Source organism: uncultured Chryseobacterium sp., from assembly GCF_936933875.1.
Classification (GTDB): Bacteria; Bacteroidota; Bacteroidia; order Flavobacteriales; family Weeksellaceae; genus CAKZIK01.
Window position 1 is genome coordinate 1 of the sequence record NZ_CAKZIK010000070.1, and the last position, 57,671, is coordinate 57,671.

Genomic DNA, 57,671 nt, shown 5'->3' on the forward strand with positions numbered 1-57,671 from the left:
TAAAGAGGTTTTACCAATTCTAAAAACCATTCTTTGACTTCACCGTCCAAATCCTCGGCTAATTTCTCTTTACACCAATCGTGGTAGGCATTGAGCCAGTTGATTTCAGGTTCAGTAAGCAAAGAAACATCAATTACATTGCGGTCAAACGGACAAATGGTAAGGGTTTCGAATTCATAAAAAGTTCCAAATTCGGTTCGTTCCACTTCTCTTACGGCAATTAAGTTTTCATGACGGATTCCGTAGTGATTTTCAAGATAAAAACCAGGTTCATTGGAAAGAACCATCCCCGGAATCAGTTCTTGGAAATTCATGTCTTTGCGGATGTTTTGGGGACCTTCATGCACATTCATAAAACTTCCGACACCGTGTCCGGTACCGTGGTTATAGTCTTTTCCTTCTTTCCAAAGCGCAAATCTCGCGAAAGCATCCAACTGAACGCCGCGAGTTCCTTTAGGAAATTTCACCATAGAAAGTTGAATTAATCCTTTCAATGCCAGTGTGGAATTGCGCTTGAATTCATCGGAAACCGCTCCTAAAGCCAAAGTTCTGGTGATATCGGTAGTTCCTTCCAAATACTGACCTCCGGAATCTACTAAAATTGAGGAATCATTGGTCACAGATTTACTGCCTTCTTTCGGTGCAGAATAGTGCATAATCGCCCCATTTTCTTTATAACCAATGATACTTCCGAAACTTTCGCCCACGAAATTCTTACCTTCTTTTCTGAAACCATATAATTTTTCACCAATTGAATATTCGGTCATCGGTTCTTTTCCCGCTTGGTGAGTGAGCCAGTACAGGAATTTTACCATCGCTACTCCATCGCGCTGCATCACGGTGCGGAAACCCTGTAATTCGGTTTCGTTTTTAATGGCTTTCATTAAATTCCCGGGAACAGGTGCTTTTATCAAGGTATTTTTATCTTTTAAAGCTTCAAAAATCGACTGATTGCTGTTCGGAGAAACCAATACTTTTTCATTTTGGATGGTTTGAAGTTCCGTATAAAAATCTTCATAAGGCAACATTTTCACCTGCGAATCCTCCATTTGTTTTCTGGCATCAGTATCCAATTTTTCTAAATCCACGAAGAGTTTTGCTTCATTTTTGGTCAGTAAAATATATCCTAGAAAAACAGGATTGGATTCTACATCGCTTCCCCGTAAATTTAAGGTCCACGCTACATCATCCAAACTTGAAATCACATGCACAGAAGCTTCCAACTCTTCCATTTTCTGACGAATATCCATTAATTTTTGGACAACAGATTTCCCGGCTCTTTCCACAGGATGTACAAACACCGGATTTTTCTGAGCGTCCGTATTACGGTTGGTCCAAACGTCTTTTAACAAAGGTAAATCGAGCAGTTCTATATTTTTTCGAGATAATTTTTGATGAAGATCTTCCCAGTTGGCATGTGATGTTGCTACTGCATTTACAGCGACTTTTCCGCCATTTGGAAGTTGCGAAATAATCCAGTCTATATAATCCGGAGTGTTTTCTTCACCCATTTTCATCAGTTCGATTCCGGAATCTTTAAGTTCTGCAGCAGCTTGAACAAAATATCTACCATCCGTCCACAAACCTGATTGATCCTTGGTGAAAACTACAAAACCCGCCGAACCCGTAAATCCGGAAATCCAGCTGCGCTCTTGCCATTCTTTGGGCAAATATTCGCTCATGTGAGGATCTGCCGAGTAAACGATAAAGGCATCGATGTTATTTTCCTGCATTTTTTTCTGAAGCAGGGCTACTTTTTGTTTAGAAGTCATTGTATTGATTTGGGTAAAAACGTCTAAAAGATTCGGGCTTTCCGAACCTAATTTTTCTCTTGAAACCATTTTCAAAATTTAGGAGCCTAAAATTAATGAATTTTGATGAATAATACCGAAACGAATTATGATGAAACCAATCATAAACTAAGCACTTTCTCTTTTGTTCGTCTTTGTTTTGAAATTTTCACTAATTTCATCGGGCAAAATAATGTACATGAAATATTACTCAAAATTTTTAATGACTTCGGCAGTTTTAGTAGCCGGATTATCATTTGCGCAGACTCAGCAAGAAATGGTAAAATCCATTATGGAGGAAGCATACAACAATTCCCAAACCGAAAAATTAGCATTTGAATTAATTGACGGAATTGGTCCTCGTTTAGTTGGAAGCCCGAAAATGCAGCAGGCTCATGATTGGGCGGTTAAAAAGTTCGGCACTTGGGGAATCTCTGCAAGAAATGAACAGTGGGGAGAATGGAAATCCTGGGAACGCGGAACATCTTCTGTGGAAATGGTTTATCCGCAACTGAAATCTTTGGAAGGAAGACAATTGGCATGGAGTCCGGCCACATCTGCGAAAGGAGTAACTGCGGAGGTGATCATGTTGCCCATATTCAAATCAAAAGAAGAATTTACAAAGTGGCTTCCGAAAGTGAAAGGAAAATTGGTGATGGTTTCACAATATCAGACGTCCGGAAGACCGGAATACAACTGGAAAGAATTTGCTACAACCGAATCTTTCGAAAAATATCAGAAGGAAACCGAAAAAGCAACTTCAGAATGGAATAAATCTCTTGAAACCATCGGATTAACCTGGAGAACTTTAAACAAACCTTTTGAAGAAGCCGGAGCTGCCGGAATTGTGTGGAGCAACTGGAGCAAAGGTTTTGGCGTGAATAAAGTTTTCTTTGCAGGAACAAAAAAAATCCCTGTAGTTGATGTTTCTCTTGAGGATTACGGTCAACTGTACAGAATGCTTCAAAACGGAATCACTCCTAAACTAAAAATTGTTGCCAACAGTAAAGATTTGGGAACTGCGCCTACTTTCAACACTGTTGCAGAAATTAAAGGAACCGAAAAACCTGATGAATACGTTATTCTTTCGGCTCACCTCGATTCTTGGGATGGCGGAACCGGTGCAACGGATAACGGAACCGGAACAGTAACCATGATGGAAGTGGCTCGAATTCTAAAAAAATTATATCCAAACCCTAAAAGAACCATTGTTGTTGGACTTTGGGGAAGTGAAGAGCAAGGTTTAAACGGAAGTCGCGGTTATGTTTGGGCTCATAAAGACCAAATGCCGAAAGTTCAGGCAGTTTTCAATCAGGATAATGGAACCGGAAGAATTCAGAATATCAGTGGACAGGGATTTTTGAATTCTTACGATTATTTACAGCGTTGGATTAATGCCGCTCCAAAGGAATTAACGAAGGATATTAAAACTACTTTTCCGGGATTTCCTGGAGGTGGCGGAAGCGATCATGCCTCTTTTGTAGCGGCAGGAGCTCCTGCATTTATGCTCGGTTCTTTAAGTTGGTCTTACGGAAATTACACATGGCACACCAACAGAGATACTTACGACAAAATTGTTTTTGATGATTTGAAAAATAACGTGGCTTTAATTGCAATTATGACTTATATGGCAAGTGAAGATCCTGAAAAATCTTCTGCAGAAAAAATTAAAATGCCTGTAAATTCCTCAGGAAAGGTTGCAGAATGGCCGGAAGTGAAAGAGCCAACCAGAAAAGGAGGGTTTGATTAAGAGAAAACAGTCACTAATCTAAGATAAAAATCCGCAGAATTCTCTGCGGATTTTCTTATTCAATTTCAATCCAAACCGGAGCATGATCACTGCTCTTTTCCCAGCCGCGAACGTGTTTGTCCACTTTTGCTTCTTTCAGTTTGTCTTTTAATTCCGGTGAAAGCAAAAAATGGTCAATTCTTAAACCGGCATTTCTTTCGTAGGCATTTCGGAAATAATCCCAAAAAGTATAAATAACTTCATCGGGATAAATTTCGCGGATTGCATCTGTCCAACCCTGATTTAACAGTTCAAAAAAAGCATCACGAACTTCAATTCTGAAAAGCGCATCGTTAATCCACTTTTCCGGTTTATAAACATCTTTTTCTGTGGGCATTACGTTGAAATCGCCGATTAAAATTGCAGGTTTTTCTGAAGAAATCAACAGTTCGGCTCTTGCTTGAAGTCTTTCGAACCATTTTAATTTATAGTTGAATTTTGGTCCCAGATAAGGATTTCCGTTGGGTAAATAAATACAGGCAATAATTAAATCTCCGATTTTTGCTTCCAGATAACGGCTTTGTTCATCTTCATCATCGCCTTCTAAAATATTTGTCCTTAAAACAGGTTTTTCATTTTTTGAAAGAATGGCAACTCCGTTCCACGATTTCTGTCCTTTCCAAACTGCGTGATAACCGGCTTCTTCAATTTCTTTGAGGGGAAATTTTTCCTGAGGCGCTTTCAGTTCCTGAAGACAGACAATGTCGGGTTCTGCTTCTTCGAGCCATTTTAGAAGAACCGGAAGCCTTCCGTTAACACCGTTTACGTTGTAGGTTGCGATTTTCATATAATTATTTTGAAACTTAAATTTAAGATTTTTTCCTTACATTTTATGTCTCGGCAAACCAATTTCGTGTTCCTGAGGATACGGTTTTCGCCAGGTCATACTCACATCTTCGTTTATTTTCCGGTGCACTTCGAAGCGTTTTTCTTTATCGTGGCCATATCTCGGATCCGGAATGAACGGCATTTTCGCCATTTTATGAATGGTAATGGTTGGGAAATGAAAATCCACTTCCACCGTTCCCAAAAGCAGATAACAGCCGCCTCCTGCAAACGGAAATTCTTCGAGAGAATTCGGGAAATGTGCCGTGTCAAAATATTCGCCTTCCGCATCAATCCAGGTTCCAAAAAACATGGTTCCGCGCTTGGTGGGAACGTGTTTTCGCGAAATTAAATACGCCAACATTTTCACCTGCTTTTTATGGAATTTCAGTAAATCTTTTGCCATCACACTTCCACGGTATTTGGTCTGCAACAAATCAAACGGACTGCACGAAACCGGAAATCCTACAATTTCAATTTCATCAAAAGCATCTTCGAAAAAATCGCGCTTCAGTTCGGGAAGTTTGTATTCTTTTTTGGGTTCTTCAATCAGCATTAAACCACGGTTTTCAGGTTTAAAATTAATCATCAGCAAACGTGCTTCCACCAAAAGTTCGTTTTTCTGTTTTCCGGTAAAACGAAAGGCACCTATGAAAATTAAAATCTGCAGCGACTCAATTCCAATCGGAACTCTTCGGATAAAATCTTCGAGCGACGTATAATCGCCGTTTTTCAATCGTTCCTCCACGATAAATTCAGTCATCCTAAATTCCAGTTTTTCAATGTGCATCAAACCTAAAAAAACATCAGTTCCGTAAACGGTAGTTTCATACAAACTCCGGTTAACACAAGGATTATGAATGGTTGCACCGGTCATTCTGCATTCGTGAACATAAACTTCAGTTCGGTAAAAACCTCCTCCATTGTTAATCGCAGCAACCATAAATTCGATAGGAAAATACACTTTCAGATACAGACTTTGGTAACTTTCCACCGCATAACTCGCGGAATGTGCTTTGCAAAAAGAATAACCTGCGAAACTCTCAATCTGACGGTAAACTTCTTTCGATAATTTCTCGGGATGTCCCTGTTTTGCGCAACTTTCAAAAAAATCGTCTCGTACTTCCTGCAGTTTTTTAATGGAACGTTCTTTTCCACTCATCGCTCTGCGCAAAATATCGCCTTTGTCCGCTGAAACGCCGCCAAAACCGAGCGCAATTTTAATCACATCTTCCTGATACACCATAATTCCGTAGGTTTCGCCAAGTTGTTCCTCAAAAACCGGATGAAAATATTCGAATTTGTCGGGATGATTGTGGCGGAAAATATATTCACGCATCATGCCGCTTTGCGCAACTCCGGGACGAATGATGGAACTTGCCGCGACCAAAACTTTGTAATTATCGCATTTCAGACGGCGCAGCAAACCGCGCATTGCCGGACTTTCGATGTAGAAACAGCCCAAAGTTTTTCCGCGGCTTAAGTATTCGTTGCAGTTTTTTTCATTCAGAGAAATTCTCGTATCACGAATATCAACGTCGATATTTTTGTTCTGTTTGATGAGTTTTACGGCATCGTTAATCGTTCCCAAACCGCGCTGAGAAAGAATATCAAATTTTTCCAGACCAATTGCTTCGGCAACATTCATATCAAACTGAACAATCGGGAAACCTTTCGGTGGCATTTCCAGAGCGGTGTAATTCGTAATCGGCTCTTCGGAAATCAGGATTCCGCAGGAATGCATGCTGCGTTGGTTTGGAAATTTTTCCAACAGTTTTCCGTATTTCTGCACGAGTTTTACAATTTTGTTATCGTCGTGCGTTTCCAAAGGTTTTGTCGCCAAAGCATCGAGTTCTTCTTTCGGCAACCCAAACGCTTTCCCAACTTCCCGAAAAATCGAGCGGTATTTGAATTCCACATTGGTTCCGCAAAATGCAACGTGGTCTTTTCCGTATTTTTCGAAAATATATTTGAGGATTTCATCGCGATCGCGCCAACTCCAGTCGATATCGAAATCGGGTGGAGATTTTCGGTTTAAATTTAGAAATCGTTCAAAATAAAGATCGAGTTCGATGGGACAGATATCTGTAATTCCGAGGCAGTAACTCACGATAGAATTTGCGCCGGAACCGCGACCAACATGCATAAAACCACGACTGTTACTGTATTGAACAATATCCCAGGTTATTAAGAAGTAGCCACCGAAATTCAGATTATCAATCACTTTCAGTTCTTTTTCCACCCGTTTTTTAGCTATTTCATTATCGTCTGCATATCTTTTTTTGAAACCTTCATACGCGAGTTTTCGTAAAAGTTCAGCATCTTCGGCTTTGCTTCCCGTGAAATGCTGTTTATTTTTTGGTTTTTTAAAATTGAATTTGAAATCACACTCTTCCAGAATTTTTTGAGCATTCAAAACCAGTTGCGGATAATTTCTGTAAATCTTTCGGATTTCTTCTTCACTTTTCATCACTTCTGAAGGTTTGCAGACGTCATTTTCTTCAAGTTTTGAAAGCAAAGTATTTTTGTCAATCGCACGTAAAATCCGATGTAAATTATATTCCTGTTTTGTTTTGAAAGTGACGGGATGAAGCACCGTCATTTTCTCCAAAAACTTCCTGAATTCAGGCTTTATCAAAAGATTAAGTTCTTCCGGACGAACACCGATAAATTCATTTTCTTTCAAAATTTCAGGAAAATTCGTCATCGGATAAATGATGAAACTGTCTTTAAAATTGGGTGAAACTTGAGGAAGTTCACCGTTATTACAATTAAAATCGGTCAACATTCGGTTGATTTCGCCAATTCCTTCAAAACGTTTTGCCAAAGCGATGTAGAGCAGTTCATTTTCCCTGCGGATTTCCACACCTGCAACGGCTTTTATTCCAACTTTTTCGCATTCTCCATAGAAATCATAAATTCCGGTAATGGTATTGATATCGGTCAATGTCAAGGTTTTCACCTCCAATTTTACCGCCTGTTTCACCAAATCTTCAATGGAAATGGTGCCGAAACGGAGACTGTGATAAGTGTGGGTGTTGAGATACATTTTTTTAGTCATTGCGAGGAGAACAACGCAGTGAAACCACGAGGCAATCCTTTGTTTTTTTATGTTCTTCTGTCTTGAAATCGAAGATTCGGCGAAGCCAAACAAAAGAACCAATCCGCCGCGGCGGACAAGCCTGGATTTTTTTTGCTAAAAAAGTTTTCATTCCGCTAAAAGATTTAAAACTCGCGCGATTGGTGTTTAGTTCTTCAATCGGAGATTATTACCTCGCTCCAACACTAAATCTTTTTTTAACGCTCCATTTCAACTTTTTCTTAACGCAAATTGATCCTAGGTCATTTTAGTGGACGCTAATATTGACTACCTAATTGGCGCTCGCTTCGCTCGCGCCGCATTTTAATCTTGATTCTTGACTCTTGGTTCTTGATTCTTGGCTCTAAATTAAAAATCCCGAAGCCCTTCCTACCGCATTTTTTCCAAACCTGTTTTTAATTCTGTCCATTGATTGGTATAAATTTATCAATTCTTCTGTGTCTTCAAAAAGATTCATTTGATGGTTGCCGTGAACCAAATTTGTGAAACGCAGACCCACCAAACGCAGACGCATTCTTCTGGTATATAATTTTTCAAACAAATCGAGCGCAATCCTCGACAAAGTATGGTCTACAGCGGTGTAAGCAACTCTGCACTGTTTCGTTTCCGTATCGAAATTGGCGTAACGGATTTTCAAAACCACTGTTGAAGTGAGCCATTTTTCTTTTCTTAACTGATAAGCCAGCGATTCCGCCATTCCCGAAATCAGGCTTTTTAACTGTAAAATATCCATGGTATCATTGGTAAAAGTATGTTCTGTGGAAATAGATTTTCGTTCTGTGTACGGAATAACGGGCGTTTCATCGATTCCGTTGGCTTTTTTCCATAATTCAGTTCCGTTTTTGCCAATCATTTGCTGCAGAATTTCAACGGGCATTTCGGAAAGCGTCTGAATTTTTCGGATTCCAATTCTTGACAGTAACTGATACGTGACATCTCCCACCATCGGAATTTTTTTGATGGAAAGCGGATTGAGGAACGGTTGTATTACATCGTGTTTCAGTTCGAGTCTTCCAATTGGTTTTGCTTCTCCGGTTCCGATTTTAGAGACGGTTTTATTTTCTGAAAGTGCAAAACTGATGGGCAAACCTGTTTCTTTCGTCACATAATCTGCAATTTCTGAAGTCCACTGATAACAGCCGAAAAATTTATCCATTCCAGAAAGATCAAGGTAAAATTCATCAATACTCGCTTTTTCCAAAATGGGAACTTTTTCCTGAATGATTTCCGTGACTTCATAGGATTTTTTCGAGAAAAATTCCATGTCGCCACGAACTACTTTTGCATCTGGACACAGCCTTAAAGCCATTTTCATGGGCATTGCAGAACGCACTCCAAAATATCGCGCTTCATAAGAACATGACGCAACAACACCGCGATCTCCACCACCGATGATGACAGGAATTCCCTCCAAAGCAGAATTCTGAAGCCTTGCACACGACACAAAAAATGTGTCCAAATCCATATGAACAATTGCACGATTCATGTGACAAAATTATTACGATTTGTATCAATATTTTTATTTTTAATTGATAAAAATTATAGCAATATTTCGAGTGAAATTTCAACTGTTTTAAACACAGGATTATATATGATTTTCCGGATATTCTGTTAAATATTTTGCACTCAATTCCTTAATTTTATAATCTAATTCACAAAAATTATGAGAGCAATTTGGAGCGGCGCCATTGGTTTTGGCTTGGTTAATATTCCCATCAAATTATATTCGGCTTCCGAAGAAAGTACGCTTGATTTGGATATGTTGGACAAAAAGGATTTCAGCAATATTAAATTCAAACGTGTTAATGAGAAAACAGGCAAAGAAGTCGCTTACGAAAACATAGTAAAAGGCTACAAGATGGAAGACAAATACATTGTTCTGGAAAAAGGTGATTTCGAAGCCGCAAGTCCCGAAAAATCTAAAATTTTGTCTATAAAACAGTTTGTAAAACACGACGAAATTGATCCGGCTTATTTTGAAACTCCTTATTTTCTGGAACCACAAAAAAACGGCGAAGATGCGTATAGACTTTTGCTGAAAGCACTGCTGAAAACCAAAATGGCCGGAATTGGAACTTTTATTTTACGAGAAACTGAAATTCTGTGTCTGGTTCGACCTTATGAAGATAAAATATTGATGGTGAACCGGATGCGTTTTCCACAGGAACTCCGCAGTTTTGAAGAACTGAAACTGCCGTCCAACAAAGCACCCAATGCTGATGAACTTAAAATGGCAGAAAGTCTGATTTCGCAATTGGCTACCGATTTTTCTCCCGAAAAATACAAAGACACGTATCACGACGATTTGATGAAAATCATTCAGCAGAAAGCCAAAGGAAAAGAATTCAAAGCTGTGGAAGAAAAAGAAACCGAAGGAACCGCAACGGATTTAATGGCGCAACTGAAAGCGAGTTTGGAGGCGGGGAAAAAGAAAGCGGGATAAACAATTAAAAATGGAGAATTGAAAATTGATTTTTTTTCATTTTCAATTTTCAACTTTCAACTTTCCATTAAATGAAAAATCTCGAACTATACAATCAAAAACGTGACTTCAAACAAACCTCCGAGCCGGAAGGGAAACCGCGTGAAAGTTCAGGGAAACTGAAGTTTGTGGTACAAAGACACGCTGCATCGCATCTTCACTATGATTTAAGACTGGAAATGGAAGGCGTTCTGAAAAGTTGGGCAATTCCAAAAGGTCCGTCGTTAAATGCTTCTGATAAACGTTTGGCGATGATGACCGAAGATCATCCTTATGAATACAAAGATTTTGAAGGCAGTATTCCCGAAGGAAATTATGGTGCCGGAGAAATGGAAATCTGGGATTTTGGGATTTATGAACCGCTCAATAAAATCAAGGGAAAAAGTGATGATTTGGTGATGAGAGCCGAACTTCACAAAGGAAGTTTGAAATTCATTCTTCACGGCAAAAAACTGAAAGGTGAATTTGCTTTGGTGAAAATCAAAAATTCTGAAAAAGGCAACGAATGGCTGCTCATCAAACATAAAGACGAGTTTTCAACATTGGAACCTTATGATGCGGAAGAACAAACAGCCGAAAATTCAAAAGTCACGGAGTATCTTAATTCAAAAAAATCAAAAAAAACCGACAGAAGCGAAGAAACTGCAAAAGCATTCAGAAACTACGCTCCTGCCCTTTCCGGTGAGAAAAAACTCAAGAAATTTATTGAGCCGATGCTCGCAAAATCGTCCGACAAACCTTTTGACGGTGAAGACTGGGCTTTCGAAATAAAATGGGACGGTTACCGTGCTGTAGCAGATTTGCGCAATGAACCACTGCTCTATTCCCGAAACGGTTTGGATTTTTCGCAGAAATTTAAAAAAGTGGTCAATCAGCTGAAACTGCAGGATTTTCCGATGGTTTTGGATGGCGAATTGGTTGCTTACGACAATTCCGGAAAGCCGAGTTTTCAATTGTTGCAGCAAATTGGCGATAAACCTAATATTTTGGTGGTTTTTCAGGTGTTTGATTTGCTTTGGCTGAACGGACATTCTACAGAAAATCTCAGTTATCTACAGCGAAAAGAGTTGTTGAAAGATGCTTTGAAAGAAAGCGATTTGGTGAAATATCACGACCACGTTTTGGAAAATGGTAAAGATTTTTTCAGATTGGTGGAAAATATGGGTTTGGAAGGAATGATGGCAAAGAAAACCGACAGTACTTACCGAGAAGGTTTGCGAAGTTCGGAATGGCTCAAAATTAAAACCCAGCAGACGGATGAAGTGATGATCTGTGGATTTACCGAACCGAAAGGTTCTCGAAAACATTTCGGCTCGTTGATTTTAGGAAAATATTTCGGAAAAGAACTCAAATTCTGCGGACATATTGGAACCGGATTTTCGGATAAAATTTTGAAGGAACTTTTTGAAAAAATGCACCCTTTAATTCAGGAAAAATCACCGTTTAAAGAAATTCCGAAAACGAACGAAAAACCAACGTGGTTGAAACCGGAACTTGTTGCAGAAATCAAATTCACAGAAATTACGAAAGACGGAATTTACCGGCATCCTGTGTTTTTGAGACTTCGCGAAGATAAATCGGTGGAAGATTTGAAGGACATTTCAGAAAATGGCGATGAGACGCTTCAAGAACTTCAGCGTGACAAAGAAAAAAATTCAGGAAAAATGGAGAAGATTCAGGAAACAGAAACTCCAAAAGTTGTGAAAAAACAAGTTGTACAGCGCGAAAATGAGCAAAAAACGAAAATTGGTAATCAGGAAGTAAAACTCACCAATCAAAACAAAATTTATTGGCCAAAAGATATCATAACGAAAGGCGATTTGGTAGCCTACTATCAAAGTGTTGCAGAATTTATTTTGCCTCATCTCAAAAACCGTCCGCAAAGTCTGAACCGCTTTCCAAACGGAATTGACGGCATGAGCTTCTACCAAAAAGACGCCGCTGACGAAACTCCGGATTGGGTGAAAACTAAAAAAATATTTTCGGAAAGCAACGAAAAATTCATTAACTATATTATCTGCAACGATGCGGCAACATTGGCTTATCTGAATAATTTAGGCTGTGTTGAAATGAATGTCTGGACAAGCTCTACCGAAAATTTAGAAAACCCGGATTATTTAGTTTTAGATTTAGATCCGTCCGAAAATAATTCGTTTGATGATGTCATTCAAACCGCTCTTGAAGTGAAAAAAGTTTTAGACAAAGCCAAAATTGAAGGTTTCCCAAAAACTTCGGGAAGTTCAGGCATTCACATCTATATTCCGATGAATGCAGAATATTCTTTTGAGCAGGTGAAAAATTTCGGACATATTTTGATGCAGATGGTTCAGAAAGAATTGCCTGATTTAACGACCTTAGAACGCAGTCTGCAAAAGCGCGATAAAAACAAAATCTACCTGGATTATCTCCAAAACCGAAAAGGTCAAACTTTGGCGAGCGTTTATAGTTTACGACCAAAAAACGGTGCTCCCGTTTCAATGCCCTTGGAATGGAAAGAGCTCAAAAATGGCTTAAAACCTACGGATTTCAATATCGAAAATGCTTTGGCGAGAATTCAGAAAAAAGGTGATTTGTTTTTGCCGACTTTGGGAAAAGGAATTGATATGCTGAAGGCGATTGAAAACCTAAATCTTTAGGAATATTTGAAATTCATTCCAACATTTCAATCTTTTCGTTTTCTGGTAAAATTTTTGATGAAATCTTCATTATGAAAACTCAGAACTACCAAAACCACAGAAAATTTTACGCACCGCACCATTTTGTTTATCTTCCTTTGTTAGGTATTTTGCAGGTTTTGGGAATTTGGAAAAGTTTTAACGATCACGAAAATCAACTGGCTTGGATTTTATTTTCAATTGTCATTTTTCTGCTGATTTTTCTTGCAGTAATGGTTCGTCAGCATTATGCTTTGGGAAATCAGGATCGAATTATTCGATTGGAATTCAAGCAGCGGTATTTTGAGATTTTCGGAAAAAGATCAGATGACTTAGCAGAACGCTTGAATTTCGGACAAATTGCAGCGCTTCGTTTTGCATACGACGACGAATTTAAAATTTTGCTTGAGAAATGTATTCAAGAAAATATTTCAGGGGACGAAATCAAAAAATCCATCAAAAACTGGCGTTCCGACCATTACAGAGTTTAATCACAAAAAATACTATTATGAAACGCTTTACACTTTTTACCCTTTTCGTATTTGCGCTTTTATCACTTCAAAGTTGTGACGCCATTGCAGGAATTTTTGAAGCCGGTTTCAATGTCGGAATTTTCGTAGCAATTGCTGTAGTGGTCTTGATTATCTTTTTAATTGTCAAAATGTTTTCAGGTAAAAAATAGCGATGCAGAAAAAAGGAAAAGAAAAAATCCGGCCCGAACAAACGCAGAAAAAACCGGGTTTAGAAAAAAATCTTAAACCACTTCCGGAAACTGATCCAATTGGAAAACCAGCCGGAAAACTGAAAGGAAAAGTTGCAGTTATTACAGGCGCTGACAGCGGAATTGGAAAAGCAACGGCACTTCTGTTTGCGCAGGAAGGTTGTGATGTTGTTATCCCGTATTTAAGCGAAACTGTTGATGCTAAAGAAACACAAAAAGAAATTGAAAATTTTGGCAGAAAATGCGTGTTGATCAAAGGAGATTTGGGAAAAGAAAATCACTGCAAAAAAGTGATTGAAAAAACCATTTCCGAGTTTGGAAAGATCGATATTTTGGTGAACAACGCCGCCAATCACTGGGAAGCAAAAAGTATTGAAGAAATTTCCACAGAACAGCTGATGAAGACTTTTCACTCGAACGTATTTTCAGTTTTTTGGCTTACAAAATTTGCGATGAAACACCTGAAAAAAGGAAGTTCCGTTATTAACACTGCTTCAGTAACGGCTTATCGCGGAAGTCCGCATCTTATTGATTATGCTTCCACAAAAGGGGCGATTATTTCCTTTACGAGAAGTTTGTCGGCGAATTTGGCTGAAAAAGGAATTCGTGTGAATGCAGTTGCACCCGGTCCGATTTGGACCCCTTTGATTGCTTCCTCATTTTCGAAGAAAAAAGTCTCAGAATTTGGGAGCGACACCCCAATGAAACGCGCCGGAGAACCGAACGAAGTGGCGACTTGCTTTCTGTTTTTGGCTTCGGAAGATGCTTCTTACATCACCGGTCAGGTTTTGCATCCGAACGGTGGCGAAATTATTAACGGTTAAAATTCAACAAATGTCTGAAGAAGAACTACAGGTGATACAATCAATAAAACCTTCAAAAATCCTCAAAATTATGAAGGATCCGGTGAAAACTGCAAAAGCAGTTCAGCTGGTGTATACTTCTGACACAGGCTTTGAAGGTATTGAGCGCAAAAAATTCGGAAAAAAATTTCACTATTATAAAGACGGAAAACGCATCGTTAATCAGGAAGAAATCTCCAGAATTAACAAACTCGTCATTCCGCCGGCTTGGGAAAATGTGTGGATTTGCGCTTTGGACAACGGTCATCTTCAGGCCACCGGAATTGATGTAAAACGGCGTAAACAGTACCGTTATCATCCTTTGTGGAACGCACTTCGCAACCACACCAAGTTTTACAGAATGCTGCAGTTCGGGATGGCTTTACCAAAAATGCGTCTGCAACTGGAGAAAGATTTGTCACTTAAAAATTTAGAAAAACGGAAGGTTTTGGCCGTGGTCGTGAGTTTGATGGAAAGAACCAACATCAGAATTGGAAATAACGTCTATGAAAAACTCTACGGATCTTTTGGTTTAACAACTTTGAAGGACAAACATGTTGACATTTCCGGACACAAAGTGAAATTCAGTTTTAAAGGCAAAAAAGGTGTTTATCACGATATTGAACTCAAAAATAGAAAACTCGCAAACGCCGTTCAGAACTGCAAAGACATCCCCGGAAAAGAACTTTTTCAATATTATGATGAAAACGGCAACCGCCACGCAATTGAAAGCGGCATGGTGAATGAATATATCAAAGAAATTTCGGGCGAAGATTTTACGGCAAAAGACTTCCGAACCTGGAGCGGAACGGTGAATGCGCTGATTGCCTTCAAAGAAATCGGAATGGCTGAAAATGATAAAGAATACAAATCAAAAGTAAAGAAAGCGCTGGAAAATGTGGCCTCACATCTCGGAAATACCGCAACCGTTTGCAAAAAATATTACGTACATCCTTTGGTAATCAATCTTTACGAGAATAAATCCATTGAAAAATATTTGGATGAACTCGATTCTATTGAAGTAGATGACGGCAAATCCGGTTTGACAAAAGAAGAAAAAGTGGTGATGAAAATTCTGGAAAACGAAAAAATGTAAAAAATGCCTGAAGGTCCAACCATCATTGTTTTCGCGAAGAAATTTGAAAAATTCAAAGGAAATACCGTTACTGAAAGTGGCGGTTACAGAAATCCTTTTGCCGAAAAAATTTCAGGACAAAAACTGATGGACATCAAAACCTACGGCAAATATCTGATTTTACAGTTCAAAGACTTTTTTGTTACCGTTCACTTCGGGCTTTTTGGAAGTTTTTTGGTGAATGACACCAAGAAAGTCAACCCGAGTTTTTCGCTGCATTTCGGCGATGATTTCATCAATTTTTATGTCGTAAATGTCAAACTGATTGACGGAAAATCCGAAGATTTTTTTAATGATGAATTCGATCCGTTTTCCAAAAAATTTAATCCAAAAATGATTGAAGAAAAGCTTTTTCAGAAATTCCCAAAAAAAGAAATCGGCGATGTGCTGATGAACCAGGATTTGTTTCCGGGTTTGGGAAATGTCATTCGGAATGAAGTGCTGTTTTTGAGCAAAATTCATCCTGAAAGCGTTGTTGAAAAAATTCCGGAAAAGAAAATTTTGGAACTGATTAAACACATTGTGGAATTCAGCAAAAGTTCGGTGGAACTGATTGAAAAGAAAATCTGGAAATCTTCTTCCGCTGTTTATCAGAAGGAAAAATTCGGAAAGGAAAAAGTGGAAATGGTAGTCTCACCCAAAATAAAACGCAAAACTTTTTTCGTAGAAAGTCTGCAGCAGAAATACAGTTAAAAATGGTAAAATATAGTCCTGAGTACGATCAACTCAATGAGGAAGAGGAATTATTGCTTCAAAAATGCTTAAGATCCGTTGAAGAATTTGTGAAAAGTTCCAAAAAAATCAGCGGAACAGATTACGCAACAAGAGATGCGCATTCCAAAACTTATGCAGTTTTGCAGGGAAATTTGGAAATGGAAAAAAATCTTCCTGAAATAATAACTGAAATTTTTTCACAGGAAAACTATGAAGTTTTGGTTCGGCTTTCTCATGCAAATCCGGTAATCAGTCATTCCAAAAAACAAAATCCGGCCTTTGGTTTTGCCTTAAAAATTAAGAACATAGCTGCAAAAGAAGCGAATTTTCCTTTGGCCAATTTTCCGCTTTTTCCGATGAAATCAGTTAGCGGATTTCTGAAATTTTTCACTTCATTGAACACTTTTCTTGTAACCAAAGCCGACAATTTTGTGGTTTCTGCGATGGATTTACCTTTGCTCATCAAGCACACCGTCGGTTTTGTTCCGCCATTTCTGTCTTTTGAAATGCTTAAAAATTTCAGTAAAATTCTGAAACGGAAAGAAGATTTCATTCTTTCGTTTGATTTCTTTTCCATTGGCGTTTATCGTTTGGGAAATTATATGATGAAACTGAAAGTGGTTCCACAAAATCCAAATCCAGTTTTTGGAATTACACTCAACCAAAAATCACGAACAGAAAATTATTTTCAACTTCACGAAATACGCTTTGATTTAATGATTCAAATCTGTGAAAACATCGAAAAACAGCCAGTAAATGATTTAACAAAAGAATGGAAAGGCGCTCCTTTTCTGAAAATCGGGACACTTCATTATGCGCAAAATTCAATTTTAAATTCCGAATCTGCAGAAATTGAAAATTTGAACTTTAATCCGTTCGAAAATCCGGAAAATTTGCTTCCTGTCGGAAAAATGCAGCAAATTAGAAAATTGGTGTATGAAACTTCCATACAAACAAGAAATTCCTTAAATTCATACAATGCGACTGCGAACTTTTGAATCTTTTTGGCTGCTAAAAAACGGACTGCTTTACACGTTTCCTTCACTTCAGCAAAATTTAAAAACCGAAATCCTCGTTGTTGGCGGCGGAATTACCGGCGCTTTAATTTCCGATGCTTTGCTGGATGCAGGTTTTGAGGTGACTTTAATCGACAAACGCGACATCGGACAAGGAAGCACAAGTGCGACGACAAGTATGCTGCAATATGAAATTGATGTTCCATTATATGAACTTTCAAAAATAATTGGCGAAGAAAACGCAGCCTTGTGTTATAAAGAAGGAATTCGCGCGATTCAGGAATTGGAAAAACTGATTAAATCCAAAAAAATCGATTGTGGTTTTCAAAACAAAAAATCACTTTACATCGCTCATTCCAAAACAGCCGCGAAAGATTTACTAAAAGAATTTGAAATCCGGAAAAAACACAAACTCGGTGTAAAATGGCTTGAAGCAGATGAAGTTCTAAAAATCTACGGAATCGTTTGTCACGGCGGAATTTTAAGCCAAACTGCTGCAAGTATCGATGCTTATAAATTAGCACACGAATTAATTCAAAAAAACACAAAACGCGGACTGAAAGTTTTTGACCAAACGGAAATCACAACCATTGCTGACAAAGGAAAAAATCCGAAAATTGTAACCACGGAAAAATTTGAAATTTCAGCCAAAAAAATTGTCTTTTGCAGCGGTTTCGAATCGGTAAATCTGCTGAAAGAAAAAATCGCCAAACTGATTTACACCTACGCTACAGTCAGTGAACCCAATATTCCGAAAAGTTCCAAACTCAACAACATATTAATTTGGAATACGCAGGATCCGTATCTTTATATGAGAAATACTGATGACGGAAGATTTCTGGTTGGCGGTGAAGATGATACCTTTTCTGAAAGCATTTTGCAGCAAAATAAAAAGGAGAAAAAAGCCAAAAAACTTATTCAAAAACTCAAAAAAGTCATTCCCGTGCTTGATTTTGTTGAGGATTTTTCGTGGGGTGGAGTTTTTGGAACTACAAAAGACGGTTTGCCTTACATCGGCGAAAGTCCAGAACACAAAAACTGTCTTTTTTGCTTAGGTTTTGGGGGAAACGGGATTACTTTTTCGGTTCAGGGAAGGGAAATTATCGTAGATTTATTGAAAGGAAAAAACAACAAACTCGCAGCATTTTACAAATTCAGAAGATAAAATTTTACTATTTTGAAACTCATCGAATTCACCAATAAAGGCATTTTTTGCAGGCAGGGAAATTTTTATATTGACCCTTGGTTTCCTGTGGATTTTGCTGTGATTACGCATGGACACGCCGATCATGCAAGATGGGGAATGAAAAAATATCTGTGTCATCATTTCACAAAACCGATTTTGAAAAGAAGAATTGCCGAAGACATTAAAGTTCAAAGTCTGGAATATGGTGAGACAATTACCAAAAACGGAGTGAAAATCACCTTTTTTCCGGCTGGACATATCATTGGTTCAGCGCAGGTTTTATTGGAATATAAAGGTTATCGTGCCGGTATTTCAGGAGATTATAAACTGCAGGATGACGGACTTTCCACCCCTTTTGAAACCGTGAAATGCAACGAGTTTGTAACCGAATCCACTTTTGGTTTACCAATTTACAACTGGCTTTCCGTTCCGGAAATCAATGAAAAAATGCAGCAATGGGTTGCTCACAATCAAAATTTTGGTAAAACTTCCGTTTTTGTAGGTTATTCTTTAGGAAAAGCACAGCGAATTTTGAAAGCGCTTGAAAATGTAGATGAAATTTATGTGCACGCTTCAATTGCCAATCTAAACGAGGCTTTTGAAGAAGTCGGCATTGATTTGCCCGATTACAAAATCCTTAATTTTTCAGAAAATTTGAAGGATATGCATGGGAAAATCGTGATTGTTCCGCCGGCTTTGTTGGACAGTAATGTAATCAAAAAAATTCCAAATCCGGCGACTGCAATTTGTAGCGGTTGGATGCAGGTTCGTGGTTCCCGAAGATGGCGAAGTGCAGATGCAGGTTTTGCAATTAGCGATCACGCCGACTGGAAATCTTTGTTGGAAGCCGTTAAAGCAACCGAAGCAGAAAAAATTCATGTAACGCATGGTTTTACCGATGTTTTTTCAAAATATTTAAACGAAATCGGGATGAATGCCAATGTTGTTCAAACCCAATTCGGAAACGAAGAACCGGATGAAAAACCCGCTGAAAAATTTGAAAATGATTAGGATTTTTCTCAGATTTCATGGATTTGCACAGGTTTTTTTGCGGACTTAAAATGTTTTTAAAAAATATAAAAAATATTTGCGCTTTTTGCGTTTAATAAGTAAAATGAAGCAATTCGCCCAACTCATATCATTGCTCGAAAGCACCAACAAAACCAATGCAAAACTGGATGCAATGGTGGAATTTCTGCATTCTGCACCGGAAAAAGATAAGTTGTGGCTCATCGCACTTTTCACCGGAAAACGCCCGAAACGCAATGTTTCAACCAATCTAATGAAAGACTGGGCTTTAGAAATTACAGGAATTCCTTATTGGCTTTTTGTGGAAAGTTATAGTAGCGTCGGAGATTTAGGCGAAACTTTGTCGTTGATTTTACCTCCTCCAACTTCAGAAATTGATAAATCTTTGGACGATTGGATGCAGGAAATCATCGCGCTAAAAGATAAGAATGAAGCCGAAAAAAAAGAATTCGTCGTGAATTCCTGGAACGGCTTAGATTACACGGAACGTTTTATTTTCAACAAATTATTGGGAGGAAGTTTTCGGATTGGCGTTTCCTACAAAATGCTCGTTAACGCTTTGGCAAAATTTTCAGACCAGGAAGCGAGTTCATTGATGCATTCGATCATGGGAAAATGGAATGTGGACGAAGTAAATTTTGAAGAATTGATTTCAGGAAAAATCATCAATCCAGATCAGTCGAAGCCCTACCCTTTCTGCTTGGCTTATGCTTTGGAAAAGGATTTGGAAGATTTGGGAAATCCTGATGATTGGCTCGTAGAATACAAATGGGACGGAATTCGTGGACAGATCATTAAGCGAAATGACGAAATTTTCATTTGGTCACGAGGTGAGGAACTGGTTACAGAACAGTTTCCGGAATTGGCTGAAACTTTCAAAAACTGTGAAGGAAATTTTGTAATAGATGGTGAAATTCTGGCTGTGAAAGACGATAAAGTTCTTAATTTCAATGAACTTCAGAAACGTTTGAACCGAAAAAATGTCACCAAAAAAATGTTGGAAGAAATTCCGGTTTCAGTTTTCGTCTATGATGTTTTGGAATGGGAAAATGAAGATATCCGCGAAAAACATTTTCATGAAAGACGACAGATTTTAGAAAACTGGGTTGAAATTAATCCACAAAAAAATATTAGAATTTCAGATTTAATTTCGTTTGAAAACTGGGATGAACTCGATGAAATTCGCAACAACGCTAGAGAAATCAATGCCGAGGGTTTGATGCTGAAAAATAGAAATTCCGTCTATCATTCCGGACGAAAAAAAGGCGACTGGTGGAAATGGAAAATCAATCCTTTGACGATTGATGCGGTTTTGATCTACGCGCAAAAAGGCAGCGGAAGACGAAGCGGATATTACACCGACTACACTTTTGCTGTAAAAGATGGAGAAAAACTCGTAACCATTGCGAAAGCGTATTCGGGATTAACAGATAAAGAAATTATGGAAGTGAGCCGTTTTGTGACAAAAAATGCGATTGAAAAATTCGGGCCGGTTCGAACTGTAAAACCCGAACTAGTTTTTGAAATTGCTTTTGAAGGAATTGGTTTCAGCAGCCGCCATAAAAGCGGTGTTGCAGTGCGTTTTCCCAGAATTTTGCGTTGGCGGAAAGACAAAACCGTGGACGAAATCGATACGTTGGAAAATGTAAAAAAACTTATAAATTAATCTCTTGTTGATTGTGCAGATTTGGCAGATTCGCTTTTAGAATTTCTAAAAAAACTTAGATGATCTTTATCTGCGTTATCTGCGAAAGTATTTTATTAAACAAAAAAATCCGTGAGCAATAAAGATTTTCAAAACTCTCAAGGCTTCAAAATCATCCAAAAATGGATGCAGGAAAAAGGAAACTCGCCTTTTGGTTTCCAAACTTCCACCTGGGAAAAATTTGAAAATCATTACAGCGGAATGGTTATTGCTCCAACCGGTTTTGGAAAGACCTATTCTGTTTTTTTGGCGGTGATTATTCACTTTTTAAATCATTCCGAAGAATACCAAAACGGATTGAAACTGATTTGGGTAACTCCACTCCGTTCTCTTGCAAAAGATATCGCAAAGGCAATGGAGGAAGCGATTGACGAAATTGGTTTAGACTGGAAAGTTGGTGTCAGAAACGGCGATACTGATGTGAAAATCCGGCAACAGCAGACGAAAAATATGCCCGATATTTTGCTCGTCACGCCCGAAAGTTTACATCTTTTGTTGGCTCAAAAAAATAATTCAAGGTTTTTTAAAAATTTAAAATGTATTGCTGTTGACGAATGGCACGAACTGTTGGGTTCCAAACGTGGTGTCATGACAGAACTCGCGATTTCATATCTTAAAAATCTTCAGAAAAATGTGAAAATATGGGGAATTACCGCAACCATCGGCAATTTGGATGAGGCGATGGAAGTTCTGATTCCTTACAAAATCAAAAAAACCAAAGTTGTAGCGAAGGAAAAAAAGAAAACGGAAATCGTTTCCGTTTTTCCGGATGAAGTCGAAATTTTGCCTTGGGCAGGACATCTCGGAGCAAAAATGGCGGAGAAAGTCGTTCCGATTATTGAAAATTCAAAATCAACCATCATATTTACAAATACAAGAAGTCAGAGCGAGTTTTGGTATCAACTTTTGCTGGATGCAAACCCGGATTTTGCAGGACAATTGGCAATTCATCACAGTTCCATTGATGCACATTTAAGAATTTGGATTGAAGAAAATCTGAGTTCCGGAAAACTCAAAGCCGTTGTAGCGACCTCATCATTAGATTTGGGTGTGGATTTTAAACCTGTGGATACGGTCATTCAAATCGGTTCTGTGAAAGGTGTTGCGCGATTCTTGCAACGAGCCGGAAGAAGCGGACATTCACCATTTGAAACTTCAAAAATTTACTGCGTTCCGACACATTCTTTGGAACTGATTGAAGTTGCTGCCGTGAAAGAAGCCGTAAAACAAAATATTGTAGAAAAACGCGAACCTTTGGTTTTGAGTTTTGATGTTTTGACTCAGTTTCTCGTGACCATTGCAGTTGGTGAAGGTTTTAAGGAAAAGGAAATTTTCAAAATCATCAAAATTACTTTTGCATTTCGTGAAATGACGGACGAAGAATTCCGTGAAATTCTGGAATTTCTCACGATTGGTGGTGGAGCTTTGAAAAATTACGAAGAATTTCACAAAGTGGTCATTGAAAACGGCATATACAAAGTCACTTCCCGAAAAATTGCGATGCTTCACCGGATGAATATGGGCGTAATTGTGAGCGATGCCATGCTGAAAGTGAAATTTCTTTCCGGCGGTTATATTGGGATGATTGAAGAATATTTTATTTCGAGACTCAAGAAAGAAGACAAATTTATTTTGGCGGGAAGAGTTCTGGAAGTGGCGATAATAAAGGAGATGACTGTTTTTGTCCGCGCTTCCAAAGGAAAAGCATTTGTTCCGAGTTATTTGGGCGGAAGATTGCCTTTGAGTTCGGATTTGGGACATTTTCTGCGCGAAAAACTTTCAGAATCGCTCAATCCAAAATCTGCGGAAAAAGAACTCAAGTTTTTGCATCCGCTTTTGGTAAATCAGGAAGCAAATTCACACATTCCGAAAATAGATGAATTTCTGGTCGAAAAAATTGAAACCAAAGAAGGTCACCACCTTTTTATGTATCCTTTTGAAGGACGTTTGGTTCATGAAGTGATGGCGGCTTTAATTGCTTTCAGAATCTCTAAAATTTCGCCGATTTCGTTTTCAATGGCAATGAATGATTATGGTTTTGAACTGTTCAGCGATTCTGAAATTCCAATAAACGAAGAAAATTTAAAACAGATTTTAAGCAAGGAAAATCTGATGCGCGATGTTGCAAGCAGCATCAATTCTACTGAAATGGCGCGCAGAAAATTTCGAGATATTGCTGTGATTTCCGGAATGGTTTTGCAAAATTTATATGGAAAACAGCGCAACAATAAATCGCTTCAAGCTTCTGCAGGATTAATTTTCAACGTTTTGGAGGAACACAATCCGAATCATTTTCTCATTCGCCAAAGTTATAACGAAGTTTTCAATCAGCAACTTGAAGAAGTGCGTTTAACGGAGGCATTCAAAAGAATTGAAAATTCAAAAATTATTCTGAAAACCGCGAATGCGTTTACACCATTAAGTTTTCCAATAAAAGTCGACAGTTTGCGCGCGACGCTTTCCAGCGAGGATTTGGATGCGAGAATTAAGAAAATTCAGGCCGAAGCGCAAAAGAAATGGAGAATTGAAAGTTGAAAATGATTTTTTTCTCTTGATTTTTGACTCTTGATTCTTGGCTCTTAAATCTTTACTTTTGCAAAGCAATGATTAAGATTGAAGAACTTGTTCACGCCTATATTTCTACGCAATGCGATTTCGAAAAACAGATTATTTTAACCAACCATTTTCACGCGGATTGGGAAGCAGATTTGTTTATCGTTGACGAGTTTGGAAACAGCCACGAAATTGAAATAAAATTCAGCAAAAGCGACTTTAAAAACGATTTCAAAAAGTTTTATACCAATCATTTTACAGGCGAAAAATTCCTGAAACACGACAAAATTTGTTGTGGCGATTATGTGTGCAATCAGTTCAGTTTTCTTTTGCCTATGGGAATGATCAAACACAGCGATATTCCCGAACATTGCGGAATTATTGAATTTTACCATGATGTTGACAAGTGGGAAACTACTTTCCAAATCATTCGCAAACCGAAAAAGATTCATGAAGAAAATTATTGGAAACTCGTAGATAAAGATTTGATGTTGAGAAAAATGGCACTCAATTTAATTCAACGAAAATTTCAACTGAAATCCAGAACAGAAGAACTGATTTTTATAAATCCCTTTGAAATTAAAAAGTAATTTCCCACAGCTTTCACAGATGAATTTAGCGACAAAAGATATATCTATTTTAAAAGAAAAATTTATCCTCACCAATCAACGTGCATTGTTTTGGGAAAGCGAGTCTGCATTGGTAATTTCAGATTTGCATATCGGAAAAACTGCCCATTTTCGCAAAAATGGAATTGCCATTCCAAAAGATATTTTAGAAAAAGATTTACTGCGTCTGGAAAAACTCATAAAACATTTTTCTGCTAAAAAAATTATCATCAACGGAGATTTACTTCATGCAGGAGATAATTCTGATGTGGATTTTTTCTGTGAATGGCGAAACCATTTTTCAGAAACTGAATTTCATTTGGTAAAAGGTAATCACGACCGAATTTCTAAAAATTTGGAAGAAAAACTGTGTTTGACTTCAAAACAAAATCTCCTCGAAATCGGTAATTTCGCTTTCACGCACGATTTTAATTCAGACGTAAACAAATTTCAAATTACCGGACACATTCATCCCGGAATGGTGATGAGAACCAAAATCAAAAACATCAAACTTCCCTGTTTTGCAGTTGCAGAAAATCAACTTTTGCTTCCGGCATTCAGTGAATTCACAGGTTTGGACATAAAAAATATCCCTCAAAAAGGGACATTTTTTGCTTTCACGAAGAAAGAGATTTACGAAGTATAAAAAAACTGCTTCCAAACGAAAATCGGAAGCTGTTTTTTAAGGAAAATTATTTTACTAATTATCCTTTACAGGAATTTGTTCTCCCGTGTTCATTCCCGAAAATAATTCAGGGAATAAAGCCGTGATCACAAAGTAAAAAATAATCATCAGAACGATAAGTCCGATTGCGACCAATACTCCTTTTGGTGCTTTATTTTTTCCTGTGTCCATAGTTTGTTTTTTAATGTTAATCAAAGATGCAACTTTTAATTGTGTGCTACTTTACACAATGATTTCAAAAATTTTCAGGATTTCAACTTTCGCTAATCATTTTCAGTTTTCGGCTTAAATGCTTAATTTTGTTGAAATACGGAAACACCTGAATTTTCGTGTTTTTTCAATCAAGATTAATTAAATAAATCAATAATATGTCAAAAGCCATTTCTCAGGTTCCTTACGCAGTAAACGAACCGGTAAGAAGCTATGAACCGGGTTCTCCGGAAGTAAAATCACTCATTGCCACTTATAAAAAAATGTGGAAGGAAAAAGTGGAAATTCCAATGTACATCGGTGGAAAGGAAGTTACTACAAAGAATAAAGTGAGAATTGAATCTCCACAAGACCATCAACACGATTTAGGTTTCTATTACGAAGGTGATATGAACCATGTTGATGCGGCTATTGAAGCGGCTTTGGCAGCAAAAAAAGACTGGAACGCTTTAGGTTGGGAACAAAGAGCTTCGATTTTCCTAAAAGCTGCTGAACTTTTGGCCGGACCTTACCGTGACAAACTGAACGCTGCAACCATGATTGGACAAGGGAAAAACGTGATGCAGGCCGAAATTGATTCTGCTTGTGAGTTTATTGATTTCCTGAGATTCAATGTAGAATTTATGACAGAAATGTATGCAGAACAGCCAGTTTCGAGTGAGGGAATTTGGAACCGTTCAGAATACAGACCTTTGGAAGGTTTCTGTTTTGCGGTGACGCCTTTCAACTTTACAGCAATTGCCGGAAACTTGCCTTCCTGTATGGCAATGATGGGAAATGTAGTGGTTTGGAAGCCTTCTCATTCTCAGGTATATTCTGCGCAGGTAATTATGGAAATTTTCCAGGAGGCTGGACTTCCAGACGGTGTTATTAATTTGATTTACACCGACGGCGCAAAAACTGCAGAAAAAGTTTTGGCTCACCCTGATTTTGCAGGTCTTCATTTTACTGGTTCTACATCTGTTTTCCAGGGAATGTGGAAAATGATTGGCGACAACATCCACAAATACAAAACTTATCCAAGAATTGTAGGTGAAACCGGCGGAAAAGACTTCGTGATGGTTCATCCAAGTGCGAATGCTGAAGCTGTAGCAACAGCTTTGGTAAGAGGTGCTTTCGAATATCAAGGACAGAAATGTTCCGCTGCGTCAAGAGCATACGTTCCCAAATCTTTGTGGGCGGATGTAAAAAAAGTGATGGAAAAGCAACTTTCTGAAATTAAAATGGGTTCTCCTGAAGATCCTTCTAACTTTGTGAATGCGGTAATTCACAGAGGTTCTTTTGATAAATGTAAAACCTATATTGAAGCTGCTAAAGAAGCGAAAGATGCTACTATTATTTTCGGTGGAAAATGTGATGACAAGAAAGGTTATTTCGTTGAACCAACGGTAATTGAAACTTCAAACCCTCAATATTCATCGATGTGCGAAGAGATTTTCGGTCCAATTTTGAGCGTTTATGTTTACGAAGACAAAAAATGGGCAGAAACATTGAAACTGGTTGATGAAACTTCGCCATATTCTTTGACGGGTTCTATCTTCGCAAAAGACAGATACGCAATAGACGAAGCGTACCACGCTCTTGAAAATGCTGCCGGAAACTTCTACATCAATGATAAACCGACCGGAGCCGTTGTAGGCCAGCAGCCTTTTGGTGGAGCCAGAGCTTCCGGAACCAATGATAAGGCAGGTTCTAAAATGAACTTGTTACGCTGGGTTTCTGTACGTTCAATTAAAGAAACTTTTGTAAGCCCGAAAGATTATAAATATCCTTTTTTGGGGTAAAATAAAAATGCTTCGAGAACCTCAGCATGACAAAATCCGCAGAAATTTCTGCGGATTTTTCATGTTTTAAAAACTTGCACAAAAATTGCTTTACCTTTTAGAATCATTAAAAATTTACTATTATGAAAAAACTATTTGTTGGTGCGTTTTTAGGATTATTATTCTTAGGAAGTTGCGCCCAAAAGAAAGAACAGCGCGAAGAATATAAGGAAGAAAACAGCGCTGAACATATGCGAAACAGCGGCAGTGATTCTGCAGTTTCGGCTACTGCAGAGGTTGATAGTGCTAATACTGCCAATTAGCAAAATTTTTCCATTAAAGAGAACCCTTTTCAGAGTTTTTCACTCTGAAAGGGTTTATACTTAAATAATTTCGGCGGGCGCTTCGCGCCCGCCGAAATCCTGCATACGATTATCTGTAATTAAAAATTACTGTCCTTATAAAAACTTTATCAGGTATCTGTAAAATTAGATAAAGTACAGTAGCTATTTTTTATCCTCAATTGCAGCCTGCGCAGCAGCCAATCTTGCAATTGGAACTCTGAAAGGAGAACAACTTACGTAATTCAAGCCTAATTTATGGCAGAATTTTACGGATTCCGGATCGCCGCCGTGTTCGCCGCAAATTCCGACTTTCAGATTTTTCTTAATGCTTCTACCCTTTTCAACACCAATTTTTACCAATTCGCCAACTCCAGTTTGGTCGATGGAAACAAACGGATCTTCAGGGAGAAGTTTCAAATCTAAATATTTAGGCAAAAATCCACCAATATCGTCTCTGGAGAAACCGAAAGACATTTGTGTCAAGTCATTAGTTCCAAAACTGAAGAAATCAGCAACTTGCGCCATGGAATCGCCTTTTAAAGCTGCTCTTGGAGTTTCAATCATGGTTCCGTAGAGATAAGGAATATTTTTTAAGCCTGTTTTTTCCAAAACTTCTGGGTAAACTTTATCTACAATATTTTTTTGGTGAGTGAGTTCGTGACGTCCCATTACTACAGGAATCATAATTTCCGGATATGCTTTTTTTCCGTCTTTTTGAAGTTCACCTGCGGCTTCCAAAATCGCACGAACCTGCATTTCTGTAATTTCAGGATAAGAAACTCCTAGACGAACTCCGCGGTGGCCCAACATTGGATTATTTTCGTGAAGAGCGAGGATTCTTCTGTTCAAAACGCTCATTCTCACGCCCAATTCTTTCGCCAATTCCAGCAGTTTTTCTTTGTCGTGAGGAACAAATTCGTGTAAAGGCGGATCAAGCAAACGGATGGTTACAGGATTTCCGTTCATTACTTCCAAAGTCGCCTTGATGTCTTTTTTCACGAATTTGAACAATTCGTTCAAAGCAGATTTTCTTTCTTTTTCGGTGGTGCTCATAATCATTTTTCTGAGCAGGAATAATGGTTTTTCGCTGCCTTCTCCGTAAAACATGTGTTCCGTTCTGAACAATCCGATTCCTTCCGCACCGAAATAAGTCGCCTGTTCTGCATCTTTCGGAGTATCTGCATTCGTTCTTACGCCGAGTTTTTTAGCTTTATCTACCAATGTCATTAGTGACTTATAAGCAATATTTTTATTTAAATCAGTATTGGACAATTCTAAAACACCTTCGTAAACCGCGCCTCTAGTTCCATTCAAAGTCAGCCACTCTCCTTCGTGGATTTTTTTGCCTTGATTAGTGATAAAATATTTTTCATTTTCATGAATTTCTATATCAGAACAGCCTACGATACAGCATTTCCCCCAACCTCTTGCCACAAGCGCGGCGTGAGAAGTCATTCCTCCTTTTGTAGTTAAAATTGCCTGAGATTTGTGCATACCGTCCACGTCTTCCGGAGAAGTTTCTTCACGAACCAAAATTACTTTTTCACCTTTTAATCCCCATTCTACAGCATCTTCGGAAGTGAACACTACTCTACCAACAGCTCCACCAGGACCGGCTGGAAGACCTTTTGCTACCGGTTTGTGTTTTTTCTCTTGTTCAGGATCAATCATCGGCAACAACAATTCCACCAACTGATTCGGAGCAACACGCATTACCGCTGTATCTGCATCAATCAGTTTTTCTTTGAACATATCTGCAGCCATTTTCACTGCGGCAACACCATTACGTTTTCCAACTCTGCACTGAAGCATGTACAATTTACCTTTTTCGATAGTAAATTCGATGTCCTGCATGTCTTTGTAGTGATTTTCGAGTTTTTTCTGAATTTTATCCAACTCTTTGTATTGAGCCGGCATGAATTTCGCCAAAGTGGTCAAATTTTTAGAATGGTCGTTTTTAGATTCATTGTTAATTGGCGCCGGAGTTCTGATTCCCGCCACAACGTCTTCACCTTGCGCATTTACCAAATATTCACCGTAAAAATGATTATCTCCATTTCCCGGATTTCTTGTGAAAGCAACACCAGTACAGCTGTCATCACCCATATTTCCAAAAACCATTGCCTGAACATTCACTGCAGTTCCCCAATCATCTGGAATTCTTTCAATTCTTCTATACTCGATCGCACGTTTTCCGTTCCATGAAGCGAATACTGCTCCAACTCCACCCATTAACTGATCCCAAGGATTTTCCGGGAATTCAACTTTCAGGTGTTTTTTAGTAAGTTCTTTAAATTCTTTTACCAATTTTTTTAAATCATCTGCAGACAATTCGGTGTCGAGTTCAACACCGTTTTTCTTTTTCATTTCTTCAAGACGTTCGTCCATCAATTTACGGATTCCTTTTCCTTTTGCCGGTTCCATTCCTCCGGCTTTTTCTATCACTACATCGGCATACATCATCACCAAACGGCGGTAAGCATCGTAAGCAAATCTTTCGTCGCCGGATTTTGCGATGAGTCCGATTACGGTTTCGTCATTCAAACCAATATTCAAAACAGTATCCATCATTCCCGGCATGGATTTTCTTGCTCCGGAACGAACGGACATTAACAATGGATCTTTTTTATCGCCAAACTTTTTGCCCATGAGTTTTTCAACTTCAGCAAGCGCAGTTTTAATCTGTTTTTCTAAATCTTTCGGATAGGTTCTTTTGTTATCGTAGAAATACGTACAAACTTCAGTAGTTACGGTAAATCCTGGAGGAACGGGAAGTTTAAGGTTTTTGTGTCCTGCCATTTCAGCAAGGTTAGCTCCTTTTCCGCCCAATAAATTTTTCATGGATTCGTTTCCGTCGGCTTTACCACCACCGAAAGAATATACATACTTTGCTTCTTTTTTCACGCCTGCTCTAGCTTTTGCAGGTCTAGCTTTAACCATTGTAGCCATTTTATATGATATTTTTTGTTTATTTCTCTTTTAAAGACAAGTAAAGTTACCGACATTTTATGCTTGATAATTACTGATTTTGCTGACAAATGTCAAGATTGAGAAAAGTCATAAAAGAGATGGGAATACCGAACGGAGATGGAATTTCCAGCCAGAAGCTGAAGATGCAGAAAAGTGTAAATACCGAATTGGTAACCTTCCACAGTGAACAAAAAAAATGCACCGGAAAGCCAGTGCATTTTAACTTATATGTAAATTTTAATATTCAAACAAAACAGAACCCCATGTAAATCCGCTTCCAAAAGCAGAAAGAAGCACCAAGTCTCCTCTTTTGATTTTATTTTGCTCTATTGCTTCAGACAAAGCCAAAGGAATGGAAGCTGCGGTGGTATTTCCGTACTTCTGAATATTATTGAAAACCTTTTCATCCGGCAAACCAAATTTCTGTTGCACAAACTGAGCAATTCTCAAATTAGCCTGATGTGGAATAAACATATCCAAATCTTCGACTGTTTTTCCTGCAGCATTTAAAGCTTCATTCATCGTTTCCGGGAATCTTGTAACGGCGTGTTTGAACACAAAATTTCCGTTCATAATTGGATAAATTTCTTTGTTCGTTACTGCTTCCGGTTCCAAACGCATTCTGTCGCTCCAACCGAATTTCGAACCCGGGAACTTCGTACACAATTCCTCAGCATATTTTCCTTCGGAATGCATATTTACAGAGAGGATATCGCCTGCATTTTCATCTTCCGAAGCAGAAAGAACAATCGCTCCGGCTCCATCTCCGAAAATCACGGAAACGCCACGTCCTTCATCAGAAAAATCCAGTCCGAAAGAATGGCATTCCGCTCCTACTACCAAAATATTTTTATAAGTTCCTGATTTGATGAACGCATTCGCAACGCTTACAGCATAAACAAAACCTGAACACTGGTTTCTAACATCCAAAGCTCCAATAGTTTTGCAACCCAACATATCCTGCAACTGGACGCCACAACCCGGGAAGAAATAATCGGGAGAAAGTGTTGCGAAGACAATATAATCCAAATCTTCAGCAGTCATTCCGGCCATTTTCAACGCTTTTTCGGAAGCTTTAAGACCAAAATATGCTGTAGTTTCTTCGGCGTCGTTTCTGTTTTTACGGTGTCTTCTTTCCTTAATTCCTGTTCTTTCTGTAATCCATTCGTCGTTGGTGGTCATCAGTTTCGACAAATCATCGTTGGTTACCACATTATCTGGAACGTAATTTCCGATTCCTTTAATTACACTTTTAATCATGCAGTTATTTTAATTTTCGCAAAGATAGATTTTATTTAAAACATAAAAAAAGATCAATCGGCGCACGAAAAATATCTTTAATTTTGTTAAATGCCTATTGAAATTATTTTTCGAAACCACCACTGTGAGTGGATTGATGTTGAAGCGCCAACGCAGGAAGACCTGAATTTTCTGCATGACCGATACGAAATTAATACTCTTTTGCTGGAAGACACCATTGACCCTAATCACCTTCCAAAATTCGAGCAGGATAACCATGTGAAATTCTTCCTGATGCGAGAAAATACGGAGCTTGAAAGAGCGAGCCTGAACACGATAAGTGATATTTCAACGAAGTTGGGTGTTTTTGTGGTGAACAATGTTATCATTACCATTCACAGGATGAAAAACCGCAGCGTTTACGATTTTAAAAAGGAAGTTTATCTTGATGAAAACAAAGAAATTACTGCTGATAAAATTGCGCTCAAGTTAGCTTTAAAAGTCCTGAAATCTTTTGACGATGAATCTAAAAACCTGTTGGAAACCATGGACAACATCGAAAACGAAATTTTCCTGAAAAATACCAACAGTTCCAACCAAATTCGCAGACTGTATAAAATGAAACGTAAATCCGGACTGAATACGAGAATCCTAAATATTTCTGCAGACTGGGTTGAAAAATTTAAACTTTTAAAAGTTGAAGATTCAGCATTTGTTGATTTGAAGGACAAATATAATGACGTAGTTGCAGATTTCGACCATTTAAATGCACAGGTAACCAACCTCATCCAAATGTATCTTGCTTTAACCGACCAAAAAGCGAATCAAGTGATGAAAGTTCTTGCGATTTATTCGATGTACTTCTTCCCGATTACCTTTATTGCAGGGATTTACGGGATGAACTTCGAATTTATGCCCGAATTAAAACACAAATACGGCTACTTCCTTACTTTAGGTTTGATGGCATTAATTGCACTTCTGACTTTCATTTATGTACGCAGAAAACGATGGTAAAATAAAAAGCGGTTTCAGAACATTTCTAAAACCGCTCCCACTTTAAATAAACAAATATAATCAAACGATTGATTGAAAATTTTGTACAAAATTTATTTTTTTGAATTTAACTTTGAAATAATTCAGATGTCAAACTCAAAAATATTTTTATATTTGAAGAATAATATTTAACTAAAAATCAAAACGATATGAAAAAAATAATCTCAGTTTTAGCAGTAGCTGCATTCACTTTCGGCTTTGCTCAGGAAACACCAAAAAAATCTTGCTGTGCAGGAAAAGATGCTAAAGAATGCAAAATGGGCGACAAAAAAATGGCAAAAGCATGTGACATGAAAGGCCACAAAGACTGTAAAACGCAGTGCGCAACAAAAACTAAAAAAAGTTCTGTTAAGAAAGCAGCTTAGAAAAATAACCACTCGAAATGAGTGGTTTTTTTATTCTTAAATTAATTTCTTCCTTTAAAGTCCTTCATCGTATCATAAATCCCGAACACGTTTCGCATTACCCAATCGAAAGAGGGAAGCGGCAAAATTCCTTGTGAAAAACGGATAAACCAATAAGGAAGCGGCATTGCCAACATTTTTGTTTTACTTTCTATAGCGCTGATGATTCTTTCCGAAGTTTTTTCCGGTTCAAGTATAGGAAGCAGTTTAGATTTTACTCCATCAAACATTCCTGTATTAATATAAAACGGCATGATGGTCGTTACCGAAATATTTTTGCCCAACTGTTCCATTTCCAGCCTTAAACTGTCGCTCCAACCGGTTACAGCCCACTTAGATGCTGCATAAACAGCCATTTTCGGATTCGAAATTAATCCAGCCGAAGAAGCAATATTACAAATGGCTCCAAAATTTTTCGACATCATTTCCGGTAAAAATTCGAGAGTGATGTGCATTAACGCATTCGAATTAATATGCATGCTTTTCGCAATATCGTCATGGGTATGTTCATGAAAATATTTTCCTACGACAATTCCGGCATTGTTAATTAAAATTTCGGGGGAACCGCATTCCTGCTTGGTTTTTGCAGCTACTGTTTTAATTTCTTCAGCATTATTTAAATCAATTTTAAAGCAGAAAATTTCACCCCCTAAACTGGAGAATTCTTCCTTTACCTGCTGCATTCCGGCTTCGTTGATATCCCAAATGATGAGTTTTCCGCATCCCCTTTCAAGAGATTTTCTCGCCATAATTTTACCGATTCCCGAAGCACCGCCTGTAATAAGTACTGTTTTCTTTTGGAACAATGTTTTCATTCAATATATTTGAAACAAGAATCTAAAAATAATGAATTTTCAAGAGATACATCAGTCGCAGCAGGAATTTTTCAAAACACAAAAAACAAAGAACATCAAGTTCCGGAAAATGTATCTGGAAAAACTGAAAAGTGTCATCATCAAAAATGAAAGACTGCTCTATGAAGCCATTTATGCAGATTTCGGAAAATCTAAATTCGATACTTTCACTACAGAAATTTCCTTCGTCATCAAAGACATCGACTATAACCTGAAACATCTGAACAGTTTTGCTTCACCTAAAAAAGTGAAAACCAATATCGTTAATCAGTTAGGAAGCAGCAGAATTTACAATGAACCTTTGGGTTGTGTTCTCGTTATCGGAGCCTGGAATTATCCTTACCAACTTTCGCTCTCCCCTCTTGTTTCAGCAATTGCAGCCGGAAACTGCGCGATTTTGAAACCGAGCGAAATAGCAGAAAATACCATGAAAGCCATGGCAAAAATGATTAATGAAAATTTCCCGAGTGATTATCTTTACGTTGCAGAAGGCGGCATTGAAGAAACCACTGAAATTTTAAAATTAAAATTCGATAAAATATTTTTCACAGGAAGTCCAAAAGTTGGGAAAATTATCTATGAAGCTGCTGCGAAAAATTTAACGCCGGTAACATTGGAACTAGGCGGAAAATCTCCGGCGATTGTTACCGAAAATGCAAACTTTGAAGTTGCTGCGAAACGGATTGTTTGGGGCAAATTTTTAAACGCAGGACAAACCTGCGTTGCTCCGGATTACGTTTTAGTGGACGAAAAAGTGAAAGACAAATTTCTTGAATATGTAAAAAGTTTTATTAAAACTTTCGATTATCAGCCACAAAGTGAACATTACACGAGAATTATCAATGATAGAAATTTCGACCGACTTCTGAATTTCATCGATAAAGACAAAATATATTACGGCGGAAATACGGACCGCGAAAAACTTTACATTGAACCAACTGTTCTGAACAATGTTTCGTGGGACGACTTTGTGATGCAGGAAGAAATTTTCGGACCTATTTTACCGGTGGTAAGCTATAAAATTTTTAATGAAGCGTTAAATAAAATCACTGAAGGTGAAAAACCTTTAGCTGCGTATATTTTCACAGAGAAGAACGAAGAAAAACGAATGTTTACAGAGAAAATATCTTTCGGAGGAGGCTGTATAAATGATGTAATGATGCATCTAAGCAACGACCATCTTCCTTTTGGAGGTATCGGAAATTCCGGAATTGGCAACTACCACGGAAAATTTGGTTTCGAAACATTTTCCCACCAAAAAGCAGTGCTGAACAGAGCAACTTGGGGAGAACCCAACTTTAAATATCCTCCATACACAGAAGATAAACTGAAGTGGATCAAGAAAGTACTTTAAATAAAAAAACGGTAAAAATTTACCGGTTTTGTTTTTTTATGATTTAGGAACCCAAGTGTTGAAAAACTCTTTTACTTTTTCAATACTATAGCCTTTTCCTTCTTCCAAAACTGCACTGTCTTGAGTATGGATTTGCTTTCCATTTTTATCCAAAACAATGAAAACAGGATATCCATATTTTTCTCCTGGATTTCCGAACTTCGCAAAAATCTTTTCGTTTTTGTTCTCAGGTGAAAAATTTAAGTGATAATACAAATAGTTTTTGTCCACAATTTCTTTAAGTTCAGGGGTTTCCTGAACGAAATTATTAAAACGCAAACACCAGATACACCAGTTTCCACCCGCTTGTAGAATAATATTTTTGTTTTCTTTTTTAGCCTGCGCAACCAATTTTGCAATATCTGCTTCTGCGTTGGCTTTTGCATCGTAAGGTTTTGGAAGTTTTGCTTTTTCTTCGGCAGCTGCTTTCTTTTTCGCTTCAGCTATTGCAACACTGTCGGTTTTTACCAATAAAGATTTATCGGTTTCTCCTTTGCTTTCTATTTTAATGTCTTCAGTTTTTTGTGAATAAGCCAAAGAGCCTATCAACAAAGTACTGAAAACACCAATTTTAAATATTTTGTTTTTCATTTTCTAAATTTTACTGTTCAAAAGTAGAGATTTTATCTCTGCAAAAATGAAACCCAACTGTTATTTATTGTTAAATTTGCAATCTTGTATGAATTTTTTATTTAACATCGTTTTACTTTTTTCCCGTCTCCCTCTGAAAATCCATTATATTTTTTCGGATCTTATCTTCTTTTTGAACTGGTATCTTGTAGGATATCGCAAGAAAATTGTGCGCGAAAATATCCAGAAATCTTTTCCAAAAAAAAACGCTGAAGAAGTAAAGGAAATTAGCAAAAAATTCTTCAAAAATTTCTCGGATTATATTGTGGAAACTATCCGTTCTTTTACGATTTCGGATAAAGAACTTCGGGTGAGAGTTCAGCATATTAATCAGGATTTATTTCATGATGCAAAAGCAGAACAAAAAAACATCATTCTTTTAGCCGGACACGTTTTCAACTGGGAATGGTTCAATGCTTTAGCAACGATTATTCCTCAGGAACATTGTCATCCTGTTTACCGAAAAGTACAGAGCGAATTTTGGGAAAATCAGGTCAAAAAAATCAGAAACAGCTTTGGAAACGAAGCATTGGAAGCCAATGAAGTCATGCGTCATATTTTCCGAAATAAGAATGACGGAAATTCTGTATATATGTTTGTTGCAGACCAAACTCCGCATGTGGACAATGTTGATATTGGTGTGAAATTTCTGAACCAAGAAACTCCTGTTTTCAATGGCTACGACAGATTGGCGACAAGAATGGATCTCGCTTTTATTTATTGTGAAATGAAGAAAGTAAAGCGCGGTTTCTATCAAATTAATTACTACAGGATTGAACCGGATGCTGAAAAATTTACCGATAACGAAGTCGTGATTAAATTCCATAAATTGTTGGAAAATACGATCAATAAAAGACCCGACAATTATTTGTGGTCGCACAGAAAATGGAAATATAGCCATGCAATTAAAAGAATGGTTGGTTTATAATGCAGAATGAAATGAAAAAAGTAGCCATCGCCATCCTGAACTGGAACGGAAAAAACTGGTTGGAAAAATTTCTTCCGTCCGTCATTCAGCATTCTGCGGAAGCGGAAATTTATGTGATTGACAATGCTTCCACTGATGATTCTGTTCAGTTTCTTCAAAGCCATTTTCCTTCAGTAAAGATTGTTGAAAATGAAAAAAATACCGGTTTTGCAGGAGGTTACAACGAAGGTTTAAAAAAAATTGATGAGGAAATCTATTGTCTTCTGAACTCGGACGTGGAAGTGACGGAAAACTGGATTTCTCCTGTTTTAAATTTATTTGAATCTGATCCAAATATTGCCGCAATTCAACCTAAAGTGCTTTCCTACGAGCGAAAGGACGAGTTCGAATTTGCCGGAGCTGCCGGTGGAATGATTGATAATTTAGGGTATCCGTATTGCAGAGGACGAATTTTCGAAAAAACGGAAAAAGATAATGGACAATACAATGATGAAACAGAAATTTTCTGGGCTTCAGGTTGTGCGATGTTTATCCGTTCAAAAGATTTTTGGACACAAAATGGTTTCGATGAACGGTTTTTCGCCCATCAGGAAGAAATTGATCTCTGCTGGAGACTGAAAAATTCGGGACGAAAAATTTACTATACTGGAAAGTCTACCGTTTATCACGTTGGTGGCGGAACTTTAAATAAACAAAAACCACAGAAAACCTATCTCAACATTAGAAACAATCTTTCGATGTTGGCAAAAAATCTGCCTTTTCCTAAAGTGATTTGGTTGATTTTTTTCAGACTTTGTCTCGATGGAATTGCAGGAATTTATTTCGGTCTGAAGGATGGTTTCCCTCATCTTTGGGCAGTTGTAAGAGCGCATTTTAGCTTCTATGCACAACTTCCCGGAACTTTTAAAAGAAGGGGAACAAAACAGCACAAAGATTATTATCAAAGCAGATGGATCATCTTCAAACATTTTCTTTAAAACATGATTGATTTCTGCGCTATTGATTTTGAAACTGCCACTCACGAGCGAAATTCCGCCTGTGAAATGGGAATTTGCGTGGTAGAAAACGGAGAAATAGTTGCGACCAAAACATGGCTCATTAAACCACCAAGTTTCCCATATTTTCATCCAAGAAATATAGATGTTCACGGAATTACTCCGGAAGATGTTCAGGACGCTCCTACTTTCGACGAAATTTGGCATGAAGCAGAAAACCTTATGTACGGAAATCTGATGATTGCACATAACGCGTCTTTCGATGCGGGAGTTTTGCGCAGCTGCCTTGATTATTATGGTTTTTTCAAACCAAAACTGAATTATATTTGTTCAATTTCAATCGCCAAAAAATCCTGGAAAAATCTTCCTCGTTACGGCCTGAAAAGTTTAGCAGAACATCATGCAATAAACTTCAACCACCACAGAGCCGGAGACGACGCCGAAGTGTGTGCGAAGATTTCTTTATTAGCGTTTCAGAATTTAATGTTGACCAGAAATGAGGAAGTACGGCAAGTATTAGGAAAAAGCCTGAAAGTATTATAGAAAAAAGCAGACTTCAAAAGCCTGCTCATTTATATCAATGTGATTTGGTTAGTTACTGAAAACTTCCGCCATCAAACTGAATTTTGGAATTTCAATTTCAATATTTTCCTGAGTATCCTGATTTACGCAGAGATATTTTCCACTCATATTTCCTACACCGGAATGCAGGACAACGTTGGAAAAATACCTGAAGTCATCACCCGGTAAAATCTCCGGTGTTAAACCAATAACGCCATCACCCGAAACTTCTGTGAAACCGTTGCCAATATCGTAAATCAGCCATTTTCTCTTCAAAAGTTTAATGGGATGTTCCCCAAGATTTTCGATGGTAATATTATATCTGAATACAAAACGGTTTTCGGCCGGAAAACTGTTCTTAATATCGTATTCCGGAGTTACTGAAACCTTAATGTTAAAAGTAGTTTTTGTAAACATCCTAATTAATTTTTTAAAATAATACAAAAATCCCGCCTTTTTATTGACGGGATTTTAATTTTATATGAATTTTTCTTAATTCTGCTATAATTCAAGCGCTTTACGCTCGTCGCCTCCCATCAAATGTTCAACCGGATTGTCAATGGCTTCTTTCACTGCAACAAGGAATCCTACAGACTCTCTACCATCAATAATTCTATGGTCATAAGACATTGCAAGATACATCATTGGTCTAATAACAACCTGTCCGTCAACAGCCACCGGTCTTTGGATAATGTTGTGCATTCCCAAAATTGCAGATTGCGGAGGATTGATAATTGGTGTTGAAAGCATCGAACCGAAAACTCCACCATTGGTAATTGTGAAAGTTCCGCCTGTCATTTCATCAACGGTAATTTTTCCGTCTCTTACTCTTTCAGCAAGGCTTTTAATTCCACCTTCAACTCCTCTGAAAGTCATATTTTCAGCATTTCTCAATACCGGAACCATTAAACCTTTAGGTCCTGAAACTGCTACCGAAATATCACAGAAATCATAATTTACTTTGAAATCTCCATCCAAAGAAGCATTCACGTCCGGATACATCTGCAAAGCCCTTGTAACCGCCTTTGTGAAGAAGGACATAAATCCTAAACCGATACCGTGTTTTGCTGCGAATTCGTCTTTATATTGTTTTCTGATTCTGAAAATTTCGGACATATCAACTTCGTTGAAAGTCGTCAACATTGCAGTTTCGTTTTTCACTGAAACCAATCTTGCTGCCAATTTTCTTCTTAGAACTGAAAGTTTTGTCGTTGTAGTTCCTCTGCTTCCTGAGGTTGAAGCAGCAGTTCCCATTGCAGGAACAGCAGCAACCGATGCGTCTTCCTTAGTAATTCTTCCGCCTTTTCCTGTACCGGAAACCTGTGAAGCGTCAATTCCTTTTTCATCAAGAATTTTCTTTGCAGCCGGAGATGGAGTTCCAGTCGCATAAGTTGCAGCAGTTGGTTTTTCAGCTTCCTGAACAACTGCAGGTTTTTCCACTACTTTTGCTTCAGCTTGGGGAGCTTCTGCATTTCCGTCAGTTTTTGGAACTTCCTGAACAGGAGCAACTGAACCTTCCGGTTTTGCAGCATCCATATCGATTAAGCAAACAACCTGTCCAACCTGTACTACTTCTCCTTCTTCAGCTTTCAAAGTAATTACACCACTTTGTTCTGCCGGAAGTTCAAGTGTAGCTTTATCGGAATCCACTTCTGCGATAGGCTGGTCTTTTTCTACATAATCACCGTCTTTCACCAACCAGGTTGCAATTTCAACTTCTGTGATTGATTCTCCCGGTGAAGGGACTTTCATTTCTAATATTGACATCGGATATATTTTTTTAATATTTATTAATTAAGTTCTTTCAAAAATTTTTCAGGGATAAATTGCTTTAAAATTGGAATTTGTTTTTTTTCGATAACCGTAAATTTCCAATTTTTAAAATCTGATGAATTAGCTACTGTAATTTTTGTAGTGTTTATCTCAAAAAAATCAGTTTTTTCATTATAGCGCACCTGATTATAACCAAACTCACCTTGCAATGCTGCCAACAAATCCTTAGGTTTTACCTTAGAATCCTTGAATTTCATATCAAGTCTTTGATTATAAATTAGTTTTAAATATTTTTTTCCGTTTTCATTTACCACATTCTCATCGATGATTATATTTTCAGGAGGATGCATTCTAAATTCCATTTCAGGAGCATTCATCACCATCTCCATCATTTCGATTAATTGCTCCTTTGGAACTATTTTAAAAAAATCTTCATTTGCATACAGATCCATTGCTTTCTTAAAATCCTTATTAGAAATCAATGAATTATAATCCCGAAATTGTTTTTCCACATGAGTTTTCAAATTCTGTCCAAAAAATAGGGCAGAAAAAAGAATAAACAGTAAAAGAAAAATATTTTTGGTCATAAAATTACGCAGTTACCGGTCTTTTTGCAGGTGCATCATCAAGGTCGAAAACTTTGTTGATGATGGCGTTTTGGTTTCGCTCAAACATTTTGTGACTTCCTGGAGCCGGAGAACCACTTGGAACCGGTGCGATTACCTGAATTCCCGTGTCTCTGAAATTTCTTAAAATATAGCTCCAAGCTCCCATATTTTCAGGTTCTTCCTGAACCCAAAGCAATGATTTTCTGTTGGAATATTTCGCGAAAATCTCTTCGATTTTATCTTGTTGAATAGGATAAATTTGCTCGAATCTTACCAAAGCAACATTTTCCATATTCAGTTCTTCTTTTTTCGCTAATAATTCGTAGTAAATTTTCCCCGAACAAAGAATTAGTTTTTCAACTTTAGCAGCATCTGCAGTCGCATCATCAATAATTGGCTGGAATGTTCCGTTTGCAAAATCTTCAAGCGGAGAAACCACTTTTGGATGTCTCAACAAAGATTTAGGCGACATCACTACCAAAGGTTTTCTAAAGTTCCACTTCAACTGTCTTCTCAACAAGTGGAAGTAGTTTGCAGGCGTAGTTACGTTCGCAACAACCATATTTTCGTTCGCACAAAGCGTTAAGAATCTTTCCAATCTTGCTGAAGAGTGTTCTGCACCCTGTCCTTCAAAACCATGAGGAAGAAGCATCACCAATCCGTTCTGGATTTTCCATTTTTCTTCAGCGGCAACCAAATATTGGTCAACAATAATCTGTGCTCCGTTCACAAAATCTCCAAATTGCGCTTCCCAAATCGTCAAAGTATTTGGTGAAGCCATCGCATATCCGTAATCAAAACCGAGAACGCCATATTCCGAAAGATGCGAATTAAACACATCAAAACGGCTGTCTGAAATATGTCTTAAAGGAATGTATTCTTCCTCTGTATCTTCCGTTTTCACGACTGCATGACGGTGAGAAAACGTACCTCTTTCCACATCTTCCCCCGAAATTCGGACATTGCTTCCTTCTGTAAGCAGTGTGGCGTAAGCCAACCATTCTCCTAAAGCCCAATCAAGCGAGTTGGCTTCGATTTGCTTTAAGCGGGTTTCGAAAAGTCTTGTAATTTTATTGATGAATTTTTTGTCTCCTGGTAAAGTTGACATTTTCACCGCTAGTTTCTTTAGCTCATCGATGTTAAATCCTGTATTTACAGGGATTTCAACGGCACCTTTTGCACAGATCGGATAATTTTTCCAATCATCTGCCATGAAAATATCCATGGTGTTTTTTTCGATTTCCTTGGAAGCATCGTAATCTGCATCAAGAAGCGTTTTGAATTCGGTTTCCATTTTCTTTAAAACCTCATCAGAAACAACTCCTTCCTTGATCAATTCATTTTTATAAATTTCTCTTGGATTTGGGTGTTTTGAAATGACTTTATATAAATTTGGCTGAGTAAATCTTGGTTCGTCGCCTTCGTTGTGACCGTATTTTCTGTAGCCCAACAAATCAATATACACATCTTTCCCAAACTGTGCACGGAAATCCGCCGCAAATCTAATCGCGTGAACTACCGCTTCCACATCGTCTGCATTAACGTGCATTACAGGAGATTCCGTCACTTTCGCAATGTCTGTACAGTAAACCGAAGAACGGGCATCCAAATAATTCGTAGTAAATGAAACCTGGTTGTTCACCACGATATGAACTGTTCCGCCAGTTTTATATCCGTCCAAAGTCATCATCTGTGCAACTTCGTACACAATTCCCTGCCCTGCAATCGCACCGTCTCCGTGGATAACGATTGGCAAAACTTTTTTATAGTCTTTGTATTTGTTATCTACTTTCGCGCGGCAAATCCCTTCCACCAAAGCTGCAACCGTTTCAAGATGTGATGGGTTTGGTGTTAAATTAATCGCTACTTCTTCTCCAGAAGCTGTTTTAACAATTTTAGAAGAACCTAAGTGATATTTTACGTCTCCGGAGAATACATCTTCCTCAAATTCTTTTCCTTCAAATTCAGAAAAAATTTGCTTGTAAGATTTCCCGAAAATATTGGTCAAAACATTTAATCTTCCACGGTGAGCCATACCCAAAACTACTTCATCAACGCCGTGTTGTGAAGAACGGGTAATCAATTGGTCCAAAGCAGGAATTAATGATTCACCACCTTCCAATGAAAATCTTTTCTGTCCAACGAATTTGGTGTGAAGATAATTTTCGAAAGCAACAGCCTGATTCAGCTTCAGCAAAATTTCAGTTTTTTCATCTGAAGAAAGCTGCGGATGGTTTTCGTTAACATGAAGCCACTCTCTGATGAATTTTTTCTCGTCCACATTATTGATGTGCATATATTCCACACCAATAGAATCGCAGTAAATGTTCTGAAGATGGGCAATAATTTCCTGTAAAGTTGCTGCAGCAGGCATTCCTGTTTCTGTAGCAGAATTGAATTTTTTGCCTAAATCTTCTTTTGAAAGACCAAAATTTTCAATATCCAAAGTCGGCTCATAATGTCTTCTCTCACGAACCGGATTGGTTTTTGTAAACAAATGTCCGCGCTGTCTGTAGGCTTCGATAAGGTTTACGACTTTAAATTCTTTCAGAATATCATCCGGAACTGCTCCCGAACTAACGGCCTGAGAAATTTGTGCAGGAGCGGAAACTGCATACGCTTCATCTTCCGCATAATTTTCCAATGCAAAATCGAATCCCTGGAAAAAAGCCTTCCACGAAGGTTCCAAAGAATCCGGATATTTAAGGTATTGTTGGTATAAATCCTCGATTAACTGAGAATGTGCTGCGTTTAGGAATGAAAATTTGTCCATTATTTACAGTTGTCTTTTCTATGCAAAATGTTAAACCACAAATTTACTAAAAAAAAGCGAACCCTTAAAGCATAAAAACCCTTAAATATTAGTTAAAACAAAAGATATCAATTGCATTTTTTTAGAAGGCTTGTAATAGACGTAAACTATAAAAAATTTTCCTGAATATCTTTTTTATCAATCGAAATGATAAAATTTTTGGTATAGAATTAATTTGAAAATCAAACTATTTAAACACCGGCAACGCAATCTTCATCGCCACATCGCTTCCTTCCGTTGGCACTTCAATAAAAGTTTGCTGAAGCTGTCCGTTTCGCATGGTGTCTTTTTTCGCTTTGTTCAACAGCTGCTGAATCGCACGAACTCTACCCGCGTAATTTCCTTTATAGTACATCACGTAGGTCTGCGAAGGATTTACCGTTCGGAAACTGAAATTATTATCAGAAATGCCTACTCTTTTCGACAAAGGAATACCGTAGAAATATGAAACTTCTTTGTCTTTGTAATTGTTAGCGTCGGTTAAGAGCACAGGTAAGCCGAATTCGTCATCACGTTTTTGCAAGTCTGTTGTGATGTAATTGTACACTTTATTGTGGTTCAGAACGATGTTTTTGAATAATGCATCTTTCTTGTTCGAAGTACTTACATTTACGCCAAGAATAAGGGAACCTTCATCTTTTTCAACCATCAGACTGTCGTATTTTATCGCCGCCATTTGCTTGTCTTTGTCCACTTTATTACTCAATAAATTGATTAGATTTTTCATGCTTTTGTCGAGATTTTCAACAAAATCAGATTCTGTCCAAAGATTTACAGAACGTTTCAGCAAAGGAACTCTGGGTGTACTTACAGTCCAAATCAGTTTGGTTTGATTAGCGGATAGTGGTTTAAATTTAATGTTGATTAAATACGGATTGGCCTGACTTTTCTCGAACAACTGATATTTCAGCGTGCTGTTTGGATTTTCGTAACGGATGAACATTTCACCGCTTTTTTCGCTTCCATCTTCCTGAAAAGACATCGCTGCTCCTTTTCCTTCGTAAGGCGAGTAAAAATCAGTGGTAATCTTTTTGGATTTTACAAAATAATTGTTCCAGCGGGTAAAATTCTGAAGGTTGTTGAACTGCGGAAACACTTTTTCCACAGGATAATTGATGGTTTTTTCCACCCTGAAAGATTTACTTTCTTCCACAAAAAAATACATCGCAACCGCGTAAATTCCTAATAACAAAAGAATTCCGAGCAAAGTGAATTTCATCCAACGCATTCGGCAAAAATAAAAAAAATGAGTGACCTTAAAAAGACCACTCAAAATTATTTTTAAATAAAATTTTCTTTAAAATTTTAAACTTTGTCAAAGATTTTGAACTTTGACAAAGTGGCAGGACAATTAAGGAATTTGCGTTCCTTCTTTAATCACCGCACCTTTCTTCACCACCACAATTCCGTCTTTAATAGAATGCGTGTCGAAATCAGCATCGGGAAGATATTTTCCACCTATAATTCTCACATTATCACCGATGTAGCAGTTTTTATCCAAAATTGCTTTTTCGATGTAGCAATATTTGCCGATACCCAAGTTTGGCGTTCTGGAATTGTCGTTGGCAACAATTTCTTTGGTATCCTGATAATAATCTGCACCCATCATATAGGTATTCATCAATGTACTTCCCCTGTCAATACGGCTTCTGTTTCCTACTATTGAATTTTCAATTTTATCGGCCATTACAATACATCCGTCTCCAAAAATGGCTTTACTAACATAAGAACCTAAAATTTTGGATGGAGGCAGCATTCTCGCTCTTGTGTAAATTGGTGAAGTGCTGAACAAATTGAATTTCGGGAAATCCGTTGTTAAATCAATATTCGCGTCAAAGAAAGAATCGATGGTTCCAATGTCTGTCCAATAACCGTCGTACTGGAAGCTCAATGTTTTATACGTACCAATTCCGTTTGGAATGAGCTCTCCACCAAAATCGTCTCCCGGATCTTCATCGAACATTTTTTTCAAAACATTTTTACTAAAAACATAGATTCCCATCGAAGCCAGATATTCTTTTCCTTCGGATTTGCTTTTTTCGGAAACTTCAGATTTCCAGTCCCCCAATAATTCTACGGAAGGTTTTTCGATAAACGAAGTGATATTTCCTTCGTCATCAGACTTCAAAATACCAAAACCGGGCGCATCTTTCGAGTTTACCGGAATGGTTGCAATGGTAATATCTCCGTCATTTTCGCAGTGGAAATCTATCATTTCACGAAAATCCATTTGGTACAACTGGTCTCCGGAAAGAATCAAAATATAATCGTAATCATATTTATCCAAATGCTTCATAGATTGTCTTACCGCATCTGCAGTTCCTTGATACCACTGGTCGTTTTCAACATTTTGTTCTGCGGCCAAAATATCAACAAAACCTTTGCTGAAAATATCGAAATGGTAAGAATTTTTGATGTGCGAATTCAAAGAAGCCGAATTAAACTGTGTTAACACCAAAATCTTGTTGTAGCCCGAATTCAGACAGTTGGAAATTGGGATATCCACCAACCTGTATTTTCCGGCAATAGGAACCGCAGGTTTTGAACGGGAATATGTAAGAGGGAAAAGTCTCGTTCCTCGACCTCCTCCAAGTACGATTGAAATTACATTCGCTTTCATATTTTTATGTGGCATTTTGTGAAAATTTTAGTTGAATTCGTGTTTTTATCTGTTGTATAAATTTACGTAATTTTCTGCAGATTTCTCCCAAGAAAAATCATAATTCATATTCGAATTGACGAGATTTTTCATCAAATCCTTATCATGATAAATATGTAAAGCCCTGTGCATTGCATGAACCGCGTCGTCAGAACCTGCACCAGTGAAATTAAGGCCGCTTCCTCCGGTTGAAATATCTTCTACAGTATCCCTTAATCCTCCTGTATATCGCACAATAGGAACTGTTCCGTAACGCATGGCGTACATTTGGTTCAAACCGCAAGGTTCTACACGTGAAGGCATCAATAGAAAGTCTGCAGAAGCATAAATTTTATGCGATAACGCTTCTTTGTAACCTAAATCCAACGCGAAATTGCTGAAAACATAATCCATTTCTTTCAAACGGTGTTCAACATAAGTATCACCGGAACCCAGCACGATTACATTGAGTGCGCCGTGTGTTTGCTGAATACTTTTCTGAATAATTTCCGGAAGCAAATCTGCTCCTTTTTCTCCTGCAAATCTTCCGATAAAGCCAAATAAAGGCAAATCCGGGTTCAAACCATAATCTTCGCAGAGTTCTTTTTTATTTTTTTTCTTGCCTGCAATTGCGCCTTTTTTGTCGTAGTTGTAGGTTATCATTCCATCTGTTTTGGGATCCCAAACTTCGGTATCAATTCCGTTGATAATTCCGAAAGCTTTTGCGTGTTCCTGCTGAACCAAAACTTCCAATCCACGGAAACTTTGGAACAATTCTTCCAAATATCCCCCCGAAACTGCATTGAAAGCATGACAGCATTTCAGCATTGCAGCCAAAGGATTAATGCGTCCTTCCCAATCTAACAAGCCCCATTTCCAGCCATCAAACCAAGGCATATAATTCGCCATTTCCCAACTCATCGCACCTTGATATTCGCCGTTATGAATGGTTCCAATGGTTTTCACGCCTTTTAAAAATTGAAAATCAGGACAGTTTTCTATCATAAACGGAACTAAACCTGTGTGATAATCATGACAGTGTAAAATATCCGGACGAATTTGCATTGCACTTAACCAATGTAAAACTCCATGTTGAAAAGCCAAAAACTGCTGACTCTCATCCCAATATCCATAAGGATTATCACGGTCCAAAAGTCCCGGAATTTTCACCAGATACAGTTCAAAACCCAAAGCATTTGAACGTTCCTTCATCACCTGAACCTGAAACATGTGATGACTTTGGTGAATCAACCCATCAAAAACAATTTCGAAATCGTGGTCGTAAACAAAAGGACGGTTGTACCAAGGCATAACAACTTTGGCATCCATTCCCTCAATTTTATTCTGGTATTTTGGTAACGCTCCTACAACATCGGCCAAACCGCCAACTTTAGCGACTGGATAACACTCCATGCTCAAATGAAAAACTTTCATAGGAATTGGTTTAGATTTCTTTTTTGGCATCGTATGCCGCTTTTTTTAGTTTTGAAACTTTTGGTTCTGCTTCTGCTTTTCTGGTCACTTTTGCATTGGCAGGTTTTGTTCTTGTAGCAGGTTTTGTTTCCTTCGAAAGTGCTTTAGAATCAATTTTTGCTTCTGCTTTTGTTCCACTCACTACTTCTGCAGAAATAATACTTTCTGTCGCTTCCGTTTTTGATTTCACGACTTTCTTTGTCGTCATTGCAGTTTTCTTAGGAGCAGCAACCTTTTTGGAAGCCACCGATTTTGCGGTCACTTTGGATTCTTTATTAGGTGATGTAACTGCACTTGCAGAAACAATTGGCTCTTTTTTAGCAGTAGCCGATTTTTTAGCGGGAGTTTTCTTCCCGGTAGCTTTCAGATGAATTTCTCCGTCTAAAGTTGCTTCGGTTTTCGAAGATTTTTTAGGCTTTGTTTTTTTTGTTTTTTTTTGCTTCAAAACAACACCAGCAAGAGGTGGAAGTCTTAATACAACCGCATTTGGACGGTACATCCATTCATCATCTTCTTCATCAACAATTTCTGCCATTACGCCACTTCCGCCATATTTTTTATCATCTGAATTCAGGATAACTTCCCAACTCGTTCCTTCATCAACGCCAATTTTATAATCGAAAACTCTTGGCGTTAAATTCAAAACCGTCATGGTGACATCATCTTCGGTTTTTCCTTTTCTTAAATAAATATAGATGGAATTATTGCTGTCGTTGGCTTCAACCCAATCAAAACCATAATGATTAAACTGATTTTCGTACAATGAAGTTTCAGATTTATACAAATGAAGCAAATCTTTTACATAATCCTGAAGGCCTTTGTGAACGGGATATTCAAGCAAATGCCAATCTAAACTGCGGCTAAAATTCCATTCGTTGGTTTGCCCGAATTCACAACCCATAAACAGTAATTTCGCACCGGGATGCGTAAACATATACGTGTACAAAGCACGAAGATTGGCAAATTTTTGCCATTCGTCTCCAACCATTTTATAGATTAAACTCGCTTTTCCGTGCACCACTTCGTCGTGAGACAAAGGCATCATATAATTCTCATTATACATATACATCGATGCAAAAGTGAGTTTATTATGATGATACTTTCTATTGATAGGGTCTTCTTTAAAATATTTCAGCGTATCATGCATCCAACCCATCATCCATTTCATTCCGAAGCCAATTCCGCCATCGTGAACAGGTTTTGTGAGCAGTGGAAAATCTGAACTTTCCTCCGCAATCGTCATTGTATCGGGATATTCTTTATAAACCGCGGTATTGAATTCCTGCAAGAATTTTTTTGCTTCAAGGTTGACGTTTCCACCGAAAATATTAGGTTCCCATTCTCCTTCATTTCTGGAATAATCAAGATGAAGCATAGAAGTCACCGCATCCACACGAAGTCCGTCTGCATGATATCTGTCTAGCCAAAATAGCGCGTTTGAAATCAGAAAAGATTTAACCTCCGGTCTTCCGTAATTAAAAATATGGGATTTCCAGTCGGGATGAAAGCCTTTTCTCGGGTCTTCATGCTCGTAAAGATAAGTTCCGTCGAAAAAGTGCAAACCGTTGGCGTCGCCCGGAAAATGGGACGGAACCCAATCGAGAATTACACCGATATCATTTTTGTGAAGTTCATTAATTAAAAACATTAAATCCTGCGGAGAACCAAAACGCGATGTTGCCGCAAAAAATCCGGTCACCTGATATCCCCAACTTGGATCATAAGGATATTCCATCACCGGCATAAATTCCACATGCGTGAAACCCATTTCCTTAATGTAAGGAACTAATCTTTCGGCAATTTCTTTATAGTTGAAGAACTTTTCGGGATCGTCTGTTCCGCGCATCCACGAACCCAAGTGCATTTCGTAAACCGAAAGCGGCGCTTCGAGATTATTTTTTTTCCATCTTTCTTGCATCCAACTTTCATCATTCCATTCAAACCAAGTAGTAGAAACGAGTGATGAAGCCTGAACATTCTGTTCCCAACTTAAAGCAAAAGGGTCGCTTTTCTCCAATAAAACACCTTTTTCAGTTCGGATGCCGTATTTATAAAGAGTTCCCCAAGTTAAACCTGCAATAAATCCTTCCCAAATTCCTGAACCATCCCATCTTGGATACAATTTGTGCGAATAAGAATGCCATCCGTTAAAATTTCCGATAACAGAAACTTCTTTTGCGTGTGGCGCCCAGACTGAAAAATAAACTCCGTTCGTTCCGTTATTTTCAACAGAATGCGAACCGAATTTATCGTAAAGACGAAAATGTTTCCCCTCTTTAAAGAGATAAATATCGTGTTCGGTAAAAAGTGAAAAAGGCTGAACTGAGCTCATAATTTGTGATTTATTTTTTTAATGTTTTCAGCATACTAATTTACAAATTATCAGTTTATTTTATCATTTTAAGACAATAAAATTTCATCATAACCCTAAAAAAAGTATTCCTTTCGTAAATCTATTAAATTTTCGGATGTTAACCTTAATTCATCTAAATAATTTTAGCCTGAGGAAAATATTTTCTAAATTTATCTTTTAAAACTGTTCAAAAGCTGATGAGATTTAATCTGTACACAGAAGATGTAGATGCGAGAGCGATATTTATTACCGGAAATTTCAACGGCTGGAAGCCCAAAGACCTTAGTTACGAGCTTCAACGAACAGATGCCAACAATTTCTACATTGATGTAGAAGACGAAATTCTCCCCGAAAAAATCGAATACAAATACACGAAAGGTGGCTGGGAAAACGTAGAGCTCGACAAATTCGGAAGCATTACACCCAACAGAAAAACCACTAAAAAAAGAAAGGAAATCAATGACACTGTTGATAAATGGCGTTTGAACTGGGGTCCTTTCAAAGAAGAATTTTTCCCGATTGTAGAAGTTATTTCAGAGAAATTTTATATTCCGCAACTCGACCGTTACCGAAAAGTTTGGGCGCTTCTTCCCTACGATTATTATACATCAGAAAAAACTTATCCCGTTCTTTATTTACAGGATGCGCAGAACCTTTTTAATGAAAATTCTGAGTTTGGGAACTGGGAAATCGATAAAAAACTTTCGCTTCTTGCAGAATACGGACGTGGAGATTTAATTGTTATCGCTGTAGAACATGGAAGTGAAGACCGTATTAAAGAATATATTTTTGATAACGATTCTGTCGCTAAAGGTTCCGAAGGAAAAAAATACATCCGTTTCATTACTGATACATTAAAACCTTACGTTGATTTAAATTTCCGAACTAAAAGAGACCGTGAAAACACCGGAATTGGTGGCAGTTCTCTAGGTGGTTTAATCAGTATTTACAGTGGTTTTCTGTATCCGGAAGTGTACAGCAAACTCATGATTTTTTCTCCTTCACTTTGGGTGGAACCACAGAATAATTTCCCTTTGTTGAGTTTCCGAAATCCTTACAACATCAAAATTTATCTTTATGGTGGTGAATTAGAAGGCTCAAGAATGGTAAAAAGAATCCGAGTTTTTGAAAATAATTTACAGAAATGGGAGTATAAAAAACTGTTCAATTTCGAATTTAAGACCAACATCAATCCGGAAGGAACTCATAACGAATTTTACTGGTCACAGGAATTTCCGAAAGCTGTAGAATGGCTGTTCTACAATAATGAGGGAAATCCGGCGGAAGTCGCACCACAACTACAATCCGAAGACTTAAACTACGAAGCTAATGATTAAAATTTTCAATAAAAACAATAAAAAGTACACTCAGGTTTTCAATTTTTTCACCGAAGAAAATTGGGAAAAACAAAAAAGTAATTACACCAAAAATTTTCAGGCTTTTTTCAGTGGAAAAAAAGCTGAATTTGCCGTTATTACTGATGATGAAACAACTCAATATTTTATAGGAATCGGAAAGGAAAATTTTCAAAATTTTGAATTGCAGCAGGTAGCGAACAAATTTTCCATTCAAAACAAAAAAAATCTTCAGGCTGCCCCAACAAAAATCAACGGAGATTTCAGCGAAGAAGAGTTTTCGGAAATTGTAAAAGGGCTTTTGCTGGGAACATACAGCTATCCTTTCAAACCAGAACACGCTTTCTGGGATAAAAATTTTGAGCTTCATTACGAACATTTAAGCCAGAAAAAACTGGACAAAATTTCTGAAAAAGCATCAGCAATCTTCAATGGACAAAGCGTTTGCATGGATTGGTTAAACAAACCTGCGAATTTTAAAAACGCAGAACAAATCAACTCTTTTCTTAAAAATCTAGCCAAAGAAAAAAAACTGAAATACACCGTTTTCAACCGTAAAAAATGCGAAGAATTGGGTTTAGGCGCGTATCTTTCGGTTAATCAGGGAAGTGCAAAAGATGCCGCTTTTACCATTTTAGAATATAAATCTGCAGAAAAAAATGCAAAGACAGTTGGTTTAGTTGGAAAATGCGTTTTGTTTGACACAGGCGGAATTTCTCTGAAAAATCCAGATAATATGCACTACATGAAAAGTGATATGGGAGGCGCAACTGCGGTGATTGGAGCTTTAATTTCCGCTGCAGAACTTCAGCTTCCTATCAATATTATCGCGATTTTGCCTATTACGGACAATGCCATTTCCCGCGATGCATATCTTCCAAGTGATGTGATTAAAGCTTATAACGGAAAAACGATTGAGGTTCTGAACACCGATGCAGAAGGGCGAATGACCCTTGCAGACGGACTTTCTTACCTCTCGAAAAATTATAAAACCGATGTTCTTTTAGATTTGGCCACTTTAACCGGAAGTGCGGTACGAATGTTTGGTGATACTTGTGGAGCACTCTTTTCCAATGATGAAAAATTGATGAAAAACATTTTGAAATCTGCTGATAAAACCAATCAACGGCTTTGGAATCTTCCCCTTTGGGATGTTTGGAAAGACGATATCATTTCGGATGTTGCAGATTTTAAGAATATCTCAATGAAACCGATTGGAGATTGCATAGTTGCAGCCAAATTTTTAGAACAATTCATTGAAAATCATCCAAGTTGGGCACACTTTGATATTGCAGGAGTAGCATTTGGAAATGTTGGTTACGCGAAGGAAAAAGCTGCAACCGGATACGGAGTACAACTTTTGGTCGATTTTATTGAAAATTTTCAGTAAATCTTTAGTTTATTAGAAAATTTCTCCCTATAATTGAAAGTGAATTTCCATATCTCGAAGAAATTTGAAAAATCAGTATTGATTATTTAATAATTTTTCTCTTTCTTTTTTGAAAATTCATCAATTTTTAAAAATCACTCAAAATGGAGAAAACTATCGTTTGCATTTCCTGTTACTATAAAGGATATGATTTTATGGACGAGATGAAGAAACTTGGTAACAAAGTTATCCTCATTACATCGGAAAATATCAAAGAAAAAAACTGGCCATGGCATGCTATTGACGAAGTTTTCTACATGGCCGAAGTGGAGCCTTCCATTTGGAATCTCGACCATTTGGTTCAGGGATTTTCTCATTTAATGAAGTCCCGAAAAGTGGATGCAGTAGTTGCTTTGGACGATTATGATGTTGAAAAAGCTGCTTTAATCCGCGAAACGTTCCGAATTCCGGGAATGGGACAAACAACACACCGATATTTCCGTGATAAACTGGCAATGCGACAGATGGCCAAAGATTCAGGCATCGATGTTCCGGAATTTACCTCTATTTTTAATGATGAAGTGATTGATGAATTCGCAGACAAAGTTCCCTCACCTTGGGTTCTAAAGCCACGTTCAGAAGCTTCTGCGACGGGAATCAAAAAACTAAATTCCAAAGAAGAACTTTGGGAAGTCGTGAATGCTTTAGGTGAAGAAAGACACAAATTTTTGTTGGAAAGTTTCAAACCCGGCGACGTTTTTCATGTAGACAGTTTAACTTTCAAGAAAGAAATTGTTTTCACTTCTGCTTCACAATATTTAGCTCCGCCCATGCAGGTTTCTCATGAAGGCGGCGTTTTCCGCTCCAAAACTTTAAACCGTTATTCGGAAGAGTTTAAGGCACTTGAAGAAGCTAACAGAAAAGTTTTAACCAATTTTGGTTTGCAAAACGGCGCTACACATACCGAATTTATCCGTGGAAAAGCAGACGGAAAATGGTACTTCCTCGAAACTTCTTCCAGAGTTGGAGGTGCACATATTCCGGATTTGGTGGAAGCTTCAAGCGGAATTAATATTTGGAGAGAATGGGCAAAAATTGAAGATGCACTTCTCCGAAACAAAAGTTATGAGGTTGCAAAACCAACAGGATTTTCTGCAGGATTAATTATTGCTTTGGCCAAAGAATTAAAACCGGATTACGCAGAATTTGAATGTGAAGAAGTGGTAAGGTTTTTACCGATAGATTACCACGTCGGAATCGTTTACAAATCTGATAAAACAGAGATGGTTCAGCAAAGACTCGATGAAGCAGCAGAAAAAATTAATGACCATCACCTGAATATTTTGCCCCCAAAAAGCAAACCATCTAGCTAGAACACTTACCTATTTGAATTAAAAAATATTTTATGCCAAAAATTGAGCACACCGATTTCTACTCCCATATTTTAGGAATGAGCCTCAATGTGGAAGTTACAGGACATTATGGTTATCCTATCATTATGTTTCCAACTTCACGTGGTTCTTATACCCAAAACCACGATTTTAAACTGAACGAAAGCATCAATTGGTTTATAGAACAGGGAATTGTAAAATTATATAACGTACAAACCATTGACGGTTTAAGTCTTTACGACAAAGGAATTCATCCTGCAGACAGAATCCGCAACTACGAAATGTGGGTTCAGTTTATGAGGCAGGAATACGTTCCCTATATTCAAAAAGTTCATCAAACACACCGTGTCGCTGTTGCAGGAGCAAGTTTCGGAGGTTATCATGCGTCCAATTTCGCTTTCCGATATCCGGATTTAGTTTCGCACATGTTCTGTCTTTCCGGCGCTTTTACCATTCGAGATTTTATGGATGGCTACAGCGATGATTTGGTTTATTTCAACTGTCCGCGTGAATTCGTGAACAACGACGAAGCCTGGAAATACAAACACATGCACATTGTTTTAAGCACTTCCGACCAAGATATTTGTCTGGAACAAACCAGAGAAATGGCCGGGATTTTAACTTCAAAAGGAATCAACCACTGGTACGACGAAAGAAAATGGATTTCACACGACTGGCCTTTGTGGAGAATGGTTTTCCCAATGTTTATCGGAAGATTTTTCGGGTAAAGTTATGGTTTGAATTTTCAAATTTTCAAATCGACACATTTTCAAATTTTAAATATTAAAAAAACATATTATGGCAAAAAAAGTAGGAATATTATTCGGAATGGAAGACACTTTTCCGTGGGCTTTTATCGATAGAGTAAATGAATTGGGCGGCGGTAAAATTATCGCCGAACCCGTTCAGATTGATAAACTGGAACAGGGTGCAGATTATGGCTACGCAGTAATTATCGACAGAATTTCGCAGGACGTTCCTTTCTACAGAGCATACCTGAAAAATGCAGCAGTTAATGGAACTTATGTCATTAACAATCCTTTTTGGTGGAGTGCTGACGAAAAATTTTTCAACAACGCTTTGATGTCGAAACTGGGAATCCCGCTTCCTAAAACCGTTTTGCTTCCGTCTCATGAAAGACCAACCAACACAAGTGAAACATCTTTTAGAAACCTAAAATTCCCTCATGATTGGGATTATATTTTCAATTACATCGGTTTTCCGGCTTACATGAAACCTCACGACGGTGGTGGTTGGAGAAACGTTTACCGAGTTGAAAATCCTGATGATATGTGGGAAAAATTAGGCGAAACTGAACAGTTGGTGATGATGGTGCAGGAAGAAATTGTTTTCGAAGATTATTACAGAGTGTATTGTTTGGGGAAAAAATACGTGCATATTATGCCTTATGAACCAAGAAATCCACATCATTTAAGATACGCAACAACGCATCAAACAGAAGGTGAAGCACGTGAAAAACTGCTGAAAACTATTCACGATTACACCATTAAAATGAATGAAGCTTTAGGATACGATTTCAACACTGTTGAATTTGCAGTTCGCGACGGAATTCCTTATGCTATCGACTTCTGTAATCCGGCTCCTGATGCAGACCGAAATTCCGTGGGTGAAGAAAACTTTGCGTGGATTGTAGAACACGCTGCAAAATTTGCTATTGAAAAAGCGAAAGAATACAAACCGGGAACTCCAAACATTTCATGGGGAACTTTTGTAAAAGATTCGGTGAAGTAATCTTTCTTAAATCATTGAAAAAAAATTGTTGAATGCAACCAAAACCCTTTCAGAATAAAAAACTGAAAGGTAATTTAAAAACACAAAACTATGCACCAATTCACCATCGGAATCGAGGAAGAATATCAAATCATTGATGTAGAAAGCCGTGATTTGGTTTCCCATGTTTCCAAAATTATCGAAGGCGGAAAAGCCACTTTAAGCGAAAATTTAAAGCACGAAATGCATGAATCCATGATTGAAATGGAAACCGGCATTTGCCAAAATATTCATGAAGCACGGTCGGAACTTACGCAACTTCGTCAGCATTTAATTAAAATTGCTCACGAACAGAATCTTCGGGTTTCAGGCGGTGGAACTCATCCTTTTTCCCACTGGAAAGAAAATTCCATCACGCAAGGCGAACGCTACATCAAAATCGTGGATGATATGGGCGATGTTGCGCGTGGAAATCTTATTTTCGGACTTCATGTTCACATCGGAATTCCGAACCGTGAAGAAGGCGTAAGAATTCAGAATGTGATGCGCTATTTTTTGCCGCACATTTATGCACTTTCAACCAATTCGCCTTTCTGGATTGGCAGAAATACAGGCTTTAAATCCTACAGACAGGAAGTTTTTGCCAAGTTTCCAAGAACCGGAATCCCGAGTTATTTCAGCAGCCTTGCCGAATTCGACAGCTATGTTGATTTAATGGTGAAAACCGGAACAATCGATAATGCCAAGAAAATTTGGTGGGATTTGAGAGTTCATCCGTTCTACCCTACTATTGAATTCAGGATTTGCGATATGCCGCTTCGTTTGGACGAAACCGTTTGTTTGGCTGCGATTATGCAGGCTTTGGTGGCTAAAATTTACAAACTTCATCAGCAGAATTTAAGTTTCAGAAGTTACAGAAGACTTTTACTCAACGAAAACAAATGGCGCGCTTCCAAACAGGGTATTGAAGCTCATTTGATAGATTTTGGGAAAGAAGAAAGCGTTCCTTACCACGTACTTTTGGGAGAATTATTGGAATTTATTGATGATGTTGTAGATGATTTGGATTGCCGCAAAGAAGTGGAATACGCCTGGGAAATTATGAAAAACGGAACCGGTGCAGACCGACAACTCAAAGTTTTCGAAGAAACCGGCGACCTTACAAAAGTGGTGGATTATATGATTTCCGAAACCGAATACGGCATAACTCATTCATAATCAAATAACTTTAAATTTTCTAAATTTGTAGCGAAATTAAAAAGTATGAATAAGATAAAATTGGCTTTGCTGGATATGAACAATAACCACGCAAACCAAGGAATGAAGAATATCCGCGAAATTTCACAGCAGTTTAAGGAAACTTCTGCAGAAAATGTAGAAATTACCGTTTTCGATGTGCGTTACAAAAACGAAATGCCCAATGTAGAAGATTTCGATATTTTTATTTCTTCGGGAGGTCCGGGAAATCCGCATCGTGAAGGATATGAATGGGAACAGAAATTTGCAGATTTTTTGAATAAAGTTTGGGAGCACAATAAAAACTCGGAACAGAAAAAGTTTTTGTTTTTGATTTGTCACTCTTTCCAATTGGCAAGTATTCACTGGAGACTGGGCAATATTTGTAAAAGAAAGTCCTACTCTTTCGGTGTAATGCCAATTCATAAAACGTATCAGGGAGAAAATGATTTTCTGCTGAAAAATCTTCCGGAACCCTTTTATGCAGTAGATTCCAGAGCGTATCAGTTCATCGAACCTGACCATAAAAAACTGGATGAAATGGGCATGAAAATCGTAGGTTTGGAAAAAGTTCGTCCGCACATTCATTTAGAAAGAGCAGTGATGGCGATTCGTTTTTCTGAGGAAATTTTTGGGACACAGTTTCATCCGGAAGCCAATCCGGAAGGGATGATTGAAAACCTGAAAGACGACAAAAATAAAAATGCCATGATCGAAAACTACGGCATGGAAAAATATCTGGAAACCCTTGACA

Annotated in this window: 47 protein-coding genes (1 of these 47 running past the window's edge); 30 read left to right on the forward strand and 17 right to left on the reverse strand. The window is 37.9% G+C overall.

Going from position 1 to position 57,671, the window contains the following annotated elements; translation table 11 throughout:
- On the reverse strand, nt 1–1,772 hold a 1,772-nt coding region (locus tag Q0252_RS09795; protein ID WP_297985846.1), incomplete at its 3' end, for an aminopeptidase P family protein.
- Between the two features lie 217 nt (nt 1,773–1,989).
- Here Q0252_RS09795 and Q0252_RS09800 point away from each other — a divergent pair.
- Nucleotides 1,990–3,540, forward strand: a complete 1,551-nt coding sequence (locus Q0252_RS09800) for a M20/M25/M40 family metallo-hydrolase (protein ID WP_297985744.1) — start codon at nt 1,990–1,992, stop codon at nt 3,538–3,540.
- Between the two features lie 55 nt (nt 3,541–3,595).
- On the opposite strand, the gene xth is transcribed toward Q0252_RS09800, so the two are convergent.
- From xth to dinB, 3 genes are all read right to left on the reverse strand, one after another.
- Entirely contained in the window at nt 3,596–4,366 is a 771-nt protein-coding gene (gene xth / locus Q0252_RS09805; protein WP_297985745.1) for an exodeoxyribonuclease III, read from the reverse strand.
- A 36-nt stretch (nt 4,367–4,402) separates the two neighbouring features.
- On the reverse strand, nt 4,403–7,453 hold the full coding sequence (locus Q0252_RS09810; RefSeq protein WP_297985848.1) for a DNA polymerase III subunit alpha: 3,051 nt from the start codon (nt 7,451–7,453) through the stop codon (nt 4,403–4,405).
- Between the two features lie 394 nt (nt 7,454–7,847).
- Nucleotides 7,848–8,990 carry a DNA polymerase IV gene (gene dinB / locus Q0252_RS09815; RefSeq protein ID WP_297985746.1) on the reverse strand — a complete coding sequence of 381 codons (1,143 nt, stop codon included), beginning with the start codon at nt 8,988–8,990 and terminating at the stop codon, nt 7,848–7,850.
- Nucleotides 8,991–9,167: 177 nt separating this feature from the next.
- Between dinB and Q0252_RS09820 the strand changes: the two genes are divergently transcribed.
- From Q0252_RS09820 to pdeM, 14 genes are all read left to right on the forward strand, one after another.
- Entirely contained in the window at nt 9,168–9,947 is a 780-nt protein-coding gene (locus Q0252_RS09820; protein WP_297985747.1) for a Ku protein, read from the forward strand.
- A gap of 71 nt (nt 9,948–10,018) precedes the next feature.
- A complete protein-coding gene (gene ligD, locus Q0252_RS09825; protein WP_297985750.1) occupies nt 10,019–12,622 on the forward strand; it encodes a DNA ligase D in 2,604 nt (867 codons plus the stop codon).
- Between the two features lie 71 nt (nt 12,623–12,693).
- Nucleotides 12,694–13,131 (forward strand): DUF6526 family protein, encoded by a 438-nt coding sequence (locus Q0252_RS09830; protein ID WP_297985752.1) that lies wholly within the window; start codon nt 12,694–12,696, stop codon nt 13,129–13,131.
- Nucleotides 13,132–13,148: 17 nt separating this feature from the next.
- Complete coding sequence (locus tag Q0252_RS09835; RefSeq protein ID WP_297985754.1) at nt 13,149–13,322, forward strand: phosphatidate cytidylyltransferase; 174 nt, start codon at nt 13,149–13,151, stop codon at nt 13,320–13,322.
- 2 nt (nt 13,323–13,324) lie between these two features.
- Complete coding sequence (locus Q0252_RS09840; RefSeq protein WP_297985755.1) at nt 13,325–14,185, forward strand: SDR family oxidoreductase; 861 nt, start codon at nt 13,325–13,327, stop codon at nt 14,183–14,185.
- The gene (locus Q0252_RS09845; RefSeq protein WP_297985757.1) at nt 14,163–15,299 is read left to right on the forward strand and encodes a DNA topoisomerase IB; all 1,137 of its coding nucleotides are present in this window, start codon (nt 14,163–14,165) and stop codon (nt 15,297–15,299) included. Before Q0252_RS09840 ends, Q0252_RS09845 begins: the two co-directional genes overlap by 23 nt.
- Nucleotides 15,300–15,302: 3 nt before the next feature.
- On the forward strand, nt 15,303–16,031 hold the full coding sequence (locus tag Q0252_RS09850; RefSeq protein ID WP_297985759.1) for a DNA-formamidopyrimidine glycosylase family protein: 729 nt from the start codon (nt 15,303–15,305) through the stop codon (nt 16,029–16,031).
- Nucleotides 16,032–16,033: 2 nt separating this feature from the next.
- Nucleotides 16,034–17,050: a catalase gene (locus Q0252_RS09855; protein ID WP_297985761.1), complete on the forward strand. Its 1,017-nt coding sequence runs from the start codon at nt 16,034–16,036 to the stop codon at nt 17,048–17,050.
- On the forward strand, nt 17,031–18,233 hold the full coding sequence (locus tag Q0252_RS09860) for an FAD-binding oxidoreductase (RefSeq protein WP_297985763.1): 1,203 nt from the start codon (nt 17,031–17,033) through the stop codon (nt 18,231–18,233). Before Q0252_RS09855 ends, Q0252_RS09860 begins: the two co-directional genes overlap by 20 nt.
- A gap of 12 nt (nt 18,234–18,245) precedes the next feature.
- Complete coding sequence (locus Q0252_RS09865; RefSeq protein WP_297985768.1) at nt 18,246–19,265, forward strand: ligase-associated DNA damage response exonuclease; 1,020 nt, start codon at nt 18,246–18,248, stop codon at nt 19,263–19,265.
- Nucleotides 19,266–19,368: 103 nt separating this feature from the next.
- The gene (locus tag Q0252_RS09870) at nt 19,369–20,949 is read left to right on the forward strand and encodes an ATP-dependent DNA ligase (RefSeq protein ID WP_297985770.1); all 1,581 of its coding nucleotides are present in this window, start codon (nt 19,369–19,371) and stop codon (nt 20,947–20,949) included.
- Between the two features lie 111 nt (nt 20,950–21,060).
- Nucleotides 21,061–23,523, forward strand: coding sequence for a ligase-associated DNA damage response DEXH box helicase (locus Q0252_RS09875; protein WP_297985771.1), 2,463 nt, complete (start codon nt 21,061–21,063; stop codon nt 23,521–23,523).
- Between the two features lie 68 nt (nt 23,524–23,591).
- Complete coding sequence (locus Q0252_RS09880; RefSeq protein WP_297985774.1) at nt 23,592–24,131, forward strand: hypothetical protein; 540 nt, start codon at nt 23,592–23,594, stop codon at nt 24,129–24,131.
- A gap of 19 nt (nt 24,132–24,150) precedes the next feature.
- Complete coding sequence (gene pdeM, locus Q0252_RS09885; RefSeq protein WP_297985777.1) at nt 24,151–24,795, forward strand: ligase-associated DNA damage response endonuclease PdeM; 645 nt, start codon at nt 24,151–24,153, stop codon at nt 24,793–24,795.
- Between the two features lie 54 nt (nt 24,796–24,849).
- On the opposite strand, the gene Q0252_RS09890 is transcribed toward pdeM, so the two are convergent.
- Complete coding sequence (locus Q0252_RS09890; protein WP_297985780.1) at nt 24,850–25,005, reverse strand: hypothetical protein; 156 nt, start codon at nt 25,003–25,005, stop codon at nt 24,850–24,852.
- A 197-nt stretch (nt 25,006–25,202) separates the two neighbouring features.
- Between Q0252_RS09890 and pruA the strand changes: the two genes are divergently transcribed.
- The gene (pruA, locus tag Q0252_RS09895; RefSeq protein WP_297985783.1) at nt 25,203–26,828 is read left to right on the forward strand and encodes an L-glutamate gamma-semialdehyde dehydrogenase; all 1,626 of its coding nucleotides are present in this window, start codon (nt 25,203–25,205) and stop codon (nt 26,826–26,828) included.
- Nucleotides 26,829–26,950: 122 nt separating this feature from the next.
- Complete coding sequence (locus Q0252_RS09900; RefSeq protein ID WP_297985784.1) at nt 26,951–27,130, forward strand: hypothetical protein; 180 nt, start codon at nt 26,951–26,953, stop codon at nt 27,128–27,130.
- A 183-nt stretch (nt 27,131–27,313) separates the two neighbouring features.
- Here Q0252_RS09900 and ppdK read toward each other — a convergent pair whose 3' ends face one another.
- Together ppdK and Q0252_RS09910 are read right to left on the reverse strand one after the other, a co-directional pair.
- Nucleotides 27,314–30,091 (reverse strand): pyruvate, phosphate dikinase, encoded by a 2,778-nt coding sequence (ppdK, locus tag Q0252_RS09905; RefSeq protein WP_297985850.1) that lies wholly within the window; start codon nt 30,089–30,091, stop codon nt 27,314–27,316.
- A 267-nt stretch (nt 30,092–30,358) separates the two neighbouring features.
- Nucleotides 30,359–31,381, reverse strand: a complete 1,023-nt coding sequence (locus Q0252_RS09910; RefSeq protein WP_297985786.1) for a 3-oxoacyl-ACP synthase III family protein — start codon at nt 31,379–31,381, stop codon at nt 30,359–30,361.
- Nucleotides 31,382–31,471: 90 nt separating this feature from the next.
- On the opposite strand from Q0252_RS09910, the gene Q0252_RS09915 reads away from it, so the two are divergent.
- Nucleotides 31,472–32,374 (forward strand): CorA family divalent cation transporter, encoded by a 903-nt coding sequence (locus tag Q0252_RS09915; RefSeq protein ID WP_297985788.1) that lies wholly within the window; start codon nt 31,472–31,474, stop codon nt 32,372–32,374.
- A 188-nt stretch (nt 32,375–32,562) separates the two neighbouring features.
- A complete protein-coding gene (locus Q0252_RS09920; RefSeq protein ID WP_297985789.1) occupies nt 32,563–32,778 on the forward strand; it encodes a hypothetical protein in 216 nt (71 codons plus the stop codon).
- 41 nt (nt 32,779–32,819) lie between these two features.
- Here the strand turns inward: Q0252_RS09920 and Q0252_RS09925 are convergent, their stop codons facing one another.
- Nucleotides 32,820–33,632 (reverse strand): SDR family oxidoreductase, encoded by an 813-nt coding sequence (locus Q0252_RS09925; RefSeq protein ID WP_297985790.1) that lies wholly within the window; start codon nt 33,630–33,632, stop codon nt 32,820–32,822.
- A gap of 31 nt (nt 33,633–33,663) precedes the next feature.
- Here Q0252_RS09925 and Q0252_RS09930 point away from each other — a divergent pair, with 31 nt between their 5' ends.
- Nucleotides 33,664–35,025, forward strand: a complete 1,362-nt coding sequence (locus Q0252_RS09930; RefSeq protein ID WP_297985791.1) for an aldehyde dehydrogenase — start codon at nt 33,664–33,666, stop codon at nt 35,023–35,025.
- Nucleotides 35,026–35,061: 36 nt separating this feature from the next.
- On the opposite strand, the gene Q0252_RS09935 is transcribed toward Q0252_RS09930, so the two are convergent.
- Nucleotides 35,062–35,655, reverse strand: coding sequence for a thioredoxin family protein (locus Q0252_RS09935; protein WP_297985792.1), 594 nt, complete (start codon nt 35,653–35,655; stop codon nt 35,062–35,064).
- 88 nt (nt 35,656–35,743) lie between these two features.
- Here Q0252_RS09935 and Q0252_RS09940 point away from each other — a divergent pair, with 88 nt between their 5' ends.
- The 3 genes from Q0252_RS09940 to Q0252_RS09950 are packed head-to-tail and all read left to right on the forward strand — an operon-like array spanning nt 35,744 to nt 38,160.
- Nucleotides 35,744–36,622 (forward strand): lysophospholipid acyltransferase family protein, encoded by an 879-nt coding sequence (locus tag Q0252_RS09940; protein ID WP_297985794.1) that lies wholly within the window; start codon nt 35,744–35,746, stop codon nt 36,620–36,622.
- Nucleotides 36,623–36,633: 11 nt separating this feature from the next.
- Complete coding sequence (locus tag Q0252_RS09945) at nt 36,634–37,599, forward strand: glycosyltransferase family 2 protein (protein WP_297985797.1); 966 nt, start codon at nt 36,634–36,636, stop codon at nt 37,597–37,599.
- Nucleotides 37,600–37,602: 3 nt separating this feature from the next.
- The gene (locus Q0252_RS09950) at nt 37,603–38,160 is read left to right on the forward strand and encodes a 3'-5' exonuclease (RefSeq protein ID WP_297985798.1); all 558 of its coding nucleotides are present in this window, start codon (nt 37,603–37,605) and stop codon (nt 38,158–38,160) included.
- Nucleotides 38,161–38,208: 48 nt separating this feature from the next.
- Here the strand turns inward: Q0252_RS09950 and apaG are convergent, their stop codons facing one another.
- The 8 genes from apaG to glgB all read right to left on the reverse strand — a co-directional run bounded on the left by apaG (nt 38,209) and on the right by glgB (nt 49,814).
- Nucleotides 38,209–38,595 carry a Co2+/Mg2+ efflux protein ApaG gene (apaG, locus tag Q0252_RS09955; RefSeq protein ID WP_297985799.1) on the reverse strand — a complete coding sequence of 129 codons (387 nt, stop codon included), beginning with the start codon at nt 38,593–38,595 and terminating at the stop codon, nt 38,209–38,211.
- 84 nt (nt 38,596–38,679) lie between these two features.
- A complete protein-coding gene (gene odhB / locus Q0252_RS09960) occupies nt 38,680–39,945 on the reverse strand; it encodes a 2-oxoglutarate dehydrogenase complex dihydrolipoyllysine-residue succinyltransferase (protein ID WP_297985800.1) in 1,266 nt (421 codons plus the stop codon).
- A 23-nt stretch (nt 39,946–39,968) separates the two neighbouring features.
- Nucleotides 39,969–40,538 (reverse strand): hypothetical protein, encoded by a 570-nt coding sequence (locus tag Q0252_RS09965; RefSeq protein ID WP_297985802.1) that lies wholly within the window; start codon nt 40,536–40,538, stop codon nt 39,969–39,971.
- Nucleotides 40,539–40,542: 4 nt separating this feature from the next.
- On the reverse strand, nt 40,543–43,332 hold the full coding sequence (locus tag Q0252_RS09970; protein WP_297985803.1) for a 2-oxoglutarate dehydrogenase E1 component: 2,790 nt from the start codon (nt 43,330–43,332) through the stop codon (nt 40,543–40,545).
- Between the two features lie 226 nt (nt 43,333–43,558).
- On the reverse strand, nt 43,559–44,590 hold the full coding sequence (locus tag Q0252_RS09975; protein ID WP_297985805.1) for an SRPBCC family protein: 1,032 nt from the start codon (nt 44,588–44,590) through the stop codon (nt 43,559–43,561).
- A 132-nt stretch (nt 44,591–44,722) separates the two neighbouring features.
- Nucleotides 44,723–45,991, reverse strand: a complete 1,269-nt coding sequence (locus Q0252_RS09980; protein ID WP_297985852.1) for a glucose-1-phosphate adenylyltransferase — start codon at nt 45,989–45,991, stop codon at nt 44,723–44,725.
- Nucleotides 45,992–46,036: 45 nt separating this feature from the next.
- A complete protein-coding gene (locus Q0252_RS09985) occupies nt 46,037–47,473 on the reverse strand; it encodes a glycogen synthase (protein WP_297985807.1) in 1,437 nt (478 codons plus the stop codon).
- The gene (glgB, locus tag Q0252_RS09990) at nt 47,454–49,814 is read right to left on the reverse strand and encodes a 1,4-alpha-glucan branching protein GlgB (RefSeq protein ID WP_367174838.1); all 2,361 of its coding nucleotides are present in this window, start codon (nt 49,812–49,814) and stop codon (nt 47,454–47,456) included. The genes Q0252_RS09985 and glgB overlap by 20 nt, the downstream gene beginning before the upstream one ends.
- 218 nt (nt 49,815–50,032) lie before the next feature.
- Here glgB and Q0252_RS09995 point away from each other — a divergent pair, with 218 nt between their 5' ends.
- The 7 genes from Q0252_RS09995 to Q0252_RS10025 all read left to right on the forward strand — a co-directional run.
- Nucleotides 50,033–51,172, forward strand: a complete 1,140-nt coding sequence (locus Q0252_RS09995) for an alpha/beta hydrolase-fold protein (protein WP_297985809.1) — start codon at nt 50,033–50,035, stop codon at nt 51,170–51,172.
- Nucleotides 51,165–52,580 (forward strand): M17 family metallopeptidase, encoded by a 1,416-nt coding sequence (locus tag Q0252_RS10000; protein ID WP_297985811.1) that lies wholly within the window; start codon nt 51,165–51,167, stop codon nt 52,578–52,580. Before Q0252_RS09995 ends, Q0252_RS10000 begins: the two co-directional genes overlap by 8 nt.
- 143 nt (nt 52,581–52,723) lie before the next feature.
- On the forward strand, nt 52,724–53,932 hold the full coding sequence (locus tag Q0252_RS10005; RefSeq protein WP_297985813.1) for an ATP-grasp domain-containing protein: 1,209 nt from the start codon (nt 52,724–52,726) through the stop codon (nt 53,930–53,932).
- A 32-nt stretch (nt 53,933–53,964) separates the two neighbouring features.
- On the forward strand, nt 53,965–54,678 hold the full coding sequence (locus Q0252_RS10010; protein WP_297985815.1) for an alpha/beta hydrolase-fold protein: 714 nt from the start codon (nt 53,965–53,967) through the stop codon (nt 54,676–54,678).
- 70 nt (nt 54,679–54,748) lie between these two features.
- The gene (locus Q0252_RS10015) at nt 54,749–55,702 is read left to right on the forward strand and encodes a hypothetical protein (RefSeq protein WP_297985817.1); all 954 of its coding nucleotides are present in this window, start codon (nt 54,749–54,751) and stop codon (nt 55,700–55,702) included.
- Nucleotides 55,703–55,792: 90 nt separating this feature from the next.
- A complete protein-coding gene (locus tag Q0252_RS10020) occupies nt 55,793–56,899 on the forward strand; it encodes a carboxylate-amine ligase (RefSeq protein WP_297985819.1) in 1,107 nt (368 codons plus the stop codon).
- Nucleotides 56,900–56,944: 45 nt separating this feature from the next.
- Nucleotides 56,945–57,671, forward strand: partial view of a GMP synthase gene (locus tag Q0252_RS10025; RefSeq protein ID WP_297985822.1) — the 5' portion only. It continues 104 nt past the right edge of the window; 727 of the gene's 831 nt are visible here — the first part of the coding sequence; it begins with the start codon at nt 56,945–56,947; the stop codon falls past the right edge of the window.

What these genes read in the sequence shown, in the direction of transcription:
- Q0252_RS09800 (WP_297985744.1), top strand. Translation starts at nt 1,990, where the DNA reads ATGAAATATTACTCAAAATTTTTAATGACTTCGGCAGTTTTAGTAGCC.
- xth (WP_297985745.1), bottom strand. Translation starts at nt 4,366, where the DNA reads ATGAAAATCGCAACCTACAACGTAAACGGTGTTAACGGAAGGCTTCCG.
- Q0252_RS09810 (WP_297985848.1), bottom strand. Translation starts at nt 7,453, where the DNA reads ATGTATCTCAACACCCACACTTATCACAGTCTCCGTTTCGGCACCATT.
- dinB (WP_297985746.1), bottom strand. Translation starts at nt 8,990, where the DNA reads ATGAATCGTGCAATTGTTCATATGGATTTGGACACATTTTTTGTGTCG.
- Q0252_RS09820 (WP_297985747.1), top strand. Translation starts at nt 9,168, where the DNA reads ATGAGAGCAATTTGGAGCGGCGCCATTGGTTTTGGCTTGGTTAATATT.
- ligD (WP_297985750.1), top strand. Translation starts at nt 10,019, where the DNA reads ATGAAAAATCTCGAACTATACAATCAAAAACGTGACTTCAAACAAACC.
- Q0252_RS09830 (WP_297985752.1), top strand. Translation starts at nt 12,694, where the DNA reads ATGAAAACTCAGAACTACCAAAACCACAGAAAATTTTACGCACCGCAC.
- Q0252_RS09835 (WP_297985754.1), top strand. Translation starts at nt 13,149, where the DNA reads ATGAAACGCTTTACACTTTTTACCCTTTTCGTATTTGCGCTTTTATCA.
- Q0252_RS09840 (WP_297985755.1), top strand. Translation starts at nt 13,325, where the DNA reads ATGCAGAAAAAAGGAAAAGAAAAAATCCGGCCCGAACAAACGCAGAAA.
- Q0252_RS09850 (WP_297985759.1), top strand. Translation starts at nt 15,303, where the DNA reads ATGCCTGAAGGTCCAACCATCATTGTTTTCGCGAAGAAATTTGAAAAA.
- Q0252_RS09855 (WP_297985761.1), top strand. Translation starts at nt 16,034, where the DNA reads ATGGTAAAATATAGTCCTGAGTACGATCAACTCAATGAGGAAGAGGAA.
- Q0252_RS09860 (WP_297985763.1), top strand. Translation starts at nt 17,031, where the DNA reads ATGCGACTGCGAACTTTTGAATCTTTTTGGCTGCTAAAAAACGGACTG.
- Q0252_RS09870 (WP_297985770.1), top strand. Translation starts at nt 19,369, where the DNA reads ATGAAGCAATTCGCCCAACTCATATCATTGCTCGAAAGCACCAACAAA.
- Q0252_RS09880 (WP_297985774.1), top strand. Translation starts at nt 23,592, where the DNA reads ATGATTAAGATTGAAGAACTTGTTCACGCCTATATTTCTACGCAATGC.
- pdeM (WP_297985777.1), top strand. Translation starts at nt 24,151, where the DNA reads ATGAATTTAGCGACAAAAGATATATCTATTTTAAAAGAAAAATTTATC.
- Q0252_RS09890 (WP_297985780.1), bottom strand. Translation starts at nt 25,005, where the DNA reads ATGGACACAGGAAAAAATAAAGCACCAAAAGGAGTATTGGTCGCAATC.
- pruA (WP_297985783.1), top strand. Translation starts at nt 25,203, where the DNA reads ATGTCAAAAGCCATTTCTCAGGTTCCTTACGCAGTAAACGAACCGGTA.
- Q0252_RS09900 (WP_297985784.1), top strand. Translation starts at nt 26,951, where the DNA reads ATGAAAAAACTATTTGTTGGTGCGTTTTTAGGATTATTATTCTTAGGA.
- ppdK (WP_297985850.1), bottom strand. Translation starts at nt 30,091, where the DNA reads ATGGTTAAAGCTAGACCTGCAAAAGCTAGAGCAGGCGTGAAAAAAGAA.
- Q0252_RS09910 (WP_297985786.1), bottom strand. Translation starts at nt 31,381, where the DNA reads ATGATTAAAAGTGTAATTAAAGGAATCGGAAATTACGTTCCAGATAAT.
- Q0252_RS09915 (WP_297985788.1), top strand. Translation starts at nt 31,472, where the DNA reads ATGCCTATTGAAATTATTTTTCGAAACCACCACTGTGAGTGGATTGAT.
- Q0252_RS09920 (WP_297985789.1), top strand. Translation starts at nt 32,563, where the DNA reads ATGAAAAAAATAATCTCAGTTTTAGCAGTAGCTGCATTCACTTTCGGC.
- Q0252_RS09925 (WP_297985790.1), bottom strand. Translation starts at nt 33,632, where the DNA reads ATGAAAACATTGTTCCAAAAGAAAACAGTACTTATTACAGGCGGTGCT.
- Q0252_RS09930 (WP_297985791.1), top strand. Translation starts at nt 33,664, where the DNA reads ATGAATTTTCAAGAGATACATCAGTCGCAGCAGGAATTTTTCAAAACA.
- Q0252_RS09935 (WP_297985792.1), bottom strand. Translation starts at nt 35,655, where the DNA reads ATGAAAAACAAAATATTTAAAATTGGTGTTTTCAGTACTTTGTTGATA.
- Q0252_RS09940 (WP_297985794.1), top strand. Translation starts at nt 35,744, where the DNA reads ATGAATTTTTTATTTAACATCGTTTTACTTTTTTCCCGTCTCCCTCTG.
- Q0252_RS09945 (WP_297985797.1), top strand. Translation starts at nt 36,634, where the DNA reads ATGAAAAAAGTAGCCATCGCCATCCTGAACTGGAACGGAAAAAACTGG.
- Q0252_RS09950 (WP_297985798.1), top strand. Translation starts at nt 37,603, where the DNA reads ATGATTGATTTCTGCGCTATTGATTTTGAAACTGCCACTCACGAGCGA.
- apaG (WP_297985799.1), bottom strand. Translation starts at nt 38,595, where the DNA reads ATGTTTACAAAAACTACTTTTAACATTAAGGTTTCAGTAACTCCGGAA.
- odhB (WP_297985800.1), bottom strand. Translation starts at nt 39,945, where the DNA reads ATGTCAATATTAGAAATGAAAGTCCCTTCACCGGGAGAATCAATCACA.
- Q0252_RS09965 (WP_297985802.1), bottom strand. Translation starts at nt 40,538, where the DNA reads ATGACCAAAAATATTTTTCTTTTACTGTTTATTCTTTTTTCTGCCCTA.
- Q0252_RS09970 (WP_297985803.1), bottom strand. Translation starts at nt 43,332, where the DNA reads ATGGACAAATTTTCATTCCTAAACGCAGCACATTCTCAGTTAATCGAG.
- Q0252_RS09975 (WP_297985805.1), bottom strand. Translation starts at nt 44,590, where the DNA reads ATGAAATTCACTTTGCTCGGAATTCTTTTGTTATTAGGAATTTACGCG.
- Q0252_RS09980 (WP_297985852.1), bottom strand. Translation starts at nt 45,991, where the DNA reads ATGAAAGCGAATGTAATTTCAATCGTACTTGGAGGAGGTCGAGGAACG.
- Q0252_RS09985 (WP_297985807.1), bottom strand. Translation starts at nt 47,473, where the DNA reads ATGCCAAAAAAGAAATCTAAACCAATTCCTATGAAAGTTTTTCATTTG.
- glgB (WP_367174838.1), bottom strand. Translation starts at nt 49,814, where the DNA reads ATGAGCTCAGTTCAGCCTTTTTCACTTTTTACCGAACACGATATTTAT.
- Q0252_RS09995 (WP_297985809.1), top strand. Translation starts at nt 50,033, where the DNA reads ATGAGATTTAATCTGTACACAGAAGATGTAGATGCGAGAGCGATATTT.
- Q0252_RS10000 (WP_297985811.1), top strand. Translation starts at nt 51,165, where the DNA reads ATGATTAAAATTTTCAATAAAAACAATAAAAAGTACACTCAGGTTTTC.
- Q0252_RS10005 (WP_297985813.1), top strand. Translation starts at nt 52,724, where the DNA reads ATGGAGAAAACTATCGTTTGCATTTCCTGTTACTATAAAGGATATGAT.
- Q0252_RS10010 (WP_297985815.1), top strand. Translation starts at nt 53,965, where the DNA reads ATGCCAAAAATTGAGCACACCGATTTCTACTCCCATATTTTAGGAATG.
- Q0252_RS10015 (WP_297985817.1), top strand. Translation starts at nt 54,749, where the DNA reads ATGGCAAAAAAAGTAGGAATATTATTCGGAATGGAAGACACTTTTCCG.
- Q0252_RS10020 (WP_297985819.1), top strand. Translation starts at nt 55,793, where the DNA reads ATGCACCAATTCACCATCGGAATCGAGGAAGAATATCAAATCATTGAT.